51 protein-coding genes and 1 other RNA gene (1 of these 52 running past the window's edge) are annotated in these 57,671 nt (G+C 64.0%); 34 read left to right on the top strand and 18 right to left on the bottom strand.

The features are described 5' to 3' along the window. From aroA to gyrA, 7 genes are all read right to left on the bottom strand, one after another. Window positions 1-964 carry the 5' portion of a 3-phosphoshikimate 1-carboxyvinyltransferase gene (gene aroA, locus HDG34_RS16635; RefSeq protein ID WP_184061345.1) on the bottom strand. It extends 341 nt beyond the left edge of the window, so 964 of the gene's 1,305 nt are visible here — the first part of the coding sequence; its start codon is at window positions 962-964; its stop codon lies beyond the left edge, outside the window. An 18-nt stretch (window positions 965-982) separates the two neighbouring features. Then, window positions 983-1,924, bottom strand: a complete 942-nt coding sequence (locus HDG34_RS16630) for a prephenate dehydrogenase (protein ID WP_184061485.1) — start codon at window positions 1,922-1,924, stop codon at window positions 983-985. Between the two features lie 61 nt (window positions 1,925-1,985). Beyond that, entirely contained in the window at window positions 1,986-3,107 is a 1,122-nt protein-coding gene (hisC, locus tag HDG34_RS16625; protein ID WP_184061344.1) for a histidinol-phosphate transaminase, read from the bottom strand. A gap of 81 nt (window positions 3,108-3,188) precedes the next feature. Continuing rightward, entirely contained in the window at window positions 3,189-4,268 is a 1,080-nt protein-coding gene (gene pheA, locus HDG34_RS16620) for a prephenate dehydratase (protein WP_018421374.1), read from the bottom strand. 63 nt (window positions 4,269-4,331) lie between these two features. Beyond that, complete coding sequence (serC, locus tag HDG34_RS16615) at window positions 4,332-5,414, bottom strand: 3-phosphoserine/phosphohydroxythreonine transaminase (protein ID WP_184027687.1); 1,083 nt, start codon at window positions 5,412-5,414, stop codon at window positions 4,332-4,334. A 206-nt stretch (window positions 5,415-5,620) separates the two neighbouring features. Further along, a complete protein-coding gene (locus HDG34_RS16610; RefSeq protein WP_184027684.1) occupies window positions 5,621-6,226 on the bottom strand; it encodes a DUF2059 domain-containing protein in 606 nt (201 codons plus the stop codon). Between the two features lie 124 nt (window positions 6,227-6,350). Beyond that, the gene (gyrA, locus tag HDG34_RS16605; protein ID WP_184061343.1) at window positions 6,351-8,981 is read right to left on the bottom strand and encodes a DNA gyrase subunit A; all 2,631 of its coding nucleotides are present in this window, start codon (window positions 8,979-8,981) and stop codon (window positions 6,351-6,353) included. A gap of 475 nt (window positions 8,982-9,456) precedes the next feature. Here gyrA and ompA point away from each other — a divergent pair, with 475 nt between their 5' ends. From ompA to HDG34_RS16510, 19 genes are all read left to right on the top strand, one after another. After that, on the top strand, window positions 9,457-10,104 hold the full coding sequence (gene ompA / locus HDG34_RS16600; RefSeq protein ID WP_090801331.1) for an outer membrane protein OmpA: 648 nt from the start codon (window positions 9,457-9,459) through the stop codon (window positions 10,102-10,104). Between the two features lie 235 nt (window positions 10,105-10,339). Continuing rightward, a complete protein-coding gene (gene ubiG / locus HDG34_RS16595; RefSeq protein ID WP_184061342.1) occupies window positions 10,340-11,038 on the top strand; it encodes a bifunctional 2-polyprenyl-6-hydroxyphenol methylase/3-demethylubiquinol 3-O-methyltransferase UbiG in 699 nt (232 codons plus the stop codon). Between the two features lie 41 nt (window positions 11,039-11,079). Further along, window positions 11,080-11,793: a phosphoglycolate phosphatase gene (gene gph, locus HDG34_RS16590; protein ID WP_184061341.1), complete on the top strand. Its 714-nt coding sequence runs from the start codon at window positions 11,080-11,082 to the stop codon at window positions 11,791-11,793. A 144-nt stretch (window positions 11,794-11,937) separates the two neighbouring features. Continuing rightward, window positions 11,938-12,307, top strand: a transfer-messenger RNA (tmRNA) gene (gene ssrA, locus HDG34_RS16585). A gap of 229 nt (window positions 12,308-12,536) precedes the next feature. Then, entirely contained in the window at window positions 12,537-13,283 is a 747-nt protein-coding gene (locus HDG34_RS16580) for a hypothetical protein (protein WP_184061340.1), read from the top strand. Between the two features lie 211 nt (window positions 13,284-13,494). After that, a complete protein-coding gene (locus tag HDG34_RS16575) occupies window positions 13,495-13,734 on the top strand; it encodes an AlpA family transcriptional regulator (RefSeq protein ID WP_184061339.1) in 240 nt (79 codons plus the stop codon). Beyond that, window positions 13,721-14,110, top strand: coding sequence for a hypothetical protein (locus HDG34_RS16570; protein WP_184061338.1), 390 nt, complete (start codon window positions 13,721-13,723; stop codon window positions 14,108-14,110). Before HDG34_RS16575 ends, HDG34_RS16570 begins: the two co-directional genes overlap by 14 nt. Next, complete coding sequence (locus HDG34_RS16565; RefSeq protein ID WP_311735645.1) at window positions 14,020-15,549, top strand: AAA family ATPase; 1,530 nt, start codon at window positions 14,020-14,022, stop codon at window positions 15,547-15,549. Before HDG34_RS16570 ends, HDG34_RS16565 begins: the two co-directional genes overlap by 91 nt. Next, the gene (locus HDG34_RS16560; protein WP_184061337.1) at window positions 15,546-16,073 is read left to right on the top strand and encodes a hypothetical protein; all 528 of its coding nucleotides are present in this window, start codon (window positions 15,546-15,548) and stop codon (window positions 16,071-16,073) included. Before HDG34_RS16565 ends, HDG34_RS16560 begins: the two co-directional genes overlap by 4 nt. Before the next feature lie 73 nt (window positions 16,074-16,146). Continuing rightward, window positions 16,147-16,755, top strand: coding sequence for a hypothetical protein (locus HDG34_RS16555; protein ID WP_260321200.1), 609 nt, complete (start codon window positions 16,147-16,149; stop codon window positions 16,753-16,755). Between the two features lie 141 nt (window positions 16,756-16,896). Next, a complete protein-coding gene (locus HDG34_RS16550) occupies window positions 16,897-17,604 on the top strand; it encodes a YkgJ family cysteine cluster protein (protein WP_184061336.1) in 708 nt (235 codons plus the stop codon). A gap of 523 nt (window positions 17,605-18,127) precedes the next feature. After that, on the top strand, window positions 18,128-18,493 hold the full coding sequence (locus tag HDG34_RS16545) for an SWIM zinc finger family protein (protein WP_184061335.1): 366 nt from the start codon (window positions 18,128-18,130) through the stop codon (window positions 18,491-18,493). Beyond that, window positions 18,493-19,137 carry a hypothetical protein gene (locus tag HDG34_RS16540; protein WP_184061334.1) on the top strand — a complete coding sequence of 215 codons (645 nt, stop codon included), beginning with the start codon at window positions 18,493-18,495 and terminating at the stop codon, window positions 19,135-19,137. Before HDG34_RS16545 ends, HDG34_RS16540 begins: the two co-directional genes overlap by 1 nt. 148 nt (window positions 19,138-19,285) lie before the next feature. After that, complete coding sequence (locus HDG34_RS16535; RefSeq protein ID WP_184061333.1) at window positions 19,286-19,861, top strand: HD domain-containing protein; 576 nt, start codon at window positions 19,286-19,288, stop codon at window positions 19,859-19,861. A gap of 272 nt (window positions 19,862-20,133) precedes the next feature. Beyond that, a complete protein-coding gene (locus HDG34_RS16530; RefSeq protein ID WP_184061332.1) occupies window positions 20,134-20,355 on the top strand; it encodes a hypothetical protein in 222 nt (73 codons plus the stop codon). 101 nt (window positions 20,356-20,456) lie between these two features. Beyond that, window positions 20,457-21,035 carry a hypothetical protein gene (locus tag HDG34_RS16525; RefSeq protein WP_184061331.1) on the top strand — a complete coding sequence of 193 codons (579 nt, stop codon included), beginning with the start codon at window positions 20,457-20,459 and terminating at the stop codon, window positions 21,033-21,035. A gap of 401 nt (window positions 21,036-21,436) precedes the next feature. Further along, window positions 21,437-21,667 (top strand): hypothetical protein, encoded by a 231-nt coding sequence (locus tag HDG34_RS16520; protein ID WP_184056242.1) that lies wholly within the window; start codon window positions 21,437-21,439, stop codon window positions 21,665-21,667. A 177-nt stretch (window positions 21,668-21,844) separates the two neighbouring features. Then, window positions 21,845-23,161 carry a DUF2974 domain-containing protein gene (locus HDG34_RS16515; RefSeq protein ID WP_184061330.1) on the top strand — a complete coding sequence of 439 codons (1,317 nt, stop codon included), beginning with the start codon at window positions 21,845-21,847 and terminating at the stop codon, window positions 23,159-23,161. Between the two features lie 14 nt (window positions 23,162-23,175). Then, the gene (locus tag HDG34_RS16510) at window positions 23,176-23,994 is read left to right on the top strand and encodes an ankyrin repeat domain-containing protein (RefSeq protein ID WP_184061329.1); all 819 of its coding nucleotides are present in this window, start codon (window positions 23,176-23,178) and stop codon (window positions 23,992-23,994) included. Window positions 23,995-24,138: 144 nt separating this feature from the next. Here HDG34_RS16510 and HDG34_RS16505 read toward each other — a convergent pair whose 3' ends face one another. Beyond that, a complete protein-coding gene (locus tag HDG34_RS16505; RefSeq protein ID WP_184061328.1) occupies window positions 24,139-25,335 on the bottom strand; it encodes a phage integrase central domain-containing protein in 1,197 nt (398 codons plus the stop codon). A 391-nt stretch (window positions 25,336-25,726) separates the two neighbouring features. Here HDG34_RS16505 and HDG34_RS16500 point away from each other — a divergent pair, with 391 nt between their 5' ends. Continuing rightward, the gene (locus tag HDG34_RS16500) at window positions 25,727-26,002 is read left to right on the top strand and encodes a hypothetical protein (protein WP_184061327.1); all 276 of its coding nucleotides are present in this window, start codon (window positions 25,727-25,729) and stop codon (window positions 26,000-26,002) included. A gap of 115 nt (window positions 26,003-26,117) precedes the next feature. Here HDG34_RS16500 and HDG34_RS16495 read toward each other — a convergent pair whose 3' ends face one another. Both HDG34_RS16495 and HDG34_RS16490 read right to left on the bottom strand, forming a co-directional pair. Beyond that, entirely contained in the window at window positions 26,118-26,384 is a 267-nt protein-coding gene (locus tag HDG34_RS16495) for a hypothetical protein (protein ID WP_018421395.1), read from the bottom strand. 130 nt (window positions 26,385-26,514) lie between these two features. Next, window positions 26,515-27,594, bottom strand: coding sequence for a substrate-binding domain-containing protein (locus HDG34_RS16490; RefSeq protein ID WP_184061326.1), 1,080 nt, complete (start codon window positions 27,592-27,594; stop codon window positions 26,515-26,517). 134 nt (window positions 27,595-27,728) lie between these two features. On the opposite strand from HDG34_RS16490, the gene HDG34_RS16485 reads away from it, so the two are divergent. Genes HDG34_RS16485 through HDG34_RS16470 form a run of 4 tightly spaced genes read left to right on the top strand, consistent with a single transcriptional unit; the run spans window position 27,729 to window position 33,054 of the window. After that, window positions 27,729-28,214, top strand: a complete 486-nt coding sequence (locus tag HDG34_RS16485) for an NAD(P)H-dependent oxidoreductase subunit E (protein ID WP_184011028.1) — start codon at window positions 27,729-27,731, stop codon at window positions 28,212-28,214. Next, the gene (locus HDG34_RS16480; RefSeq protein ID WP_184061325.1) at window positions 28,211-29,785 is read left to right on the top strand and encodes an NADH-quinone oxidoreductase subunit NuoF; all 1,575 of its coding nucleotides are present in this window, start codon (window positions 28,211-28,213) and stop codon (window positions 29,783-29,785) included. The genes HDG34_RS16485 and HDG34_RS16480 overlap by 4 nt, the downstream gene beginning before the upstream one ends. Window positions 29,786-29,800: 15 nt before the next feature. After that, window positions 29,801-32,785 carry a formate dehydrogenase subunit alpha gene (gene fdhF, locus HDG34_RS16475; RefSeq protein ID WP_184061324.1) on the top strand — a complete coding sequence of 995 codons (2,985 nt, stop codon included), beginning with the start codon at window positions 29,801-29,803 and terminating at the stop codon, window positions 32,783-32,785. Window positions 32,786-32,793: 8 nt separating this feature from the next. Further along, a complete protein-coding gene (locus HDG34_RS16470; protein ID WP_184027626.1) occupies window positions 32,794-33,054 on the top strand; it encodes a formate dehydrogenase subunit delta in 261 nt (86 codons plus the stop codon). Window positions 33,055-33,140: 86 nt separating this feature from the next. On the opposite strand, the gene HDG34_RS16465 is transcribed toward HDG34_RS16470, so the two are convergent. Continuing rightward, the gene (locus HDG34_RS16465) at window positions 33,141-34,865 is read right to left on the bottom strand and encodes an FAD-dependent monooxygenase (RefSeq protein ID WP_184061323.1); all 1,725 of its coding nucleotides are present in this window, start codon (window positions 34,863-34,865) and stop codon (window positions 33,141-33,143) included. Between the two features lie 211 nt (window positions 34,866-35,076). Between HDG34_RS16465 and HDG34_RS16460 the strand changes: the two genes are divergently transcribed. Next, on the top strand, window positions 35,077-36,924 hold the full coding sequence (locus HDG34_RS16460; protein WP_184061322.1) for a tetratricopeptide repeat protein: 1,848 nt from the start codon (window positions 35,077-35,079) through the stop codon (window positions 36,922-36,924). 74 nt (window positions 36,925-36,998) lie between these two features. Here the strand turns inward: HDG34_RS16460 and HDG34_RS16455 are convergent, their stop codons facing one another. After that, a complete protein-coding gene (locus HDG34_RS16455; protein ID WP_184061321.1) occupies window positions 36,999-38,300 on the bottom strand; it encodes an MFS transporter in 1,302 nt (433 codons plus the stop codon). Window positions 38,301-38,622: 322 nt separating this feature from the next. Between HDG34_RS16455 and HDG34_RS16450 the strand changes: the two genes are divergently transcribed. Together HDG34_RS16450 and HDG34_RS16445 are read left to right on the top strand one after the other, a co-directional pair. Continuing rightward, window positions 38,623-39,147 carry a GNAT family N-acetyltransferase gene (locus tag HDG34_RS16450; protein WP_018421404.1) on the top strand — a complete coding sequence of 175 codons (525 nt, stop codon included), beginning with the start codon at window positions 38,623-38,625 and terminating at the stop codon, window positions 39,145-39,147. Between the two features lie 198 nt (window positions 39,148-39,345). Further along, window positions 39,346-40,371 carry a hypothetical protein gene (locus tag HDG34_RS16445; protein ID WP_184061320.1) on the top strand — a complete coding sequence of 342 codons (1,026 nt, stop codon included), beginning with the start codon at window positions 39,346-39,348 and terminating at the stop codon, window positions 40,369-40,371. A 9-nt stretch (window positions 40,372-40,380) separates the two neighbouring features. On the opposite strand, the gene HDG34_RS16440 is transcribed toward HDG34_RS16445, so the two are convergent. The 3 genes from HDG34_RS16440 to HDG34_RS16430 all read right to left on the bottom strand — a co-directional run bounded on the left by HDG34_RS16440 (window position 40,381) and on the right by HDG34_RS16430 (window position 44,777). Further along, on the bottom strand, window positions 40,381-41,094 hold the full coding sequence (locus HDG34_RS16440) for a DUF2968 domain-containing protein (RefSeq protein ID WP_184061319.1): 714 nt from the start codon (window positions 41,092-41,094) through the stop codon (window positions 40,381-40,383). 345 nt (window positions 41,095-41,439) lie between these two features. After that, window positions 41,440-42,891, bottom strand: a complete 1,452-nt coding sequence (locus HDG34_RS16435) for a gamma-glutamyl-gamma-aminobutyrate hydrolase family protein (RefSeq protein WP_184061318.1) — start codon at window positions 42,889-42,891, stop codon at window positions 41,440-41,442. 128 nt (window positions 42,892-43,019) lie between these two features. Then, on the bottom strand, window positions 43,020-44,777 hold the full coding sequence (locus HDG34_RS16430) for a cation:proton antiporter (RefSeq protein WP_184061317.1): 1,758 nt from the start codon (window positions 44,775-44,777) through the stop codon (window positions 43,020-43,022). 214 nt (window positions 44,778-44,991) lie between these two features. On the opposite strand from HDG34_RS16430, the gene HDG34_RS16425 reads away from it, so the two are divergent. The 7 genes from HDG34_RS16425 (at window position 44,992) to guaD (ending at window position 55,049) form a co-directional block, all read left to right on the top strand. Beyond that, window positions 44,992-46,371: an amidase gene (locus HDG34_RS16425; protein ID WP_184061316.1), complete on the top strand. Its 1,380-nt coding sequence runs from the start codon at window positions 44,992-44,994 to the stop codon at window positions 46,369-46,371. A gap of 128 nt (window positions 46,372-46,499) precedes the next feature. Next, window positions 46,500-47,009: a disulfide bond formation protein B gene (locus HDG34_RS16420; protein WP_184061315.1), complete on the top strand. Its 510-nt coding sequence runs from the start codon at window positions 46,500-46,502 to the stop codon at window positions 47,007-47,009. A 385-nt stretch (window positions 47,010-47,394) separates the two neighbouring features. Next, window positions 47,395-48,933 carry a xanthine dehydrogenase small subunit gene (xdhA, locus tag HDG34_RS16415; protein WP_184061314.1) on the top strand — a complete coding sequence of 513 codons (1,539 nt, stop codon included), beginning with the start codon at window positions 47,395-47,397 and terminating at the stop codon, window positions 48,931-48,933. Further along, entirely contained in the window at window positions 48,933-51,422 is a 2,490-nt protein-coding gene (gene xdhB, locus HDG34_RS16410) for a xanthine dehydrogenase molybdopterin binding subunit (protein WP_184061313.1), read from the top strand. The genes xdhA and xdhB overlap by 1 nt, the downstream gene beginning before the upstream one ends. After that, entirely contained in the window at window positions 51,403-52,419 is a 1,017-nt protein-coding gene (gene xdhC, locus HDG34_RS16405) for a xanthine dehydrogenase accessory protein XdhC (protein ID WP_184061312.1), read from the top strand. Before xdhB ends, xdhC begins: the two co-directional genes overlap by 20 nt. A gap of 47 nt (window positions 52,420-52,466) precedes the next feature. After that, the gene (locus HDG34_RS16400) at window positions 52,467-53,516 is read left to right on the top strand and encodes an adenosine deaminase (RefSeq protein ID WP_184061311.1); all 1,050 of its coding nucleotides are present in this window, start codon (window positions 52,467-52,469) and stop codon (window positions 53,514-53,516) included. Between the two features lie 165 nt (window positions 53,517-53,681). Continuing rightward, window positions 53,682-55,049, top strand: coding sequence for a guanine deaminase (gene guaD, locus HDG34_RS16395; protein WP_184061310.1), 1,368 nt, complete (start codon window positions 53,682-53,684; stop codon window positions 55,047-55,049). 78 nt (window positions 55,050-55,127) lie between these two features. On the opposite strand, the gene HDG34_RS16390 is transcribed toward guaD, so the two are convergent. From HDG34_RS16390 to HDG34_RS16380, 3 genes are all read right to left on the bottom strand, one after another. Continuing rightward, window positions 55,128-55,502, bottom strand: coding sequence for a hypothetical protein (locus tag HDG34_RS16390; RefSeq protein WP_184061309.1), 375 nt, complete (start codon window positions 55,500-55,502; stop codon window positions 55,128-55,130). 508 nt (window positions 55,503-56,010) lie between these two features. Next, a complete protein-coding gene (locus tag HDG34_RS16385; protein WP_184061308.1) occupies window positions 56,011-56,721 on the bottom strand; it encodes a hypothetical protein in 711 nt (236 codons plus the stop codon). 89 nt (window positions 56,722-56,810) lie between these two features. Next, the gene (locus HDG34_RS16380; RefSeq protein ID WP_184061307.1) at window positions 56,811-57,449 is read right to left on the bottom strand and encodes a hypothetical protein; all 639 of its coding nucleotides are present in this window, start codon (window positions 57,447-57,449) and stop codon (window positions 56,811-56,813) included. Window positions 57,450-57,671: the final 222 nt, after the last annotated feature.

Genomic DNA, 57,671 nt, shown 5'->3' with positions numbered 1-57,671 from the left:
CCGCGTCGGGGATCAGGTTGAAGTCCATGTCGATCGGATCGAGCTTGCCATGGTCGTTGCCGACGCCGCGCACTTCGATCCAGTCCTCGCCCATCTGCAGGTTCGCGCCCATCCTGATCAGCGCATCGGCAAAGCCGACGTCGCCCTGGATGCTCGCGCGGCCCACACCTTCCACTCTCAGCGGGCCGCCGCCGAGCGCTCCCGCGGCGAGGAAATACGACGCCGACGACGCATCCCCTTCCACCATGATCGCGCCTGGCGACTGATAACGCTGCCCGGCCGGCACCACGAACTGGTGCCAGCCGTGACGCTCGACGTCGATGCCGAAGCGCGCCATCAGCTTGATCGTGATCTCGATGTACGGCTTCGAGATCAGCTCGCCGTCGACCTGCACGGTGGTGACGCCGCTCGCGGTGCGCAAGAGCGGCAGCGTCATCAGCAGCGAGGTCAGAAACTGGCTCGACACGTCGCCGCGCACGCGGATCGGCGCGTCGGCCGTGATCTGGGCGGGACGGATGCGTAGCGGCGGATAGCCTTCGTTCTGTTCGTAGTCGATCTTCGCGCCGATCTGGCGCAGGCCGTCGACGAGATCGCCGATCGGCCGCTCGTGCATGCGCGGCACGCCGTGGATCCGGTAGTCGCCGCCGTTCACGGAGAGGGCCGCGGTCAGCGGACGCACCGCCGTACCCGCGTTGCCGAGGAACAGGTCGGCCGTTCGCGCGGTGAACGCGCCGCGCGTGCCGGTCACGACGCAGGTGTCACCGTCGCGCTTCAGACGTACGCCAAGCTTTTCGAGCGCAGCGAGCATCACGCGGGTGTCATCGGAATCGAGCAGGTTCGTGATCGTCGTCTCGCCTTCGGCGAGCGCGGCGAGCAGCAGCACGCGGTTCGAGATGCTCTTCGAGCCGGGCAGACGAATCGTGCCGGACGCACGGGAAAAAGGTCCGAGATCGAGGAATTCCATGATGTGTCCAGTTTCCGGTTATTTGGACGCGTCGCTGGCGGCCACGCCAGCCGCGCGCTGCTCCTGCCACTGACTGCGCGCGACGCGCGAGCGCGCGAACACCGCTTCGAGCGCGGCGCCGTCGCCGGCCTCGATCGCCGTGCGCAGGCGCGCGAGCACCGCGGTATACGCGTCGAGTTCGTCGAGCAGCGCCGCGCGATTAGCGACGCAGACGTCGCGCCACATCTCCGGACTCGACGCGGCGATGCGCGTGAAGTCGCGGAATCCGCCCGCCGCGAACGAAAACTTCAAAGCGGCGTCGGGCGAACTGAGGATCTGTTCGACGAGCGCGAACGACAGCACGTGCGGTAGATGACTGACCGACGCGAACACGCGGTCGTGCTGCTGCGGCGTCATGTCTCGCACCAAGGCGCCGGTGGCGCGCCACATCGCCGCGACGCGCTCGACCGCTTCCGGCGCGTTCTCCGGCAGCGGGCACAGCACGACGTTGCGGTTCACGTACAGATCGGGCAACGCGGCGTCGACGCCGCTCGACTCGCGGCCGGCGATCGGATGGCCCGGCACGAACTGGCCGATCCGTGCACCGAGCGCCGCGCGCGCGGCGGCGACCACGTCGGACTTGGTGCTGCCCGCATCGGTGACGATCGTGTTGGCGTCGAGATGCAGCGCGATGCGTTCGAGCAGCGGCTGTGTCTGCGCGACCGGCGCCGCGAGCAGCACGAAGTCCGCGCCCGCTAGCGCGTCGCGCAGCGCGGCGTCGTCGATGAGCGCCGCGGTGCCGTCGATCACCCCGAGCGCCAAGGCGCGCTCGCTCGACGCGGACGTCCGTCCCACCCCAACCACCGTGCGTGCCCCGCCGGCCTCGCCGCGTTCACGCAACGCGCGCGCGAGCGATCCGCCGATCAGGCCGACACCGAAAATCACCAGCTTGTTAAAAGAAAACGCGGCCACGTCGCTCACACAATACGGACAATAAGCGCGCCGCTCCTGCCGGCCGACGCGCGGGATCAAGGAGCAATGCTTACGCAGCGGCAGGCTCGGCAAGCGTCTTTTCGAGCGCCGCGAGGAACGCTCCGTTTTCCTCCGGCAGGCCGATCGTGATGCGTAGCCATTGCGGCAAACCGTAGTTGCCGACCGGTCGCACGATCACAGCCTGTTTCAGCAGCGCGAGATTCACCCGGGCGCCGGCTTCGTCGTCACCGCCGACGCGCACGAGCACGAAGTTACCTTCGGATGGCACGTATTCGAGACCGAGCTTGTCGAACGCCTCGGTCAGAAGCTTATAGCCCTGCGCGTTCAGCGCCGCGCTCTTTTCCAGAAATGCGCTGTCGTTCAGTGCCACAATCGCCGCGGCCTGCGCGAGCGTATTGACGTTAAACGGCTGACGCAGTCGATTCAGCAGATCGGTCAAGCCGGGCTGCGCGATCGCGAAGCCGATACGCAGGCCCGCCAGGCCGAACGCCTTCGAGAAAGTACGCGACACCAGCAGGTTCGGATAGCGGCGCACCCAGTCGATCGAGTTATAGCGCTTGTCCGCCGACAGATACTCGGTGTACGCCTCGTCGAGCACGACGACCACATGGCGCGGCACTTTGCCGAGAAACGCCTCGAGCGTCGGACCGTCGACGAACGTACCGGTCGGATTGTTCGGATTGGCGACGAACACGAGACGCGTGTCGTCGTCGATCGCGGCAAGCATCGCGTCGAGGTCGTGACCATAGTGCACGGCCGGCACGACGATCGCGCGCGCGCCGACGCCTTGCGTTGCGAGCGCATAGACCGCGAACGAATACTCCGAGAACACTACCGCCTGGCCCTTCTCGACGAACGCGTGCGCGGCGAGTTCGAGGATGTCATTGCTGCCGTTGCCGAGCGTGATCCACTCGGCCGGCACGCCGTAGCGCGCGGCGAGCGCCGCCTTCAGTTCGAAACCGTTCGAGTCCGGATAGCGGCCGAGGTCGGCGATCGCCTGCGCCATCGCGCGCTGCGCGGATTCCGGCATGCCGAGCGGATTCTCGTTCGATGCCAGCTTCACGATGCTCGCCTCGTCGAGACCAAACTCGCGGGCCACTTCCGAAATCGGCTTGCCGGCGATGTACGGCGCGATCGCACGCACATAGGAAGGGCCGAAAGACGCTGTCATGAAAATCTCCGAACGACGATGGATAGTGAAATATGCGTTCGGGCAGTGCACTTGGCGCCACCCGGACTGCGCTGCCAGCCCTTACCGGGCGCGCGGATACGAGCCGAGTATTTTCAGGAACGCGGCCTTCTCGCCGAGCCCGGCGAGCGCGGCGGCCACGGCCGGGTCGTCGCGATGGCCTTCGACATCGATATAGAAGTAGTACTCCCACGTGCCGACGCGCGCCGGGCGCGATTCGAAACGCGTCATCGACACGCCGTGGCGCGCCAGCGGCTCGAGCAGCTTGACCATCGCACCCGGTTCGTTCACGACCGACACAATCAGCGAGGTCTGGTCGTAGCCGCTCGGACCGGTCGGCTGCTTGCCGATCATCACGAAGCGTGTGCGGTTGTGCGGATCGTCCTGGATCAGCGCGTTGGTGACCTGCAGGCCGTAGTGGATCGCGGCGCGGTCGCCGGCGATGGCCGCGACGGTCGGATCTTCGGCTGCCATCCGTGCAGCTTCCGCGTTGCTCGACACCGCCTGGCGCTCGAGATGCGGCGCGTTGGTCGACAGCCAGCGCTGGCACTGCGCGAGCGCCTGGGCGTGCGCGCACACGCGCGTGACGCCGGCGAGCCCGTTTTGCGTGAGCAGGTTGTGATGAATCGGCAATGCGAGTTCGCCGCCGATGGTCAGCTGCGTTTGCAGCAGCAGATCCAGCGTGCGCGACACCGCGCCTTCGGTCGAATTCTCGACCGGCACGACGCCGTAGTCGGCGGCGCCCGCCTCGACCGACCGGAACACTTCATCGATCGACGGGCACGGCAGCCCTTCGATCGACTGACCGAAGTACTCATGCATCGCCTGTTCGCTATAGGTGCCGACGGGCCCGAGGTACGCGGCCTTGATGGTCTTTTCGAGCGCGCGGCTTGCGGCCATGATCTCGCGCCAGATCGCGCTGATGTGTTCGTCCGCAAGCGGCCCCGCGCTCATCTCCTGCAGGCGCGCGATCACCTGCATCTCGCGCTCGGGTCGGAACACCGGTGCGTTGAAATGCTTCTTGACCTCCCCGACTTCGAGCGCGACCGACGCGCGCTGGTTCAGGAGCGCGATCAACTGCGCGTCGAGCGCGTCGATGCGATCGCGCAGAGGTTTGAGTCGTGTATTGAGTTCGTCGTCCATGCGTAAAACGGCTTTGCCGGGTAAATGCTGGAAAAGATGCGCACGCCTGCCGGTCAGTGTGACTCAGGCACTGCGCTGTTCGAATTCCTTCATGTATTCGACAAGCGCTTTGACGCCTTCGAGCGGGACGGCGTTATAAATCGACGCCCGCATGCCGCCGACGGACTTGTGGCCCTTTAGCTGTACCAATCCCCGCGCTTTCGCGCCGGACAGGAAATCTTCGTTGCGCGACTCGTCGACGAGAAAGAACGGTACGTTCATCCGGGAGCGCGAGCCACGCTCGACCTTGTTCAGATAGAAGCTGCTCGAGTCGATCGTGTCGTACAGCAGCTTCGATTTTTCGAGGTTGCGTGCCTCCATCGCCAGGAGGCCGCCCTGCTTCTTCAACCACTTGAACACGAGCCCGGCGATATAGATCGCGTAGGTGGGCGGAGTGTTGTACATCGAATTGTTCTCGGCGACGGTCTTCCATTCGAACGCCGACGGGCAGATCGGCATCGCGCGATCGAGCATGTCCTCACGCACGATCACGACCGTCACGCCGGCCATGCCGATGTTCTTCTGCGCACCGCCGAATAGCACGCCGTATTTGGCGATGTCCATCGGGCGCGACAGGATATGCGACGACGCGTCCGCGACGAGCGGAGTATCGCCGAGGTCGGGAATCTCGAAGGTTTCGACGCCGTGAATGGTCTCGTTGGTGCACAAGTGCACGTAAGCCGGATCGTCCGACAGTTGCCATTCCGAGCGCGCCGGCGCGCGGGTGAAGCCCTCGGCTGTCTTGCCGGTCGCGGCGAGATGCACGCTGCCGTATTTCTGCGCTTCCTTGAACGATTTCTCCGACCACGAGCCGGTGATGACGAAATCCGCGCGCGGTTTCGAGCCGAGCAGGTTCATCGGCACGATCGCGTTTTCGCCGAGTCCGCCGCCCTGCAGAAACAGGATGCGGTGGCTTGCCGGCACCTGCAGCAACTCGCGCAGATCGGTCAGCGCTTCCTCGTGGATCAACATGAATTCCTTGCCGCGATGGCTCATTTCCATCACGCTCATACCACTGCCTTGCCAATTCAGCATCTCGTCGGCTGCCTGGCGCAGCACTTCTTCGGGCATGGCCGCCGGGCCGGCGGAGAAATTAAAGACGCGCATGTGAGGTCCTGGAAGCGGGCGCGAAATAACGAAGTCGCGCGGGAATCGGCGAAAAGAACTGCGAAATGGCTCGCCGAAAAAGAAAATGGCCGTCTGCGCCAGTGCGCAAACGACCATTATCGCATTGTCGCCGCCAACCCGCCACGCCGGGTGGCCCAGCGGGCGCGACGACAGGCTGGCTGATCAGCGCAGCCTGCGAGCGGAATTTACTTGGCAGCCGGCTTGACCGATGCCACTTCCTTGTCGGCCTGGTCACGCGTTGCCTTGATCGATTCCGGCATGTACTTCTGCATCAGACCGTTCACGACGTCGCGGCCAACCTGGTCTTGCACCTGGATGAACTTGCGACCGGTCGGGCTCTTGTAGAACGTGGTCAGATCCTTGATTTCCGACGTGCTGTAGTACTTCGCGTACGCGTCGTACTGAGATTGCATCGCGTCCTGACGGAAAGAGTCGGTCGCGAACACCTGGCCCGCGCTGTCCACCAGCTTCGGCACCGCGTTCTTTTGCAGCGTCGGCACGGCGGCTTGCTTCTGCTTGTCCGTCATCGTCTTGTTCTCGGTCAGCGCGTCCGACAGGATTGCCGGAACGAGCTGCTTGGCCTGCATCTGCGCGCTGTTGCCGATTGCGCCAACCAGCTTCTGCGCATCGATGGCGTCGAGCAGCTCCTTGATGGCAGCTTGCTTGGCCGGATCAACCGGTGCTGCTGCGGCAGCCGGAGCCGCAGGCGCCTGGTTCTGCAGCGCTTGAGCCATGGCGAAGGTCGGCACGATGGCAGCCAGCAACATCAGTTGTTTGAATCGTTTTTGCATCACTACTCCCTAAGAGAAATTAACTTGAACTGCACGCCACACGGGAAAGCGTACCGGCCCGATACGCGGTGACCCGCAGCGTAGCTTCAACGTATTAACTGAGACTGAAAGCCGCTGGCACGGATCAAGCCGCGCCGCCGCCCTCACCGCCGTTATCACCTTCAGCGGAGCCGTCGGAATCGCTTTCCGACTCGCCCTCGGCCTCCGCTACCTGTTGCAGACCGGACAGCTTGGTCCCTTCGTCAAGGCTGATGAGTGTAACACCTTGCGTTGCGCGTCCCATTTCGCGAATTTCCGACACGCGCGTGCGAATCAGCACGCCCGTCGTGGTAATCAGCATGATCTGCGCTTCCGGGTCCACCAGCGTCGCGGCAACGACCTTGCCGTTACGCTCCGACGTCTGGATTGCGATCATGCCCTTCGTGCCGCGGCCGTGACGCGTGTACTCGGTGATTGGGGTGCGCTTGCCGTAGCCGTTCTCGGTTGCGGTGAGCACCGACTGCTGCTCGTCGTCGGCCACCAGCAACGCGATCACGTTCTGGCCGTCCTCGAGTTGCATGCCGCGCACGCCGCGCGCCTCGCGGCCCATCGGACGTACGTCGTTTTCGTCGAAACGCACTGCCTTGCCCGAATCCGAGAACAGCATCACGTCGTGCTGGCCGTCGGTGATCGCGGCGCCGATCAGGTAATCGCCCTCATCGAGACCGACCGCAATAATACCCTTGCGCAACGGCCGGCTAAATGCTTCCAGCGGCGTCTTTTTTACCGTTCCCAACGCGGTCGCCATGAACACGAACTTGTCGGCCGAGAACTCCTTGACCGGCAGCACGACCGTGATCTTTTCGCCTTCTTGCAGCGGGAACATATTGACGATCGGCCGGCCGCGCGAATTGCGCGAACCCTGCGGCACTTCGTAGACCTTGACCCAGTACACACGGCCGCGGTTCGAGAAGCACAGGATGTGGTCGTGCGTATTGGCAATGAACAGCGTGTCGATCCAGTCGTCTTCCTTCATGGAAGTGGCCTGCTTGCCACGACCACCGCGCTTCTGGGCTCGATATTCGGACAACGGTTGCGATTTCACGTAGCCCGCGTGCGACATCGTCACGACCATTTCCTGCGGCGTGATCAGGTCTTCGGTGTTCAGCTCGGTCGCGTTCAACTCGATCTTCGAGCGACGCGCATCGCCGAATTCGGCCTTGATGGACGCGAGTTCGTCGACGATGATCGCCGAAATGCGTTCCGGGCGAGCCAGAATGTCCAGCAGGTCAGCGATCTGCGCCATCACGTCGCGGTATTCGCCGATGATCTTGTCTTGCTCGAGGCCGGTCAGTCGCTGCAGGCGCATCTGCAGGATTTCCTGCGCCTGCGTATCGGACAGACGGTAAAGGCCGTCGGCCTGCATGCCGAACGACGGGTTCAGTCCCTCCGGACGATAAGCTTCGCGACCGCCCGCCGACGCGTTTTCCGACTCGGCGCGTGACAGCATTTCGCGCACGAGCGACGAATCCCACGCGCGCGACATCAGCTCCTGCTTGGCGATCGGCGGTGTCGGCGCGGCCTTGATGAGCGCGATGAATTCGTCGATGTTCGCGAGCGCAACCGCGAGACCTTCGAGCACGTGACCACGTTCGCGAGCCTTGCGCAGTTCGTAGACGGTGCGCCGCGTCAGCACTTCCCGGCGATGCGACAGGAAGCACGTCAGCATTTCCTTCAGATTCAGGAGCTTCGGCTGGCCGTCGACGAGCGCGACCATGTTCATACCGAACGTGTCCTGAAGCTGGGTCGCCTTGTACAGATTGTTCAGCACGACCTCGGGCACTTCGCCGCGCTTCAGCTCGATCACGACGCGCATGCCGCTCTTGTCGGATTCGTCGCGGATGTCGGAAATGCCTTCGAGCTTCTTCTCGTTGACGAGCTCGGCGATGCGCTCGAGCAGCGAGCGCTTGTTCACCTGATAGGGCAGCTCGTCGACAATGATCGCCATGCGCTGGCCACGGTCGATTTCCTCGAAGTGCGTCAGCGCGCGCATCACGACGCGGCCGCGGCCGGTGCGATAGCCGTCGCGCACGCCGGCCACGCCGTAGATGATGCCGGCGGTCGGGAAGTCGGGCGCGGGGACGATCTCGATCAGCTCGTCGATCGTCGCTTCCGGGTTCTTCAGCAGATGCTGACACGCGTCGACGACTTCATTGAGGTTGTGCGGCGGGATATTGGTCGCCATGCCGACCGCGATGCCGGACGAGCCATTGATCAGCAGATTAGGGATGCGCGCGGGCAGGATGGCCGGCTCGTTCTCGCTGCCGTCGTAGTTCGGCGCGAAGTCGACCGTTTCCTTGTCGATGTCGGCCAGCAGTTCGTGGCCGATCTTCGCCATGCGGATTTCGGTGTAACGCATCGCCGCGGCATTGTCGCCGTCGACGGAACCGAAGTTCCCCTGGCCGTCGACGAGCATGTAGCGCAGCGAGAAGTCCTGCGCCATCCGTACGATCGTGTCGTAGACAGCGGTGTCGCCGTGCGGATGGTATTTACCGATGACGTCGCCGACGATACGCGCCGACTTCTTGTAGGCGCGGTTCCAGTCGTTGTTCAGCTCGTGCATCGCGAACAGCACGCGCCGGTGCACCGGCTTCAGGCCATCGCGGACATCGGGAAGCGCTCGCCCTACGATCACGCTCATCGCGTAATCGAGATACGAACGGCGCATTTCCTCCTCAAGGGAGATTGGCAGAGTCTCTTTGGCGAATTGATCCATTATCCGTATCTTTTACGTGCGAAGGCGGGGTTTCGCCGCTTCTTCGCGTAAGCATTGCAGGCGCAACGCATCACGCGATTCTAACATGCCACGAATCCACGCCCGACGAAGGTACGTATACATATTAGAGGGGCACCCGCCAACACCTCGCCGATCGCACAATTTCAGTCTCGTCAGGCTCGATTCCTGCGTGGGACCAATCCGCCGCTCAGCCAGAGCCGGCGGACCGCTCAGACGAAAACATTTGTTGCGCATGCACCACAATTGGAGGGGGATTTGATCGGGGGCGGATTTTTTTTTCGTCGGAAGGGAACGATATGGCAAAATGCCAACGCACAAAGAGTCAGACACTGCTCGAAGTCTACACAAACGGTTTTTGTTCCGCACCAATGTTATACTTCGAGCAATGTATGACTGGTCTTCGTCAACAGGCTCGCAGTAAACCTGCGGTAATCTCAATTTCGAGAGGAGAAATATGAATAAACTTTCAAAGCTCGCGTTCATTGCAGCTACCGCAGTTATGGCTGCATCCGCCATGGCGCAGTCGGTGCCGGCGTCGCGACAAGCTACCAACGACAACTGGGTGAATGGTACTGGCGAATACGTGTGGATGAACGGCACGAACGAGCTTTGCTGGCGCGATGCATTCTGGACGCCCGCAACGGCTAACGCCAAGTGCGACGGCGCTCTGGTTGCTCAGGCTCCGACCCCGCCGGCACCGGTCCCTCCGCCTCCGGCTATCTCCAGCGAAAAGATTACGTATCAAGCTGATGCGCTGTTCGACTTCGACAAGGCAATCCTGAAGCCGGCCGGCAAGGAACGTCTGAGCGAACTGGCATCGAAGATCCAGGGCATCAACCTCGAAGTCGTCGTCGCTACGGGCCACACCGACCGTATCGGTTCCGTCGCCTACAACGACCGTCTGTCGCTGCGTCGTGCTCAAGCTGTGAAGGCCTTCCTGGTCAGCAAGGGCGTCGAAGCCAACCGTATCTACACGGAAGGCAAGGGTCCGCGCAACCCGGTTACCACCGGTTGCAACCAGAAGAACCGCAAGCAACTCATCGCCTGCCTCGCACCGGACCGCCGCGTGGAAGTCGAAGTTGTCGGTACGCCGAAGCAGTAAGCTGGAAAATTACCGCAGTATCGAAAGCCCCGCTTCGGCGGGGCTTTTTTTATGCGCGGGTACCGCGGCCTGGCGTGATGCGCGACGCAGGAGGGTCCCGCTCAGCTACCAGCGGCTCGCAGCTTGCATCAGCGCCCGCTACCCGACGCGCTTTTGCCGCTCTTTCTCTCGCCCTATATACTCAGGGTTTATCCTCGAGCGTCCGCTCACCGCTTTCATCGAGGCAGCCTTCACCATGACCAACGCCGACCCTCACGAACTACAGAAATTCAGCGACCTCGCGCATCGTTGGTGGGACCCGAACGCCGAATTCAAGCCGCTGCACGAACTGAATCCGATTCGTCTAGGCTGGATCGACACCCACGCCCATCTCGCCGGCAAAAAGGTGCTCGATATCGGCTGCGGCGGCGGCATCCTGTCGGAATCGATGGCAGGTTTGGGCGCTCATGTGAAGGGCATCGATCTGTCGACGCAGGCACTCGGTGTCGCCGATCTTCACAGTCTTGAAAGCGGTGTAACCGTCGATTACGAAGAAATCGCGGCTGAGGCGCTGGCCGCACGCGAACCGGGCACCTATGACGTGATCACCTGCATGGAAATGCTCGAGCACGTGCCCAGGCCGGCCGCGATCGTCGAGGCCTGCAAGAATCTCGTGAAGCCGGGCGGCTGGGTGTTTTTCTCCACGCTGAACCGCAATGTCAAGTCGTATCTGTTCGCGGTGATCGGCGCCGAATATATCGCGCGAATGCTGCCGATGGGCACGCACGACTACGCGCGCTTCATCCGCCCGTCGGAGCTCGCCGGCTTCGTGCGCGCCGCCGAGCTGCGCACGGCGGACATCAAGGGCATCGTGTACAACCCGCTCAGCAAGCTTTTCGCGCTGTCGTCCGACACGAGCGTCAACTATATGCTCGCCTGTCGCCGCGACGCCTGAATTGCCCGAACCGCCCCGATCCGCCGTATCCGAAACGAACAATGAGCGACCCGACTCCCCTGCCGCAACGCGAACACAACGACGACACGCTCGGCTTTTGCCTCGCCGTGCTTTTCGACCTCGACGGCACGCTTGCCGACACGGCGCCCGACCTCGCGGCCGCCGTCAACAAGATGCGCCACGACCGGGGGCTCGAGATGGTGCCGCTCGAGAAGCTGCGCCCGCTGGCTTCAGCCGGAGCGCGCGGACTGATCTGCGGGGCGTTCGGCATCGGGCCCGATCATCACGAATTCGCATCGATGCGCGAGGAGTTTCTCGCGAACTACGAAGCAGATCTGTGCATCGAGACGACGCTCTTTCCGGGTATCGCGGAAGTGCTCGACGAACTCGACGCGCGCGGCGTGCGCTGGGGCATCGTCACGAACAAGGTCGCGCGGCTCACCGAGCCGCTCGTCGCGCAACTCGGGCTCGAGGAGCGCGCCGGCTGCGTGGTGAGCGGCGACACGACCCCGCATTCGAAGCCGCACCCCGCGCCGTTGCTGCACGCGGCGCGTGAGCTGGACATCGCGCCGGAGCGCGTCGTCTATATCGGCGACGATCTGCGCGACGTGCAGGCCGGTTTTGCCGCCGGCATGAAGACCGTCGCCGCGGCGTACGGCTATTGCGGCAACGACATTCCGCCGACACGGTGGCACGCGCAACACGTCGTAGAATCGACGGCCGAGTTGCAAACCCTGCTGCGCGACATCGGCTGACAAAGTCAGACAGATCGGCTGAAGGTCCCGTCCCGCACTCTTGTTAACCATGCTGCACCATTCAGCGGCCACCAAAGACGCACGACGCGGCCCTCGATCTATTGTAAAATCTCCTTTGGCTCACATATGTGAGCAACGAACCGCGGGGGCGACCTGGTTTCGACAGGGGTTGCGAAGCGGCTAGGGCATGTCGAGGACCCGTCACCTCGTTAATCAATGGGAAAAACGTAACTGCAAACGACGATACGTTCGCACTGGCAGCCTAAGGGCCGCCGTCCTCTGCCTAGTTCACTGACGGGCTAGTGTCGCAAGACCGGTAGCAATACCGACAGAGGTCATATACGTCAGTTAAGCCTTGGCGGCGTCACGACGTCCGGGTCGAAAATTTAGTGAATCGCCGTAGCGCAGCGTGTTCGTCCGCGTCGCTGCGGTTAAATCAAAAGACAGAACTAAACATGTAGAACTGGTCGTAGAGGACTTCTGGACGCGGGTTCGATTCCCGCCGCCTCCACCATTTATCGAAACGAAACCCCGTAAGTTCAATGACTTACGGGGTTTTTGTTTTTTCGGCCCATCATTTGGCCCATCGCCGGGCACAAACTCCCGCACTTCCCCTATTCTGCGAGGCTTCGCGTTTCTGTCCGATTGCCGTCGCAGTCCGCTAGAATCCGGCGATGCCTAGTGCGCCCAGGTTTCGCCTGATGCAACGTTGCGAGCGCTACGGCGAATCTTCGGGAGGCAATGTGAACGACCCGTTTTCGTACAAGGAGATTCATCCGCTTTGGAGTCTGGTCGATCCGCTCAGCGTCGAGGATGCTGCGGCGCTGATCGCCGGGTTTGACCCGAACTCCATTGATGGGACCCGGCAGTTCTTCAGGAACCGCGAAACCAACCTGACCGACAGTGACGGCATCACATGGGTACATACGGCGCAAACCGCACTTGCGAATGCTGTCATCGCGAAGCAACTGAACGCGACGATACGCCGTTCAGCCTGGGAACGGGGATGGGACGAAGAGCCAGAGGACGGTGAACGTTTTGCAAAGGATGTCACCATGCGGGCCGACGATGCGGCAGAAGCGTGGGAAGTCGAGCCATATTCGGCGAAGGCCCGCGGGATCATCTACCGCGTTGCTCCGGACTGGTCGTTGACGACCGTCACTGTCGAAGACGTTCGCAAGTGGCTCGCGTCGCGCGGCGTGCGAGCGGGCTTCTTCTTCCCCGAGGCGACGGATGCGCCAGACTACCTGAATCCCAAAGACGCCCGGTACGCGCCACGGCTTGCTGCTGCCGTGACTGCCTGGCTGGCTGTCACGCAGAGCAGCGGCAAGAGCGTGAAGGACGCCATCAAGAAGTGGCTGCGCGAGCATGCTGCGGAGTTTGGCCTCACCAACGAGGATGGCAACCCGAATGAGACCGGCATCGAGGAAGTCGCCAAAGTTGCAAACTGGCAACCGGCAGGCGGCGCGCCGAAGACTCCCGGCCAGTAACCTACCCACCGCCTGAAGCCCTGCTACTGCTAGGTTTTGGGCATATCGCACGCTCAAACCTACCCGCCCCTTCGACAAGAACCCACCCACCCCCGAGGCCTTTTTCGGGTAGGTTTTCTGAACCCACCCGGCTATTCACAGCCGGTTCGTGCCAATCTAATACCGCCATGCCGCGCCAAGCCGACGCGCACTTTCTTATCGAAGGTGAATCATGGCCGATCAACTCACTCCCATCCTGATCCCGCGCCGCCGCGTGTCCGAGATTACCGGACTTGAACGCAGCGCCCTGTATGAGCGCATCGCGCGTGGCGCTTTTCCGCAACCGGTTCGCATCGGCTCCGCCGCTGTGCGTTGGGTCGAAGCCGAAGTTGCTGAATGGGTGCAGCAGCAGATCGACGCGAGCCGCACTCAGCAACCGGCCAACAAAGGTGGCCGCCGTGGCCGCGCCTGAACCGGAGAGCAGCGCGCCGCCTCGCGACGCCGAAGCGCTGGCCGCCGCCCGCGCCGAATTTTGGGCGCGCTGGCGCGGCGAACTGCCTTCTTATGCCGAAGCGCGTCGTATTGCTGCGCGCGCGGTCCGCGATGAAGCGGTCCCGACTGCGGAGCCGCGCAAGCCGCAACCATCGGTCCGAGTCGTCAGCCGGTCCGGTCGGACCGCTGCATCACTGCGCGCGTGGTTTGCCGTACGCATCGCGAAAGAGCTTGCCCGCTGCGAGCACGGCATGACGGCGAACGAATGGCGCGAGCACCGCGAATGGATCGAGGAAAACGCGCGCGGGAGCCTGATGGAAGCACTCACGCGTCACGCGGCGAAGGGGGCGCTATGAGAAACCCACCAGACGGCCGGGCCGACGACGAACTGACGCCGTTCGTCGAACTGATCGAATTCAGCAACACTCGCCGCGAACAGATCCAGCGCGGACGCCAGCGCGCCGCCGAAGGTGCAAAGGCGGCAGTAGCCAGGGCCGTACAGCCGGAATGCGCAAAGGTGAATCACAACCGCCATGCTTTCGCGAACAGCCGACCGGCAGACGAAGCCGCCGTTCTGCTTCAGTGTGCGGCGAATGTGAAGCCGCAGCCGGTTACATGGCTGTGGCCGGACTGGCTCCCCGCTGGGAAGCTGATGATACTTGCGGGCGCAGCGGGAACCGGCAAGACTACGCTTGCGCTCAGTCTCGCCGCTGTTGTGACGCGCGGCGGCGCGTGGCCGGATGGAACCACATGCGCACACCCAGGCCAAGTGTTGATGTGGAGCAGTGAGGACGACCCCGCCGATACGCTGGTGCCGCGCCTGATGGCGGGCGGAGCGGACCTGAACAGGGTGCATCTGGTCTGCAACGTGGCGAAGGCGGACGGCGAACTCGTGCCGTTCGATCCGGCCCGCGACATGCCACTGTTGAGCGAGCGCATGGCGAGCATGGGCGGCGTGCGGCTGCTGATTGTCGATCCGGTTCTGAGCGCTGTCGGTGGCGATGCGCACCGCGCCAATGACGTGCGCCGCGACCTGCAACCGCTGGTTGATCTGGCCGCGCGTCACGGCTGCGCGGTAATCGGCATTTCGCACTTCTCCAAGGGCTCGAAAGGCAACGCGCCGGTCGAGCGCGTAATCGGCTCCCAGGCGTTCGGCGCACTTGCCCGCATGGTGCTGGTCACGGTCAAGGAGGAAGGCGCGGAGCGCCGGATTCTGGCGCGCGCGAAATCCAACATCGCGCCTGATGATGGCGGCTTCGCCTACGCGCTGGCGCGTATTGAGGTCGCTGCGGGTATCCCCACGAACGCCGTGATCTGGGGCGAACGGATCGAGGGCAGCGCGCGCGATATCTTGGGCGAGGTCGAGCAGGAAGACGACGAACGTAAAACGCTGCGCGACGAAGCGCGAGAGTTTCTGGCCGGACTGCTGGCAGATGGCCCGATGGATGCGCGCCGTATCAGAAGGGACGCTGACGGCGCGGGCTATAGCTGGTCAACGATGTTCCGCGCCGCCCGGGAGCTCGGCGTCGAAAAAGAGAAGAGCGGTATGAAGGACGGCTGGCGGTGGACCTTGCCGAAGATTTCAGGCCACGAAGATTTCACGAAGAATCTCGAACACGCCAGCCTGAAATCTTCGGAGGGGCGTGAAATCTTCGGTAGCGACGCGGGTTTGCGGTCTGCCCCTTTGGGCGGTTTTGCCGAAGATTTCAGCGGCGGGGAGTTGGAGTTTTCGGCGAAACCTTCGACGCAAGCCCGACCCGGCGACGACGATAGCAGCGTGAAGGATTCGGTATGAACGCGGCTGATATCGTGGAGCGCGCCGCTGCGATGTGTGTGCGTCTGTGGATCGAGGGCGAGCGGATCAGCATGGAAGGACCGTCGCGCGCGGTTGCGACGATCAAGCCTGAGATCGCGGCGCACAAGCCGGAGATTCTGGCCTACCTGCATGGCGGCGCGCGTGCGGAAATCACGTTGGCGCCAGCCGTTAGCGCGCCCCCAAGCGCTGACGTGGCCGACGATTGCGCCGGGGCGCTGATCGCCCCGAACGGCGGCGCGTATCTGCCTTGGGGGCCGTACCTTGCGGCGTACAACGTGCGGCGGCTGCGCGGCGAACTGTTCGCAATGGTTGACGAAGTGGCGCGGGCCGAACGCTGGACGCACGAGCGCTACGCCGACACGATGCGCCGCGCGGCCAACGGGCCGCTCGCGGACCTGTTGCCGAACATCGAATACTTCCACGCGAAGATGATCGAATGCCGCGCCGATATCGAGGCGCGGGCGCTGCTGGAGGCGCGTTCGTGGCGTTATGAGGGGCGTTGAGATGGCAACCAGGCGAACCGAAAAAGCGGCGAAGCAGGCGGCAAACCCGCCGACCACGAAGGGCAACCCGGACATGCTGGAAATCACGGACCCGCGCTATGTAGACCCGGTAAAGCGCGGCGCAATGCTCGCATCGAGTCCGCTTGTACGCGGCGCGGTGACGGGCCGCAAATACAGCGAAGGGATCTTTGGCGCGGACACCGACCTGACCGCATACGTGGCCGAGCTTCGTATGCAAGTGGATTCGGTAAAGCAAGGCGACATGCAAGGTCTCGAATCGATGCTTGTGGCACAGGCGAACACGCTCGACATGATCTTTAACCACCTTGCCCGCAAGGCGACTTACAGCGAATACCTGAACCAGATGCAGGCGCATCTATCGCTGGCGCTCAAGGCGCAGGCGCAATGCCGCGCGACGCTCGAAGCGCTGGCGGAGATAAAGAACCCGCGCCCGGTGGCCTTCGTGAAACAGGCGAACATCGCGCACGGACCGCAGCAGGTGAACAACGGCAGGGCGCCGCCCGAGCCTCGCGAGCACGCGCGGGAGAATTCTGAAACTCCCTCAAACGAACTAGTAACGAACGACAATGCGCCGCCCCTGGCTGATGGGACCTCGGCTGAGATTCGCGCGGGCATTGAGATGGCGGGGCCGCGGGTACGCAGCAACAGCGCTGGTAGCTAACTCCAGCGCGCAGGAAATCGCCTCGGCCCAATTAGCACGTTTGCGACTTATCTGATTGACGAACAGGAATACTCTCGTTCACGATGACTTGCGGCCCGCGACCTCTCGTGGACCGGTCACCAAATCTGAACGGAGAACAATATGAACGAAAGAGAAGTTCTGGCACGTGCGAGCGAACTGGTCGAAAGTGAGGTCACCCTTTGTACATCGGCAATAGAGGCGACGACGAGCGGTACTGTTCGAGCGAAACTGATGCCCATCTACCGTCGCATGGACAAGGCACTGAGCGCATCAACTAGCAAGGTGGATTGCGGCCCCGGTTGCGACTACTGTTGTTACTACCATGTCTTAGTAACCGGCGCAGAAGTGTTCGCGCTTGCCGAGCATATCAATGCCCAGCCAGCTGACCGCCGGAAGACACTCTCTGACCGCGTGGTAGAGACCGCCAAGCGCGTTGCCCCATTGAGTTCGGTCGAGTACATCCAGACCAACATACCGTGTGCTTTCCTTGAGGACGGTCGCTGCACAGTGTACGAAGCACGGCCTTCGGCTTGCCGGGGTTTCCACTCTTGCGACGTGAAAGGCTGTAGGGCCGCGTTTGACGATCCGACTCTTAACGACCCGAACGCTTGGGACCCCGAGCGTCAAGCGGCCAGCATCGGATATAAAAACGCGCTTTTGGCCTCGCAATATAAAGCGGGTTGTGATGCAACCAGCTATGAGATGCACACGGCCCTTGCAGAAGCACTGACCAATCGTTCGGCATTCAAACGCTGGAAGGCGGGGAAGATAGCCTTTCCCACAGTCAACGACCGCGTCTCTATCGAAGAAGCCGCAGCAGGTAACTGATCTTCATCGCATGCGGCTCAACGGGACGCCCCGGCGAAGCCACAGGAAAAAACAGAGGTTCCACGCTCATGGGACCACACTGGACAGCGGAGCAACGGACCAGACGGGCAGCAGCGGTCCGGCGCTGGAAACCGTGGGAAAGCGCAACGGGTCCGGTCACTGACGCAGGTAGGGCGGTATCCGCCGGCAATGCGGCTGTCCACGGCATGGCATCCACGCGCTGGCGGGTCGAACTGCGAGAACTGCATGCGCTGTTGCGCGCGACTGTAAGAGACGGCAGGGACACTGAATCGTTCGGCCCGTGAAAGACCCGAGTTGCCTCCTAGACGGGAGTTTGGCCCGTTGTTTTCCCCCTTGTAGTTCAAGCTGATCTTATTTTCAGATTTATCTGATTCCACGTTTCCCAGAATTAGAGAAACCTGCCGGTCGGGCGCGTTTCGTTCTGCCCTCAGCGCGTTACGCTGCAGCGTCGCTTTTTCAACGCGTCGCCTCCTGAACAACCACGAAACGGGATTGAACGACGATGGCGGATGGAAAGCCAGAGACGATTGTCTTCGCGGTGCAGGGCTCTTCGCCGGAGCCTTACCGCGTCACATTCGAACGAAAACACTCCGAAGTACGGGCATTCTGCACCTGCACCGCCGGACAGAATGGGCTGTATTGCAAGCACCGTATGCACCTGTTACAGGGCGTCGTGGATCAGATGGTGGCCGGCGACCTAGAGAAATTGAGCGTTCTTGCGGACTGGCTCCAGGATTCTCCATTGGGCTTCGCCGTTCAACAGCTTGACGCCGCTGAACTAGCGTTGGATCAGGCGAAGCGTCGCGTCTCCAACGCCAGGAAAGCCCTTTCTTCGGCGATGTACGGAAAATACAAAGGAAACGAATAATGGCACGAGGGGGTTCTAACGGGAAGCAGTCTTTCAGACGAATTCCGCTGCAAAGCATATCTTTTTCCGATGTGCGAGGTGAGGTCAAGGGGTTCGCAAATTCGTGGTTTTTTTGGGTTCATGAAGCGTTCAAGGACGCATTGGACATTCGGTTCGTTGAGCGCATCGACCGGGAAAAGACGGCAGTGCTGCGCGAAAGAATGTCTCAGGAATCGTCAGGGTTGCCAATAGCAGAACTTCGACGCAGGAAGGAGGAGAGCGCCGAACTGAAACAGACGCATCAAACCGTGATGAAGGCGGCGCGAAAGCAGATTTTGGAAACTGAGGCTATATCACCCTCGTGTACCTTTCGGGCAACCGACTCGTTCGAGAGCCGCTGCGGTAAGTGGTACATCCAGGTTACGCGGGAGAACAATGAAAAAATCGTCGGCACCGGAGACGACACCAAGATTAGTCATGAAGAACTCGGCGTGGAGATCTATCGCCGCTCCACTGATCCGGCCACACAGTGGGAGAAACACTCGTCGGCCAAACTGCAACAATCAGAACTTGCCCAGCTCCTCAAGACTGGTAAAGCCGGGACCTTCAACCTTACGGCCGATAAGGCTGATGCAGTGCTCCCCTCACAGCTCCTCTTGTTTTAACGCAAATGCCGTGTTCGGTTAGGACGATGCCCGCCAGTTCATGAAACCGTGTTCGCCATATTGAACCTGTGAAGGCGACGAACCGCGAGAGCCGTATGCTGTCTATCAGGTTTTGGAGTTCGCAACTGAGTTTACTAGGATACGTAGCATGGGTTTATATCCAGGATCTCGATTTGAAGCCGAGGGCTTCATGTTGATTGAGCGCGCTCGAATGTTTGCGATTGGCGCACACACCGCGATCGGTCAGCGACGAAAATATACTGCCGAGCCCTACAGCGTCCATCTTGAGGAAGTCTCCAGCCTCGTGTCGACTGTGGAAGGGGTAACTCCCGACATGGTCGCGGCGGCATGGTTGCACGACACGGTTGAAGATACCGATGTGCCCTTGTCGCTGATCGAAACCGAATTCGGTGTCAGCATTGCGCGACTGGTTCGTGAATTGACGGCAGTATCCGGGCCTAACGACGGGGATCGTGCGACACGCAAGGCGCTGGACCGGGCGCATACGGCGGCGGCGTCCGCTGAGGCCCACACCATCAAGGCGGCGGACCTGATATCGAACCTGCGCACCGTGGAGGCGCGCGATCCGGCGTTCGCGAAAATCTACATGGCGGAGAAGGCGCTGTTGCTCGAAGTGCTTGTCAGAGCCGATGCAGGTCTGTGCTGTACCGTACGCTCGATCCTGCAGAACTACCATGAGCGGCACGCAGCGCACCGGATTTAAAGAGCTTGCGCGCAAGACGGCTTACTGGGAGTACCTGAAACAGATGCGCATCTTTCGCCGCCCTTGAAGGCGCAGGCGCAATGCCGCGCGACTTTCGAGGCGCTGGCGGAACTGAAGAACCCGCGCCCGGTCGCGTTCGTGAAGCAGGCCAATATTTCGAACGGGGCCGCAGCAAGGGAATAACGGGGCCGGGGCGAACATGACAGCGCGACTCCAGCGCCTCGCGCGCGGAGACAACACGGATACGTCGAACGAACTATTAACGGACGATCATGGGACGACACTGGACCGCGGAACAGCGCGCGAAGCAGGCCAATGCAATTCGGCGCTGGAAACCTTGGGACAGCGCAACGGGCCCGGTCACTGACGCGGGCAAGGCCACTGCCGCGCTCAATGCGCTGAAACACGGCATGCGCTCGGCGCAGTGGCGCGACGAACGGCGGCGCGTGAAAGAACTGCTGCGCGAGTGCCGCGCGCGGCTGGAAAAGCGATAGACCGGCGGCGCGGGTCCTTCCTGGCCGCACCTGCAACGCGGGCATTGCACACCGCGATTTTCGCGTAGCGACGGAATTGCGAAAGTTGTCCGAGGTGGAAAATGTCCGAACGTCTTAGCGCAAGCGAGTTTGCACGCCGCGAAGGCTGCGACGAAAAGCAGGTACGCCGCGCACTTGAGCGTGGCGCGCTTGTGCGTGGCGACGACGGACTGATCGACGCCGCGTTGATCGGCTCGGCGTGGCGCAAACCAAACCGCCGCACGCTGATGAAGACCGCGCCACGGCCTGAACGGATAGGCGACACGAACGCCCCACTGCGCAACGGCGGGACGCACATGGAGCCGGGAAATGCGGCAGGACAGGATATCGACGCTTTCCCGCGCATGCTTCCGCTGGCGGAGGCGCTACGCCTGAAGGAGCACTATGCGGCCCTGCTGCGCAAGCTCGAATACGAACAGCGGGAAGGGAGCCTGATCGAGCTTGCGCTGGCGGAGGATGTCGTGTTCAACCTGTTCCGCGCACAGCGCGACGCGTGGCTGGCATGGCCGTCGAAGGTCGCGCCGTTCATTGCCGCCGAACTCGGCGTGGAGGTTGACCGTGTTGCCACGTTGCTGGGCGAGCACGTCTGGCAGCAGCTATCCGAACTCGGTGAGCCACAGCCGGACTTCAGCGGTGGGTGAAGCAAAACGCGGTCGAACCATGCGTTATACTGCAAATGTCACGTTCACAGCGTGACCCTGGATTGGCGTCCGGGAAATGACAAAGGCGGGCAACCGCCGACCGGCGGTTTTTTTACGCCCGCATCAAGCGCCCCAATGGTCGGGCCTTGGTGGGGGAGCGCTCGCGCTCGCCGGTTTCCTTTGTCACCGGTACGCCAACCTTGCCTTGTGCCCGGCCACCCCGATTGGCGTCGGAGGGGTCGGGTTATCGAATCTGACAAAGGAGGTCGCAGCATGCGCCCTGTTCCCGCCCGTCCCAAGCAAACCCAATCCTCCATTCCATCCCACGACAGTATCGGCACGCTACACGCCGCCGCGCCCGCCTCCAACCAGGCCTACAACAATGCGACCGGGGGTAGGTCATGCCTGACTCTCTGAACGCCTCTGCACAACCGGATATGGCGATGCCTGACACCGCCGTTATCCGTGTCGATCAACTGCACGCACTGGCAGGGCTGTTGAGCCTGGAAGAGGTAGCGGAGCAGTTCTCCGCTCTTTCAACGGTTGCGCAGGTGTCGATTTTTGGTCTCTTCGAGGATGCGCTCGCGGACGTACGCGCCGTATTGGCGCGAACAGCGGCTTCTGGCGAATGAACTGCTACGCGGCCTCTTTAACCGGGGCCGCCGGACTCGAATCTTCCGCCCTATTCTGTTTCATCGAAAGCCGTGGAGATTTTGGGCTGTAGCCCATGTACGGACTGCCTGTCGCACGGTAATCATCTGACTGCTGTCAATCCTGGCAGCGACTTCAGATAGACCATCGACACACCTATGTCCCTGTCCGTATTTGAAATGCACTCCCTGGAGCTGTTCTGCCAGCGGCCACCGGGTACCTGGTACGTCATCTGCGACGAATGGCACTATAAAGCGTGCCTCGGCAAGGCCGCAGACCTTCAGAGAGCCAGGGCGGAGACCCGCGAATTTCTTGCTATCGCCACACTGAATCGCGGAAAGTGGGAGGAGGACCGGAAGCTGGTCAAGAATCTCATCGACAGTCACTGGCTGTTTTTTCATGATGTACGGGACCGGAATCCTGACTCCGATGGCTGGCGGGTCATCGTTGCTCTGCTCGAAGAGGTGCGCCGGGGCAAACTGCTTGCCGTTAAAGGTCCGCGTAATGGCCTGTTTCCGTCACCGTACAGCAGCACGCCGTTAATGAATCCCGTAGCGAGGACAGGTAGTCACCCGGACGGCGAACCCATTTTGTCCGTCCAGTATGATCCGGCCACCTGGCAAACCCGGCTGGACGCTGCGCGCGCAGCCCGGGCGACACCGCCGCGCATCGAGATACCACAGGCACTGACCAAGGCGCAGCGGTGGCAGACGCGCAAGGCGCTGATTGCGGCGGGCAATGCGGCCATGTCAGGGCGCGTGCGGGCAGTGGCTGAACGGCTCGCACGCAACAATGTCGCGGTGGAGAAGGCCAGACTCTCCGATCATGTCTACGAGCCGTCCAGGCCGGTGCCCGAAGGGTGGGCGAACCGCAGCGGGGATACGGAATTTCTGGATCGGTATGGGCTTGATGCCATGGACTTTACAATCAAGGGCTCGAACTTCAGGGCGCAGCTATACGAACCGGATGCGGCGGTCTTCGGTAGCGACATGAATCCGACGCTCGCGTTCAAGGGAACCGAAATGACAAGTCTGGCCGACTGGTCGAACAATGTTAACCAGAGCGTGAATATCGAATCGGAATACTACGAACGAGCAGTAAGGAGTGGCACCAAGCTACGTGAGATTGCAGAACCTATCGACATAACAGGTCACTCGTTAGGGGGTGGCCTCTGTTCCGCCGCATCCGTCGCCAGCAGTAAGGACTGCTGGAGCTTCAATGCAGCGGGCCTGCACCCGAAGACCGTCGAGCGCTATGGCGGACAGGTCACGCCATCGAACATCAATGCGTACCATGTGAAGGGCGACATTCTGACCGTGGCACAGACGTGGACGCCCCTGCCCGGTGCAGCCGGTACTCCCTATCCCCTTTCCGGCAGTGGCTCGCCCGTGTCGCGGCACTTCATCAGGCAGGCAATAGACGGCATCGAGCAGCAGAAGGCGGAGGACGTCTCCGTACTTGAAACACTGTCATAACGGGACTGAAAGCGATGAAAGCACTCAGTCGAATCCTTATCGTGCCGGTGCTGTTACTGGCGCTATCCCCTGTGGTTCATGCAATGAAAAAATTTCCCGCCACTGATTTTTTTAGCGGCCCGCAACTCGAACTGGCCCGGGCCATCGAGCGAGGCGACATGGAGCAGGTCAGGCGATTGGCACCGAAGACGGATCTGAAGACGCCCGGACGCAAGAACATGACGATGCTGTTTTTTGCGTTTCAGGAGGCGTTGCAGCGCGATCCACATCGGCTTGCGGTTATGTCGGAGGTGGTGAAGGCCGGAGCCGATCCCTTGCAGGAAGTGCCGAATTTTGGTGATCCGCTCGGGGTCATGCTCAACAGCTCCCACCCGGAATTCCTGCGCGCGATGCTGGACGGTGGGGTTGATCCCAACACCATGATCGAGGGCCGTAGACCCATCATTTTCTTTGTTACAAGCGATCGTAAATTGGGCTCGCTCAAGCTGCTGGTGGAGCGAGGCGCGGATGTGAACCGGCGCGATTCATTGCGCAATACATCTCTCTACGAAGCGCTAACTGGCTATGACACCGGAGCAGTCAATTACCTTCTCGATCACGGAGCCAACCCCAACACGTACAACATCAATGGAATCTCGTTTCCAAGACAATTGGAATCGCAAATAAAACATGCGGGCCCCACCTCTGAATTAGGTGTCAAACTGGTCGAAATCCGCGACCGCATCATCAAGATGGACGTGAAATGGCCGCCTGAGACGCCGGAGCAGATAAAGGCACGATGGGGAGCCAGTTCTCCGCGCCGGCTCGACGACAGCAGGATTCCGCTGCCTTGAAGCAGGAACCGAAAGGGCTACATCCGTGTAGCCCTTTTTGCTGTCGCCATCAAAAATATGTGCAATGGGTAACCCCAGGCTTTCGCTGTGAACCGGCAAAATGCCAACGTTTGTTCACGCTGGAATGTGCGCTTTGTGCCGCAGTCAGGCAAGTGTGCCGATATGTTTCGCCCACGTCTCCATCATCGGGCGGCGCTGTTCCATCAGGTCGGTGCGGTGATAGGCGGCTTCAACCTTGTTTGCGACGGTATGTGCAAGCGCCCGCTCGGCCAAGTCGCGAGCATAGCCGTTTTCGCTGGCCCAATCTCTAAACGAACTTCTATAGCCGTGCGCGGTTGCCACGCGTCCCGGCGTGTCGCTCTTTGCTTTGACTCGGCGCAGCAGCGCCGTCAAGGTCATATCGGATAGCACCTTGCCGCGAGGCGACGGAAACACCAACGTCTCGTGCTGCTTCTGTTCCTTCAACGTCTTGACGACAGCAAGCGCCGCCGCCGAGAGCGGAACGCGATGCGGCTCTTTCGCTTTCATGCGCTCGCCGGGAACTGTCCACACGGCGGCGTCGAGGTCGAATTCGCCCCAGGTCGCGCCGCGCACTTCACCGCTACGCGCCGCCGTTAGAATCAGGAACAGCAAGGCGGCGCGCGTGTTGTCACCCCGTTCGATATGGCTCAATTGCGCCTTCACGAATGCGGGTATTTGACGCCAGGGCATCGCCGGTTGATGCTCCTTTTTTGCGCTCTGCTTCGGCAAGATGTGATCGACAACGGAGACCGGGTTCGCCGTGATATGACCGTGGGCCCAGGCCCATTGCATGACGGCGTGCATCCGCTGGCGGGTCCGGCTGGCGGTTTCGGCCTTCTCCAGCCAGATAGGCCGTAGCACTTCGGCACAATCGGCAGGCGTGATTGCATCGAGCGGCTTCGCGCCGAGCTTTGGAAACACGTAAGCCTCAAGTGATCGAATCCAATCAGCTGCGTGCTTCTCGTTTCGCCAGCCTGGTTTCAGTTCCTCGTGAACCTTGCGCGCCGCCTTTTCGAACGTGAGCGCGGTGGCGGCCATGCTGGCGGCTTGCTGGTCGCGGTCGCGTTCGTCAATAGGGTCTTTGCCTGCGTCGATCTGGCGGCGCATGGCGAGCGCCTTCTCGCGCGCATCGGCTATGGTGACTTCGGGATAGACGCCGAGGCCCGCATCGCGGCGCTTGCCCGTTACCGGGCTGGTAAAGCGTAGGGTCCATTTACTGCCCGTCTTGCCGGGGGTGAGCATTAACCCCGTTACTTTGCCGTCGAATACCGGCTTATCACCGGCGCGTAGTGCAGTTGCCTGTCTGTCTGTGAGTGCCATTTCAGCCCATCGTCCAGCCCATCGCCAAGTGGCGGATAGCGCCGGAATATTGTAGCCTGATACGGCAATATTTTTTGGCAAAATGCCTGTGCACATTGATGTTTAACGGATACCGTCGGTTTGGCGCGGATTGATTAATGGCAGACGCCGCCTCCACCAAATACCTGGAACGTTCGCGATGAACGGCCCCAAAAAACCCCGGTAGCGTAACGCTGCCGGGGTTTTTTATTTTCGGCACCGTCCGCGACGCTTTGCGGGCCGGCCACACGTCTCCCCTTCACTCAGCGGGGACGCACAACACGCCCCGGTAAATCCGCGGCCGCTGCCTATACTCGTAGCTCGAAGCGAGTCGTCACTCGTCAACCACGTCGCCAAAACAGGAGCCTGCGTCATGCGCAAGACCATCGCTCTGCTGGCCCCGCTCGCACTCGCCGTGCTACACGCCGGCGCCTTCGCCGATCCGCCCAAACTGTCCGACGGCCGCTTCGTCACCGCTGACGGCATGACGCTCTACACGTTCGACAAGGACGCCACGCCCGGCGTCAGCGCCTGCTCCGGCGGCTGCATGAGCAACTGGCCGGCAGCCACGGCGGCGCCGACCGACAAGCCGTCGGGCGATGCAAAGGGGGACGGCTTCAAGGAAATCTGGCACATCGCCAGGCCATAAGAATCCACTCCGGCCGGCAACTGGGCCGCCATCGCCCCCGCCACAAAGCACAACGCCGACCCAAGGGCCGGCGTTGCGTCAAACCTCGAAGCTCGAGCGAAGCCCGAGCCAATTCTTATTCGTCTTTCGGGCACTGCAGATTGCAGCCATTCGGATCGCCCATATCGCCGCGCTTGCGCGCCTGCGAACGTCGGCCGTGCTGATACTTGTCCGACGGGGCGGACGCGGCGAACGGCATCTGCGGATGCTCGTTAATGCGGAATTCGTCGGTCAGGATGCCACCCGGCACGCCAGGCGAATTTTGCGCGTAAGCGACGGAGACGGTGGCACAGAGCACACCAGCCGCGGCAGCGGCGGCACATGCATGGAGAAGAGCTTTCATGTCGGTTCAGCGCGGCTTGGCGCGCGGTAAAGGCGGATACGAAGCCAAGAGAGTAGCCGAAACCGGCGCGCTGCGCAGCCGCGCACGCCGAGCGCCACCGCTTTTCTGGTTACAGGCTCTTACTCCGCCGTTACGCGAGCGCGCCGCCGAGCCCCTCGTCCAGATCGACGAGCCTGCCGCAGTCGCACGGATCGTAGCCGGCGAGCTGCTCGACGCGTTGATGAAACGCGCTGCCGCGCAACAGGTTGATCACCGTCGCGAGCGGCGCGCGACAGAGGTGCGCGCGATCGCACGCGAAGTAATAGTCCTCGTCGACGATCGGAATGAAGTCGAGCCCGAAATGATGCGCGGCCGGTTCGACGCCGAAGCCTATGTCCGCCATGCCGCTCGCGACGAACGCCGCGATTGCCGAGTGCGTCAGCTCGGTCGACGCATAGCCGTTGACGCGGTCCGGGTCCACACCGACCTGTCGCAGCGCGAGATCGAGCAGCATCCGCGTACCCGAGCCCGGCTGGCGGTTGACGAAACGGATGTCGTCGCGCGCCAGATCGCCGAGCCCGCCGATCCGCTTCGGATTGCCCTTGCCGATGAACAGACCCTGCTTGCGTCGGGTCAGATGCACGAGCACATGGCGTTGCGGATCGAGCCAGCGCCGGTAGGTATCGGCGCACACCGCGCGGAACTCGCCGAGCGGCAGATGAAAGCCCGCCAGATCGCACTCGCCGCGCGCGAGCGCACTGACCGCCTCGGCGCTGTCGCGGTACTTGATCTCGACCGGCAGATCGTTGGCGACCAGCGCCGTAACAAGCGCGGCCACCGCGTAACCGTGCGACGCGTGGATGCGCACGTCATCGGCGGGGGGCGCAAGCCAGCGGTTCAGATCGCTCGCCACTTCGCTCGCGAGCGCCTGCAAATTGCCGTCGAGCCGCTCGCCGCAGAGCCGCTGCCCGCGCAGCACCGCGTGACCGAGCTCGGACAACACCGAGCCGCGCCCACGCTCTTTCGCGATCAGAGGACCACCAAACCGCTCCTCGATGCTGCGCAGCAAGCCCCATGCGTGCCGATAGGACAAACCCTTAAGCGCCGCGGCCTGCGCAATGCTGCCAGATTCATCGACGAGCGCGAGCAGCGGCACCACGTCAGACAGGCTGGCCTCGCGGCCGTCCGCGCCCTTCACCACCAGCTCGACCTGACATTCGATCCTGACCATATATGCTTTACCGTTTCCTATTGCGCGCGCCGGTCGGCCCGCCTATCTTTCGGCTATACCATATCGAATAAGCGAAGCATACGTGCATGCATTATGAATAACAAGTGCATATATCGCTTCGGAGGAGCCCCCCTTTGGACGATTCTCTCGCCACGGCGCCGGATCAGCTCGTGCAACGTCACGCGCAGCCGGGCCGCACACTCATCACGATCCTGCACGCGATCCAGGACGAACTCGGCTTTGTGCCACCCGCGGCGGTCGGACCGCTCGCCCGCGCGCTGAACCTGTCGCGAGCGGAAGTGCACGGCGTCATCACTTACTACCATCACTTTCGCACCTCGCCGGCCGCGCCCGTCACGGTGCAGCTGTGCCGCGCCGAAGCGTGCCGCAGCATGGGCACCGAGGCGCTGGCCCAGCACATCGAGGCGCACACCGGTTGCCGCTTCGACGCCGGTCACCATGACGGCGCAACGGTGGAACTCGAATCGGTGTACTGCCTCGGCCAATGCGCGCTGTCGCCGGCGATGATGCTCAACGGCACGCTGCACGCGCGCGTGTCGCCGCAAAAATTCGACGCGCTGTTCGCCGCTGCCCGCAAATGCGTGGAGGTGCCGGCATGACGCGCATCTATGTTCCGCGAGATTCGTCGGCGCTCGCGCTCGGCGCCGATGCGCTGGCCGAAGCCATCGCCAGCGAAGCCGCGCGCCGCGGCATTGCGATCGAACTGATCCGCAACGGTTCGCGCGGGTTGCTGTGGCTCGAACCGCTCGTCGAAGTTGCGACGCCCGAAGGCCGCATCGGCTATGCGAATGTCGACGTGGAAGACGTCGCCGCGTTGTTCGCCGCGGGCTTCGTCGACGGCGGCGAGCATGCGCGGCGCGTCGGCGTGGTCGACGAGATTCCGTATCTGAAGAAGCAGCAGCGCCTGACCTTCGCGCGGATCGGCATCACCGACCCGCTGTCCATCGACGATTACGTCGCGCACGGCGGCCTCGAAGGCCTACGCAACGCCCTGCAAACCGACGGCGATGCCGCCTGCGAAGCGCTGATCGAATCCGGTCTGCGCGGCCGCGGCGGCGCGGCCTTCCCGGCCGGCATCAAGTGGCGCACGGTGCGCGGCGCGAAAGCCGCGCAGAAGTACGTCGTCTGCAATGCCGACGAAGGCGATTCCGGCACCTTCTCCGATCGTCTCGTGATGGAAAGCGATCCGTACGTGCTCATCGAAGGCATGATCATCGCCGGCGTCGTGACCGGCGCGACCGTCGGCTACATCTATGTGCGCAGCGAATACCCGCACTCGATCGCGACGCTCGAAGCTGCCATCGCCCGTGCGCGCACAGCCGGCTGGCTCGGCGACAGCGTGCTCTCGAGCGGGCAGCGTTTCGAGCTGTTCGTCGCGAAAGGCGCGGGCTCGTATGTGTGCGGCGAGGAAACCGCGATGCTGGAATCGCTCGAAGGCAAGCGCGGCATCGTCCGCGCAAAGCCGCCGGTGCCCGCACTCGTGGGTCTCTATGGCCAGCCCACCGTGATCAACAACGCGATCACGCTCGCCACCGTGCCGATCATCTTCGCGCGCGGCGCCGCGTTCTATAAAGACTTCGGCATGGGCCGCTCGCGTGGCACGCTGCCGTTCCAACTGGCCGGCAACATCAAGCGAGGCGGCCTCGTCGAACTCGCGTTCGGCGTGACCTTGCGCCAACTGCTCGACGACTTCGGCGGCGGCACCGCGAGCGGCCGGCCGGCGCGCGCGGTGCAGGTCGGCGGTCCGCTCGGCACCTATCTGCCGCCAAGCCAGTGGGACATTCCGATGGACTACGAGGCGTATGCGGCAGTCGGCGCGGTGATCGGCCACGGCGGTCTCGTCGTGCATGACGACACCTCGAATCTTGCCGAGCTCGCGCAATACGCGATGCACTTCTGCGCGCTCGAATCGTGCGGCAAATGCACACCGTGCCGGATCGGCTCGACGCGCGGCGTCGAGGTGATCGCGCGGATTCGCAGCGGCGACACGTCGACGCGTCAGGTGCAATTGCTGCGCGATCTGTGCGACACGATGGTAGCCGGCTCGCTGTGCGCGATGGGCGGCATGACGCCGTATCCGGTGCTGTCCGCGCTCGATCATTTCCCTGAAGACTTCGGTCTCGCCGCCGATCCCACTGCCGACCACGCCACCAAAGCGGCCGCGGCCTGACTCCAGGAGTTCACCATGTCCGACCAGTTCAACTCCCCTGCCGGCGCCCCGAAGGAAGTCCCCCTGGGGGGCGGCTGCGGCTCAGGCAACTGCGCGTGCAAGTCGCAAGCCCAGGCACGCGCCGCCAACGCGTTCGCCGACGACACCGACTACGGCACCCCCGCCCGCCACTCGGACGTCGACGTGACGCTCGAAATCGACGGCCAGGCGGTGACCGTACCGGCGGGCACGTCGGTGATGCGCGCGGCGGCTGAAGCTGGCGTCAACGTGCCGAAGCTGTGCGCGACCGATTCGCTCGAACCGTTCGGCTCATGCCGCCTGTGTCTCGTCGAAATCGAAGGACGGCGCGGCTATCCGGCCTCGTGCACGACGCCGGTCGAAGCCGGCATGAAGGTGCGCACGCAGACCGACCGTCTGCAGTCGCTGCGTCGCAACGTGATGGAGCTGTACATCTCCGACCATCCGCTCGATTGCCTGACCTGCCCCGCCAACGGCGACTGCGAACTGCAGGACATGGCGGGCGTGACCGGCCTGCGCGAAGTGCGCTACGGCTTCGACGGCGCGAATCATCTGAAGGACCAGAAGGACGAATCGAATCCATACTTCACGTACGACCCGGCGAAGTGCATCGTCTGCAATCGCTGCGTGCGCGCGTGCGAGGAAACCCAGGGTACGTTCGCGCTGACGATCACCGGACGCGGCTTCGAATCTCGCGTCGCGGCGAGCGAGAACCAGCCGTTCATGGAATCGGAGTGCGTGTCGTGCGGCGCCTGCGTGGCCGCGTGCCCGACCGCGACCTTGCAGGAAAAGTCCGTCGTGATGCTCGGCCAGCCCGAGCACTCGGTCGTCACCACCTGTGCCTATTGCGGCGTCGGCTGCTCGTTCAAGGCAGAGATGAAGGGCAACCAGGTCGTGCGGATGGTGCCGCACAAGAACGGCCAGGCCAACGAAGGCCATGCATGCGTGAAGGGCCGCTTCGCGTGGGGCTACGCGACGCACAAGGACCGCATCAAAAAGCCGATGATCCGCGCGACGATCACCGACCCATGGCGCGAAGTCAGCTGGGACGAAGCGATCTCGTATGCGGCGTCCGAATTCCGCCGCATCCAGGCGAAGCATGGCCGCGATTCGATCGGCGGTATCACGTCGTCGCGCTGTACGAACGAGGAAACCTACCTCGTGCAGAAGCTCGTGCGCGCCGCGTTCGGTAACAACAACGTCGACACCTGCGCGCGCGTCTGCCACTCGCCGACCGGCTATGGTCTGAAGACGACGCTCGGCGAATCGGCTGGCACGCAGACGTTCGCCTCCGTCGACAAAGCCGACGTGATCATGGTAATCGGCGCGAATCCGACCGATGGCCACCCGGTGTTCGCCTCGCGTCTGAAGCGGCGCGTGCGCGAGGGTGCGAAGCTGATCGTCGTCGATCCGCGTCGGATCGACATCGTCGATACGCCGCACGTGAAAGCGTCGCACCATCTGCAATTGCGGCCCGGCACCAACGTCGCGATCGTCAACGCGCTCGCGCACGTGATCGTCACCGAAGGCCTGCTCGACGAAGCGTTCGTCGCCGAGCGCTGTGAAACCCGCGCGTTCGAACAGTGGCGCGATTTCGTCGCGCTGCCGGAGAACTCGCCGGAAGCGACCGAAGCGGCGACCGGCGTGCCCGCGCAACAGGTACGCGAAGCCGCGCGCATCTACGCGAGCGCCGGCAACGCCGCGATCTACTACGGCCTGGGCGTCACCGAACACGCGCAAGGCTCGACGATGGTGATCGGCATCGCGAACCTGGCGATGGCGACCGGCAACATCGGCCGCGAAGGTGTCGGCGTGAATCCGCTGCGCGGCCAGAACAACGTGCAGGGTTCGTGCGACATGGGCTCGTTCCCGCACGAGCTGCCCGGCTATCGTCACATCGGCGATCCGCTCGTGCGCACGCAGTTCGAAAACGCCTGGGCCGTCACACTGCAACCGGAACCTGGCCTGCGCATTCCGAACATGTTCGACGCCGCGCTGCACGGCAGTTTCAAGGGTCTGTACTGCCAGGGCGAGGACATCGTGCAGTCGGACCCGAACACGCATCATGTGGCGGCGGCGCTGTCGTCGATGGAATGCATCGTCGTGCAGGACATCTTCCTGAACGAGACCGCCAAATACGCGCACGTGCTGCTGCCCGGCTCGTCGTTCCTCGAAAAGGACGGCACGTTCACCAATGCCGAGCGCCGCATCTCGCGCGTGCGCAAGGTGATGCCGCCGCTCGGCGGCTACGCGGACTGGGAAGTCACGCTGCTGCTGTCGCGCGCGCTCGGCTACGAGATGGACTACACGCATCCGTCCGAGATCATGGACGAAATCGCGCGGCTCACACCGACCTTCCACGGCGTGTCGTACCAGAAGATCGACGAAATGGGCAGCATCCAGTGGCCATGCAACGAGGACGCGCCCGACGGCACGCCGACGATGCACGTCAACACCTTCGTGCGCGGCAAGGGCAGGTTCGTGATCACGAAGTTCATCGCATCGCCGGAGAAGGTCACGCGCAAATATCCGTTGCTGCTGACGACCGGGCGCATTCTGTCGCAGTACAACGTCGGCGCGCAGACGCGCCGCACCGAGAACTCGCGCTGGCATGACGAAGACCGGCTCGAACTGCATCCGCACGATGCCGAGGAACGCGGCATCAAAACCGGCGACTGGGTCGGCATCGAATCGCGCGCGGGGCAGACCGTGTTGCGCGCGAAGGTGACGGAGCGGATGCAGCCGGGCGTCGTCTATACCACGTTCCACTTCCCCGAATCGGGCGCGAACGTGATCACGACCGACAGCTCCGACTGGGCGACCAACTGCCCCGAATACAAGGTGACCGCGGTGCAGGTCATGCCGGTCGAGCAGCCGTCGCAATGGCAGAAGGACTATTCGCGCTTCAATAGCGAACAGCTCGAACTGCTGAAGCAGCGCGAGCTGGCCAATGCGGCCGCGGCCGTCACCGCGGGCAAGTGAGGCGAGCCATGGACAATCGGAATCTGATCGACATGGCGAACCGGATCGGCGACTTCTTCGAGTCGATGCCCGACCACGAGGAAGCGCTGACCGGCGTCGCCGAACATATCCGCCGCTTCTGGGAGCCGCGCATGCGGCGCGCGCTGCTCGCGACGCTCGACGAAGCGCCGGACACGTATGACATCGCGCTATCGGACTTCACGCGCGAGGCGATCGTCAGGTATCGCGAGAAGTTGACGCCGGCGCCGGCCCAGGCGCCGGCGGCTTAGGCTCGGGCGGTTTCCCCAATCAACCAGGCGCGGTGGCGCGATCCGCTGCCGCGTGCGTGCCCATGCCACGCAACGGGCGGCGCCAATCACAACGTCGCCTGTTCCGATATCTCTCCCCCAACCGTAAACCACGCTTCGCAGTGCCGTACGAGACCGTGCAGGTCCGAGCCGGTGCGTCCGCGCGCGCTGATGTAGCCGTCGGGCCGCACCAGATAAAACGACGGCCGCGTGCGCCCATACGATTCGGACAACGCCGGGCCGCCGTCGCCGCTCGTATCGGTGATGCGCCAGATCCGCACCGCGTTCGGCAGCAGCCGCTCGACCTCGGCGGCGAGCTTTTCTACTTCGGGGTCCGGCGGCGGTGCATGTTTCGCGGCGGGATCGAGCGGCGTGCCATCGACGGGCAGCGGCGGCAACAGCAGAAACAGCGAGAAGAACGCCGGATCGTGCAGATCGAAAATGCAGCCGACGCCCGGCGCGCGTCCCAGCGGACCGTCGACGACGTGCACGAGCGCATCGGGTGCGCGCTCGCCCGCGCGCGGGCCGCCGTCGAGCACGCGTTCGAGCGTCAGCGGACTGCGCCGGTACTGGATCGACAGCTCGCTGATCGTCGCGCGTGCGGCATCGCGCAGCGGACCGAGCGTGGCCAGCACCGGCATCACGCGCTCGCGCAGCAGCTTCATCGGTCCGTGATCGGCCTCGGCCATCTGCGTGATGAAACCGGTCTGCCGCAGCACCTCGCGCTCGATCGGATGTCGCTCGGCGTGATACGTGTCGAGCAGGCGATCCGGCGCCGCGCCGCCGATCACGCGCGCGAGCTTCCAGCCGAGATTGAGCGCTTCCTGGATGCCGGTGTTCATGCCTTGTGCGGCCGCGGGGCTGTGTACGTGCGCGGCATCGCCGGCGAGGAAGATGCGGCCCACGCGCAGCCGGTCGACCATCCGGCTGTTCACGTGGAAGTACGCCGACCACGCCAGATCCGACACGTCGACGCGCTCGCGCACGCGTCGCGCGATCAGCGCCTTGCATTGTTCGAGCGACGGCGCCGGCGCCCGCTCCAGCGGCGGCTCGCCGAGCACCGCGGGGGCCGGCGGCGCGGCGCTGTCCGACGGCTCGACCGCATGATCGGCGATCAGACGATGGCGGCCGTGGCCCATCGGAAACAGCCCGACGAGACCCTCGCCCGACGCGAAGATATGGAACTCGTCGTCGGGCCAGTCGGTTTCGGCATGCAGGTCGGCGAGCAGAAAGGTCTGGTCGAAGGTCTTGCCCTCGAAGTTCAGGTCGAGGCGATGGCGAATCGAACTGTGCGCGCCATCGGCCGCGATCAGATATGACGGGCGCATGGCTTCCGTGCGGCCGTCCGCGCGGCGCAAGGTCGCCTGAACGCTCGCGGAGCCTTGCATGAACGCCACGAGCTCGACGCCGCGCTCGACCTTCACGCCGAGCGTCGCTAGATGCTCGGTCAGGAGCCGCTCGGTCACCGACTGGTCGAGAAACAGCAGATAGGGATAGCGCGTGTGCAACGGGTCGAAATCGAGCTGCGCGAGCCGCATGCCGTTCGAAAACAGATTCGCCACGCGCGCGCGATGGCCGAGCTCGAGAAACGGTTCGACCAGCCGATGCTGCTCGAGCAGTTCGAGCGTGCGTGCCTGAATGCCGATCGCGCGCGAGTAAGGGTTCGGCTGCGGCGCCTTGTCGATCAGGCGCACGGGGACGTGGGCGCGCGCGAGACTCATCGCTGCGGCAAGTCCGGTGGGACCGGCCCCGACGATCAGCACCGGCGACGCGTCGTAGGCGGCAGCGTCCATGCGGAACTCCGGAGGCAACAATGCGTTCTAGTGTACGCCGCCGCTCTTGCGCATACGGGTGCGCTGCATCAATCGCGCGTCGGCAAGACGGGTCGCGCGGGGGGTCCATCCGTCGTTGCCCATGAACTCACGCTCCGCGCAAATCCAGGCCGCTTGCGCAAGTATGGGAAAATGCGCGCTCAGTCTGATTGATCCAAATGCCCTCCCCGTCATGCAACCTGTATTTGACCGCGCGTTCGCGGCGCATCGTGACGGCCGCCTCGACGACGCCGAACGCGGCTACCGCGCCACGCTCGACCACGACCCCAGCCACGTCGACGCGCTGCATCTGCTCGGCGTGCTGCGCCACCAGCAGGGCCAGCACGCCGAAGCCGCGGCGCTGGTGCGGCGCGCGGTCGATCTGCGCCCCGAAGACGCGGCGCTGCAGCTGAACCTCGGCAATGCGCTGAAGGCGCTCGGCCAGATCGACGCCGCGATCGAGCAGTTCCGCAACGCGCTGACGCTCGCGCCGACCTTCCCGATGGCGCACTACAACCTCGGCAACGCGTACGCGTCGCAAGGCCGTCACGAAGACGCCGCCGATGCGTTCGAACGTTCGCTGCGCCTGCAGCCGAACGACGCGTCGTCGCACAACAATCTCGGCAACGCGCTGCACGCGCTCGGCCGTCACGCGGACGCGATCGCGTCGTTCCGGCGCGCGCTCGAGCTGCGCCCCGGTCACGCGGGCGCGCTGAACAACATGGGCATGTCGCTGAACGCGCTCGATCGACCGAACGAGGCGGTGCCCTGCTTCGAGGCCGCGCTCGCCGCCGAGCCGCGCTTCGTCGCTGCGCACTTCAATCTCGCGAATACGTTCGATGCGACCGGCCGCCATGCGCGGGCAGTCGCGTCATTTGAAGCGGCGCTGCGTCTGCAGCCGAACCTGCCGCCCGCGATCTATGGCATGGGCAACGCGCTCGCGGCGCTCGGCCGTGCCGAACAGGCGCTGCCGTATCTGGAGCGCGCGGTCGGGCTCGATCCGCAATTCGCGCTCGCGTGGCTTGCGCTCGGCACCGCGCACCAGGCGCTCGGCGCGCACGCGGCCGCGGTGCGCGCGCTCGATCAGGCGTTGCGGCTGCGCCCGGATCTCGCGTCCGCGCATATGAACCGCGCGCTCGCGTGGCTCGCGATGCGCGACTTCGAGCGCGGGCTGCCCGAATACGAATGGCGCTTGCAAACCGTCGCGCAACCGGTGATCCAGACGTTGCCGCGCTGGCACGGCGAGTCGATCGAAAAATACACGCTGCTGATCCATGCCGAACAGGGTTTCGGCGACACGCTGCAGTTCGTGCGCTTCGTACCGCTCGCAGCGCAACGCGCCGCGCGCGTCGTGCTCGAAGTGCAGCCGCAGTTGGTGCCGCTCTTCGCGCCCGTCGCGAAGACGTGGCGCGTCTCGCTGATCGCGCAGGGCCAGCCGCGCCCCGCCGCCGATCTGCAGATTCCGCTCTTGAGCCTGCCGCTAGCGCTCGGCACGCGCTACGACACGATTGACGCGCGCACGCCCTATCTGAGCGTGCCGCCGGCCTATGGCCGCAAATGGCGCGGCTCGCTCGGCGGTCAGGCGAAGCGCAAGATCGGGCTCGCATGGTCGGGGCGCATCCAGCGCAACGAAACCCGCACGATGCCGCTCGCCGCGCTGGAGCCGCTGTTCGCACTGAATGGCATCGACTGGATCGTGTTGCAGCCCGATCTGTCCGAGGACGACCGCGCGGCGCTCGACGCGCATCCGCGCGCGGCCGCGATCCATCGCTTCGACCACCGCATCGGCGACTTCGCGGATACCGCGGCGATCGTCGAGCGGCTCGACGCGGTGGTGTCGATCGACACGTCGATCGCGCACCTCGCGGGCGCGCTGCGCAAGCCGCTGTGGCTGATGCTGCCGTGCGCCGCCGACTGGCGCTGGTTCGACGGCGACACGCGCAGCCCGTGGTATCCCGGCGCGACGCTCGTGCGTCAGCCGCGGCCGGGCGCGTGGGATGAAGTCGTCGAGGTGGTCGCTAACGAATTGCGGCACGGGTAGCCACAGACCACGCGCCGCAAACAAAAAACCCCGCTTTCGCGGGGTCTTTTGTTTTCAGAACACGAAGTGAACCGTCAGGCCGCCCGATACTGATTGCGTGACTCCGGCGTGCGATACAGGAACAGCGTCGCGAGCAGACCGCAGATTGCCGCCACGCCGAGGACCAGGCCCGGCGCCGCCTTGTTGCTGGTCACGTGGATCAGCAGCGTGGCGATGGCCGGCGTGAAGCCGCCGATCGTCGTCGCGAGACTGTACGCGAGCGAGAAGCCAGCGGTTCGCACTTCGACCGGCATCACTTCGGTCAGCGCGACGACCATCGCGCCGTTGTAGCAGCCGTACAGGAACGACAACCACAGCTGCACGGCGAGCAGACGCGCGAACGACGGTTCGGCGACGAGCCATTGCAGCGCCGGATACGCGGTGAGGATCGTCAGGATCGTGAACGCGAGCAGCACCGGACGGCGGCCGACGCGGTCCGACAACGCGCCGGACAACGGCAGCCAGATCAGATTCGAGATACCGACGCAGACGGTGACGACGAGCGCGTCGATCGCCGACAGCTTCAGCACTTCCCTGCCGAAGGTCGGCGTGTAAGCGGTGATCATGTAGAACGACACGGTCGTCATGACGACCATGCCCATGCCGCCCAGCACGATCGGGTAGTTCGCGAGCATCGACTTCAGGATCTCGCCCACGCTCGGACGATGCTTGCGCGCCGTGAACTCCTCGGTTTCCTGCAGCGAGCGGCGGATGATGAACAGGAACGGCACGATCAGACAGCCGATCAGGAACGGCACGCGCCAGCCCCACGCGAACATCTGGTCGGCGGGCAGAATCTTGTTGAGCCCCACGCCGATCAGCGCGGCGAATACCACCGCGACCTGCTGGCTGCCCGATTGCCACGAGCAATAGAAGCCCTTGTTGCCCTTCGTCGCGATCTCCGACAGATACACCGACACGCCGCCGAGCTCAGCGCCGGCGGAGAAGCCTTGCAGCAGCCGGCCGAGCAGCACCAGCACGGGCGCCACGAGCCCGATGGTCGCGTAGCCCGGTATCGTCGCGACCGTCAGCGTGCCGAGCGCCATCAGGCTCAGTGTGAGGATCAGGCCTTTGCGACGGCCGTGATGGTCGATGTAGGCGCCGAGCACGATCGCGCCGAGCGGACGCATCAGGAAGCCCGCGCCGAACACGGACAGCGACAGCATCAGCGATGCGAAATCGCTGCCGCCAGGAAAGTAGGTCTTGGCGATCGCGGAAGCGTAGTAGCCATAGACCATGAAGTCGTACATTTCAAGAAAGTTGCCGCTGACAACGCGGAACACTGTCTTGACCTTGGATTCTTGGGTGGTGGAAGCGGCGTGGGTCGCTGTAGACATGACACTCTCGGATAAGCCCGTCGCCCTGTCGGACGGATCGACGCGGACGGTGACGAGCGGGCAGTTGGAACGATCCACTGCGTTTGGCAAGCGGATGCCGCAGGCGGACGCACAGGTATAAGCAAGTGCGCCCGGGGGCGCCGCATTTTGCTGCTCACGGCGCTCATTCGATATGAGGGTAAACGCTGAGCTCGATGCCGGGCTGATGCCACGTAATGTTACTGCTGATAGGGTCGACGCGAAACGCATACAGTTTGCTTACGCGCGACACCCGCGGGCGGTCGCAGACTGTCCGCGCGAGGCCATTCAGTCGATTACTCCGATGCGAACCACCCCTGCTCTTTCCCTGCGCCCCGCCACGCTCGAGGACGCCGCGCTGATTGCGTCGATCCACAGCGCCAGTTGGCAGGCGACCTATCGCGGTCTGTTGCCCGACGCGTTCCTCGACGGCGAAGTCACGCGCGAACGCGCCGCCTATTGGGAAGCACGTCTCGGCGCGCCGGGCGGCGAGCGCCGCATCGTGCTGATCGCCGAGTTGGCCGGCGAGCCGGCCGGCTTCGTGTGTGTCGAGCGCCAGCCCGAGTCCGCGTGGGGCGTGCTGCTCGACAACCTGCATGCGCTGCCCGGTTATCAGGGCATCGGCGTCGGCAAAACATTGATGCACGCAGCCGTAGACTGGACGCGCGCGCAAGGCGAGGCACAGCTGTATCTGTACGTGCTCGAGGGCAATACGGCGGCGATCGGCTTTTACGAGCGACACGGCTGGCAGTTGGTCGGCGCGGAGCCCGATCAGATGGGCGGCGTGGATATCACCGCGTTGCGCTACGTGTACCGGTTGAAGGCTTGAACGCCGCGGTTGAGTGTGTGTGAAGCGCATGGCGTCGCGGGGACGGCGCGCCGGCGGTGTTCCTGTTTTCGGAGTCATCTGAACGGTGGACGACGTAGTTTCGAGGCATGATTTTCTGTTGCCGATGGCTTCATCGGCCCCCTACAGATTCCGTCACTGCCGCACCGGTGTGACTGTCCGAGACACCGGAAGAAACCGATGACCAGCACGCCGCTCATCCTGATTGAAGGCGCATTCGCGCTTCCCCCTCTCCGTACGCTCGACCACCTGCCCGAACCGTTCGGCCGCGACTGGGCGTTGCTGTCCTGGCGAACCGGGCTCGATTCGCTGTATGCCGCGCTGCTGTGCACCGTGTGCGTCAGAGAACAGCAGTTGCTGTCGTATGGGCAGTGGGTGTCGATCGACGGCGTGCTGACCGGCGTGCTGACCGACATGAAGCGGCCGGCAGAGACGCCCGTCGCGAACGCCACGCAGCCTGCCGGGGAACCGTCGAATACCGCGACGGCGGCGCATCCCGCTATGCAACGGAAGGTGCCTCAGGGTCCAATGCGAATCGCGCTCAAGGCCCGCTCGCCGCGAATCGCGCAGCGGCGCACTGTGCGGCATCGGCGAACGGTCGCGGCGAGTGCCGGCGTAATCGGCTGCGTCGCGGTACTGGCGTGGTGGATCGTCGATCAGCCTCTGGCGCCGCGGCATATGGCCTCCGACATGCTGAAATCGGCGCAAGCTCTGATGCCCCGTCGCGATGCGCCGGCGCCGGTAGAAAAGCGTCGTGCGCAGCATCTGGTTGCGAGTCCCGAGGCACCGGTGATTGCGGAGGCCGTCACACCGGCTCCTGTCCTTCCGCCATTACCTGTCGACGTGGCCGCCGCCGCACCCGCGCGCATCGTGGCTTTGCCTCAGGGCACCGCCACGCGACATGCGCCCACCCCGCGTGACGCGATTCGCTCGTCGCCTCCGCGTCGTGCGCTTCGCGTGCAAACGCATCCGCTTCCGGTAAATCGCCCTGCCGCGAATGACCCATCGCATGAAGCGCGCGTTCGTACCCGGTTCGGCGAAGACGGATACGCTGATGTAACGACGTTCGCCATGATGTCTTTGCGCGACGTCGCGCCGCTGCCGCGCTCCACCGTGTCGAACAATCTGCCGGTAAATAGCACGGAGTGGATGAACCACATATCGCAGCGTCGCGTCACCGAAATCCCGGAACAATTCGCGCAATGAGCGCCGCCGTTACTTCGACGCAGGCAAACCCGCTTCCGTCTGCTGCTGCAAGCGCGTGACCGCGCTCTGAAGCTGACGCAATTGCGCCTGCGCGTTGTCGCGCTCCGCGCGCAGCGCGAGCGCCTCGTCGCGCGTCTGCCGCTGCCGGTCGTCGACCTTCGCCTGCTGCGTGCGGGCGACGTCGAGATCGGTCTGCAGCCGTTGCGCCTGCTGCTGCGATATCGCGATGCTGCCCTGCAGATACGCATTCTGCGCCTGCAACCGCGTGCGATGAATCTCGACGTCCGCGAGTTGCTGCGTCTGCTGCGCGAAACCGGCGTAGATCGCTTCCGCGCGCTCTGCCGAATCGCTCCTGATCACGCGCCAGAAATGCTTGTTCTGAAACAACGCGACGTAGTACGTCATCCGCGGCGGATGGAAGAACAGGCTCGCACCATAGCTGCCGTTGTAGGTCGTGCGCAGTTCGCCGAGGTTCGCGTCCTGGATCAACTGGATCAAATCGGCGACGTCGCCGCGCGCGGCGGCGGGCGTATTCGCGGACACCTCGGGCTCAGCGACGGACTGGGGGCCAGCCTCTCGCGGCGCCAACTCCCCTGGAGCCGGCCGCGTGCCCGCCAGCGGCGCGCTCACGCTGTCCTGCTGTGCCACCGCAACACCCGTATGCCACAACGCATAGACACCGGCGAGCAACATAGCGCGCCGGATAACCAAGGAGTACTTCATATGCCTGCTCCACGCCGATCGAGAATGACGTTGGATTATCGCGCGGATTTATCGCGACGCGAAGCTCGTGGGCACTGTATGGACACGCTCGAAATCGAGATAGACGGTTGGCGCAGCGAACCACTCCATCCAAAATCACAGTCGCAAAATAAAGACGCCACCCAGCTCGCACTCCTGATTATTTCGAGAGAAGAAAACGCACTGCCACATAACGTGACAGTGCGTCAGATGGATGGAATGGCTCCGTCGGGCTGCGGAAAACAGCGAAAGCGCGGGACCGATGCGCAACCACGCCGCGGACTCAACCTCGACCGCGCACGCCGCGCCAACGCAAACCCGCCTTGCTTAAAACCGCGTCTCCCGCGCGACCCGCAGGAACGTATCGAGCAACGGCGTGCAATCGAGCAGCTCCGGGCCGCCCGCGCGATGAAACTCCGGGTGCCACTGCACGCCCATCACGAACGGCGCGCGCCGGTAGCGCACGGCCTCGATGATGCCGTCCGACGCCGACACCGCCTCGATATTGAGATCGCGGCCCAGCGTCTTTACCGCCTGATGGTGAATCGAGTTGACGATCGCGTCGCGCCGTCCGGGGAACATGTTCACCAGCGTCGAGCCATCCGGAAAATGCACGCCGTGCCGGTGCTGATCGTAGTTTTCGTTGACGTGGACGTTCGCGGTGGGCACTTCGGTCGCGATGTCCTGATATAGCGTGCCGCCGAACGCGACATTGATCAGCTGACAGCCGCGGCACACGCCGAGCACCGGCTTGCCCGATTCGACGAACTCGTGCAGCAGTTCGAGCTCGTACATGTCGCGCACGCGGTCACCGGGCCATTCGTGGCTGGTCGCCGATTCCGCATACGTCTGCGGCGACACGTCGGCGCCGCCTTGCAGCAGCAGGCCATCGAGATGCTTCGCATAGTCGCGCAGGCGGATGTTGCTCGGGTGCAGCATGCCCTGATGACCAACGGTCGGGATCATGAACACCAGCACGTCGCGCGACATCACCCAGTGCGCGACCGACTCCTCCAGATACTGCAGCGTCTTGCCGCGCAAGCCCTTCGCGCCCGGTTCCGGATGGAAGATGCGCGCCGACACGCCGATGCGCAGCGTGCGCTGCGTGATCCGCTGCCCCGCGCGATCGAACAGCTGCCGCGCGCGCGCCGCGATGATGCGGCCGAACACGCTCCACGCGGAGTCGCTCTGCTTCAGATAACGCGGTGGCGACGGCGGCAGCGCGTTGGGTGGCGGCGGGTTCGTGGCGCTGAAATCGGGTGCCGCGCCGAAACCGGGCGGCGGCGAGCCGGGCGCACGCGCCGCGGGTGCGGCGGCTGCCTCGCTGGCGATTTCGTCTTCGGTGGCGAGGTCCGCGGCGCTGCCGCCAGCCGCGCGCGGCTCGCCGGCGGCTACCGTCGGTTTCGCGAGCGGCTCGGGTTTCACCATGGTCGCGCCGCCGGCGTACGGACCAGCGCGCTGCGCTTCGCGCTCGTGCACCTTGGCTTCCTGCCGCGCGGTCGATTCGGCGGCGGCGCTGCGCGCCTCGGCCGCGTCGCGCAGCCGCGCCGTGCGCGGATCTTCGGGCGTGACCGACGATGCGCTGAGCGGATCGTCGGTCGACGACCTCGCGGTCGCCTCCTCGGCCGTCGGGCTCGTGTCTTTGGCGGCCGACCGGATGGCATCTTCATGCGAGGGAGGAAGCGAGGCGGCCGGTTCGGCCGGCGCGCTGCTCGGCGCGGGGGAGGCCGGCTGCGGACTGCCGGTCGTGCCGGCGTTTTCGGGTTTGTTTTCGCTCATGACTGTCGGACGGGCGCCTTACACGCGAACGAATGAATATGCCCTGATTATCCGTCAGTGCTGCAGGCCCCGCAAACCCGCACACAATTGCTCACATTGTTGCGAAGCGTTACACCGACCCCGATGAGTCAAGGATCCGGCCGCTCTTCGAAGGTTTCCCGCAACGCGATCTGCATCGACGCATGAATCTTCACGCACCAGCGCCACACGAGCGCGAGCAGCAGCGCGGCGCACACAAGCACCGCGACGAGCAGGCCAGTCGGCGGCAGGATGCTGCCAGACAGCGCCGCCACCAGCACAAACACGCCGATCATCGACACGATCGGCACGAGATCGGCGATCGCGTGACGCAGCGGGCTCGTGAAGCGTCCCGCGGTGGTCGGCTGCAAGCCGACTTCGGCAAGCAGCAGCGCGAGCGACTTGGTCTTGCGATACACGGCCACGAGAAACGGCAGCGAAACGACGAGCGCGACGCTCCACTGCACGACGCGTTGCAGCGGCTCGTCGTCGAGCCAGTGCGCGAGCAGCCGGCCGCTATGCGGCGCGCTATACGACACGGCCAGGAAAATGGCCACGACGAGCGCGAGATTCACCGCGATCTGCAATACGATCCGCCGCGTCATGCTGATGAGCGTCGGCTCGCCGCGCGCCGTGACCAAACTGCGCAGCCATTGCCCGTACATGCCGAACACGTTGGACAACGTGGCGGGCATCGCCTGCCCGATGCGGCGCGTGAGCGGATCGGCGACGCGGATCAGATATGGCGTCGTCAGCGTCGTCAATGCCGACACGGCGACCGCGATCGGATACAGAAACCCGCTCGTCACCTTCAACGTCAGACCGAGCGTCGCGATGATGAACGAGAACTCGCCGATCTGCGACACGGTCATGCCGACGCGCATCGAGGTGCGCGCGTCCTGCCCCGACAGAAACGTGCCGAGCCCGCACGACACGATCTTGCCGACGATCACCGCGAGCGTGATGACGGCGATCGGCCACGCGTAGTCGAGCATCACGGCCGGGTTCAGCATCAGTCCGATCGTCACGAAGAAGATCGCGGAAAACGCGTCGCGCAGCGGCGCGATCAGATGCTCGATCCGATGCAGATGACGCGACTCGGCCATGATCGCGCCGATCAGGAACGCGCCGAGCGCGATGCTGTAATCGAGCTTGACGACCAGCAGACAGAAGCCGAAGCAGAAGCCGAGCACGGACACGAGCATCATCTCGTCGCTGCCCGTGCGCGCGACGTAGTTCAGCGCGCGCGGCACGAGCAGCACGCCGACCAGCAGCGACACCGTCATGAACAGCAGCAGCTTGCCGAGCGTGACGGCCGCGAGCCCGGCCGACAGCTGCCCGGTCTGCGCGATGCCGGTCAGCAGCACGAGCATCGCGATACCGAGAATGTCCTCGACGATCAGAATGCCGAACACGAGCTGCGCGAAGCTTTCGCGTTTGAGTCCGAGATCGGACAGCGCCTTCACGATGATCGTCGTCGACGAGATCGCGAGGATCGCGCCGAGGAACAGCGAGTCCATCGGAGTCCAGCCGAACGCGCTGCCGATCTCGTAGCCGATCCACAGCATCAGCACGATTTCGGACAGCGCGGCGACGATCGCCGTCGCGCCGACCTCGAACAGCTTGCGCAGGCTGAATTCGAGGCCCAGCGAAAACATCAGGAACACGACGCCCAGCTCGCCGAGCGTCTGGATCGTCTGTTCGTCGTGGATCAATTGGAACGGCGGCGTGTACGGTCCGATGATCACGCCGGCCGCGATATAGCCGAGCACCACCGGCTGCTTCAGGCGATGGAACAGCACGGTGACGACGCCGGCCAGCGCCATCACGACGGCCAGATCCTGGATGAAGCCGATGCCATGGTGCATGAGCGCTTTCCTTACAAACAGTAATCTCAGAAAGCGCAGTGTAGCAAACGAACCGACCATCTTTTTGGCGAAGTCGCGCGCCGCGCCGCGCCGCCAGTAGCAGGCCGCTCGGCCGCAAAACCTTGCTCTACAATGCGGACGGACCTTTCCCTTTGGCTCCGCACTGCCTCGCTCATGCGCCCGCGCTGCGCTCAACCGGATTTCTACCGACATCATGGCCACTGAATTCGCCCCCTTCCCGCCGCTTGCCCAGCTTGCCGCCGATCTCGCCGCCGGCCGCACGACGAGCCGCGCGCTCGTCGAAACCGCGCTGGACCGAATCGCCGATCCGGCTGGCCAGGGCGCCGCCGTCTTCATGCACGTCGACACCGACGCCGCGCGCGCCGCCGCCGACGCGCACGACCGCCTGCGCGCGGCCGGCACCGTGCTCTCGCCGCTCGCCGGGATTCCCGTGTCGGTCAAGGACCTGTTCGACATCGAAGGCCAGCCGACCCGCGCGGGCTCCGTCGTGCTCGCCGACGCGCCCGCCGCGAAGGCCGACGCGGTCGCGGTCGCACGTCTGAAGCGGGCCGGCGCCGTGATCGTCGGGCGGACCAACATGAGCGAGTTCGCGTTTTCCGGACTCGGCCTGAATCCGCACTACGGCCATCCGCTGTCGCCGTACCGGCGCGGCGTGAAGGGCGACGAGCGGATTTCGGGCGGCTCGTCGTCGGGCGCGGCCGCGTCGGTCGCCGACGGCATGGCCGCGGTCGCGCTCGGCACCGACACCGGCGGCTCGATCCGCATCCCGGCCGCCTTGTGCGGGCTGACCGGCTTCAAGCCGACCGCCGCTCGCATCCCGAAGCAGGGCGGCGTGCCGCTGTCGTCGACGCTCGACTCGTTCGGGCCGATCGGCGTGTCGGTCGCATGCTGCGCGCTGGTCGACCGGATGCTCGCCGGGCTCGAGCCGCGCATCCCGGCCGCGCGGCCGCTCGAAGGCGTGCGCCTCGGCGTGCTGACCAATTTCGTGACCGACGGCGTCGAGCCCGAAGTCGCGCGCGCGATCGATACCGCGCTCAAGCATCTGGAGGCGGCCGGCGCGATCGTCAGCGAGGTGCGCTTCGCGCCGCTCGACCGGCTGCCGGAGATCAACCGCTTCGGCTTTTCGTCGATCGAGGCGTATGCGTGGCATCGTCCGCTGCTCGACAAGCATCGCGAACAGTACGATCCGCGCGTGCTCGTGCGCATCATGAAGGGGCAGCCGGCCAGCGCGGTCGATTATCTGGACCTCGTCGCCGAGCGCAACGCGATGCTCGACGAAGCCGCGCGCACGCTGTGGCAGCGTTTCGACGCGCTCGTCGCGCCGACCGTGCCGGTCGTGCCGCCGCGCCTCGCCGACCTGCTCAACGACGACGACGCGTTCGGCCGCACCAATGCGCTGATCCTGCGCAATCCGAGCGCGTTCAACTTCCTCGATAGCTGCGCGCTGTCGCTGCCGTGCCATCTGCGCGGCGACGCGCCGGTCGGCCTGATGCTGGCGGGCGCACCGCACGCCGACGACGCGTTGCTCGCGATCGGCCGCGCGGCCGAGGCAGTGCTGAAAGCGATCCGGTAAAGCGCGCCGGGGTTGGCCGCCCGGCGCGGTCGCCGCCGCGCCAATGTTCAGGCAATAAGTGGCGCGGCCGGGGTTCGCGCTAGAATCGCGGGCACCCGCCCTTTCGTCTCCAGACCAATCGAAGATCCATGAATAACGACTCCGCGATGCTGCGCCGCGAGCGCACCCTGCTGGTTCTGCTCGGCCTGATCTGCCTCGCCCTCGTGGGCGGTGCGTTGTACCTGCAGTTTGGCCTGCGCGAAGATCCGTGCCCGCTGTGCATCATCCAGCGTTATTTCTTCCTGCTGATCGCGATCTTCGCGTTCCTCGGCGCGCGCTTCAGGCACTGGCGCGGCGTGCGCCTGCTCGAAGTGATGGCGGCGCTGTCGGCGCTCGCCGGCATCGCGACCGCGGCGCGCCATGTGTACATCCAGGCGAATCCTGGCTTCAGCTGCGGCTTCGACGCGCTGCAGCCAGTGGTCGACAGCCTGCCCCCCGCGCACTGGCTGCCGAGCGTGTTCAAGGTTGCGGGCCTGTGCGAAACCGCCTATCCACCGCTTCTCGGGCTGACGCTGCCGATGTGGTCGGGCGTCGCGTTTATCGTCGCGTTCGTCGCGCTGGTGCTGAGCCTGGTGCGCAATCGCCATCGGGTCTCCTGACGGCGGGCAACTTGGCCGAGCGAGCTTCGAACGCCGTCTGAAGCGCCGAACTCGCCGCCAGGGCGCTTACCGATTCGCATCGCCAATGACGCCGGACTTCGTGTTGTCCATGCCGGGCACCGAAGTCCGGCGTTTTTTCTGCGCGACGTTCCGCGATCGCGCGCCGTTCCTGTCGGTTCCCGCTCCGCGCACGCAACTTCTCGCCTCGGCGCGAATCGTACCCGGATCATGACCGCCGCCGCATGAGCTTCATGCGACACGGGAAATATTTTCGGGCCGGGGTAGTGCTATCTTCGGGTATGGATGGCGATCTACGTGCGCGAGGCCGGCTTTTTGCGACCCCATGCGTAACGCGCGCCCGGTCCGCACTGTCTTCCGATTCGCCATGACAACGCAAACCATCCGCTTCTACCATCAGGGGTCCGTCCGCGAGGTCGCGGGCGTGCCGGCGACGCGCACCGTGCTGCAGCACCTGCGCGAGGACTTGCGCTGCACCGGCACCAAGGAAGGCTGCGCGGAAGGCGACTGCGGCGCATGCACGGTCGTGATCGGCGAACTCGATGCGCGCGGCGACCTCACGTTGAAGGCTGTCAACGCCTGCATCCAGTTCCTGCCGACACTCGACGGCCGCGCCCTCTTCACCGTCGAAGACCTGCGCGCCGCGAACGGCGCGCTGCATCCGGTGCAGCAGGCGTTGGTCGACTGTCATGGTTCGCAATGCGGCTTCTGCACACCCGGCTTCGTCATGTCGATGTGGGCGCTCTACGAGAACCAGCCCGTCAGCGCCGGCCTGCCGACCCGCCATGAAATCGACGCCGCGCTGTCCGGCAATCTGTGCCGCTGCACGGGCTACCGGCCGATCATCGACGCCGCGCAGAAGATGTTCGACTACGCGCAGCATCCGCGCGTCGCGCTCGATCGCGACGCGATCGCGGCCACGCTGCGCACACTGCAACGCGAAGACACGTTCGAATACAGCGCGCCAGGCACCCGCGGCGCCGCCTTCGGCTCGCCCACCTTCCACGCCCCGCTCACGCTCGACGCGTTCGCGACGCTGCGCGCGCAGCATCCGGACGCGCGCATCGTCGCGGGCAGCACCGACGTCGGCTTGTGGGTCACCAAGCAGTTCCGCGATCTCGGCGACTTGCTGTACACCGGCAACGTCGCGGAACTGAAGACGATCGCGCGCGACGCGCAAACGCTGACCATCGGTGCGGCGGTCACGCTCGAAGACGCGTACGCGGCGCTCACCGCCGACTACCCCGAACTCGCCGAACTATGGACGCGCTTCGCATCGCTGCCGATCCGCAATGCGGGCACGCTCGGCGGCAACGTCGCGAACGGCTCGCCGATCGGCGATTCGATGCCGGCACTGCTCGCGCTCGGCGCCGACGTCGAGTTGCGCCGCGATCGCACGACCCGCACCGTGCCGCTCGACGCGTTCTACCTCGGCTATCAGAAGACCACGCTCGCGGAAGGCGAATTCGTCAGCGCGCTGCGCGTGCCTCGCCCGGCCGGCGCGCTGCGGTTTCGCACCTACAAGGTGGCGAAGCGTTACGACCAGGACATCTCGGCGGTGTGCGCGGCGTTTGCGCTGCACGTCGCGGAAGATGGCACGATCCGCGCGGCGCGGGTCGCGTTCGGCGGCATGGCGGCGACGCCGAAGCGGGCCGCGCATGCCGAAGCCGCGCTCAACGGCGCGGCGTGGAACGAACCGACGGCCCGTCGCGCAATGGACGCGCTCACCGCCGACTATCAGCCGCTCACCGACATGCGCGCGTCGAGCGCGTATCGGCTGAGGGTCGCGCGCAATCTGCTGTGGCGCTTCTACCTCGAAACGCGCGACGACGCGCCGCTCGCGCTCTGCGACGTGAACGCGTTCGCGTTCGAGGCCAACGCAATCGTCGTGAAGGAGTCGCCGTGATGAACCGGACCGATGCCTTTATCGAACGCGCTGGCGCGCGTGCCGATCAACGCGAGGACGCGTCGATCGGCGTACCGCTGCCGCACGAATCCGCCGCGCTGCACGTGAGCGGCGAAGCGACCTACACGGACGACATCGCCGAGCTGCACGGCACGCTGCACGCGGCGCTCGGCCTGTCGCGCCATGCGCATGCGCGCATCGTGTCGATGGATCTCGACGCGGTGAGAAACGCGCCCGGCGTGATCGCGGTGCTGAGCGCCGACGATATCCCCGGCGAAAACAATTGCGGCCCGGTGCTGCACGACGATCCGATCCTCGCCGACGGCGAAGTGCTCTATCTGGGCCAGCCGGTCTTCGCGGTGATCGCCGAGAGCCACGAACTCGCACGTCGCGCCGCCGCGCTCGCGAAAAGCGACGACGTGATCCGCTACGAGCCGCTCGACGCGATCCTCACCGTCGCCGATGCGAAAGCCACGAAGCAGTTCGTGCTGCCGCCACTGCATCTGCGCCGCGGCGACCCCGACGCGAAGATCGCCGCCGCGCCGCATCGACTGGCCGGCAGGTTCGAGGTCGGCGGCCAGGAGCAGTTCTATCTCGAAGGCCAGATCGCCTATGCGGTGCCGAAGGAAATGGACGGCATGCTCGTCTACAGCTCGACGCAGCATCCGAGCGAGATGCAGCAGGTCGTCGCGCACATGCTCGACTGGCCCGCGCATAACGTCGTCTGCGAATGCCGGCGCATGGGCGGCGGCTTCGGCGGCAAGGAATCGCAATCGGCGCTGTTCGCGTGCGTGGCCGCGCTTGCGGCGCAACGCCTGCGTCGCCCGGTCAAGCTGCGCGCCGATCGCGACGACGACTTTCTGATCACCGGCAAGCGCCACGATGCAGTCTACGAGTACGAAGCGGGCTTCGACGACAGCGGGCGTCTCAGCGGCGTGCGCGTCGAAATCGCATTGCGCGCCGGCTATTCCGCGGATCTGTCCGGCGCGGTCGCGACGCGCGCGGTGTGCCACGTCGACAACGCGTACTACCTGTCCGACGTCGATATCGTCGCGCTGTGCTGCAAGACCAATACGCAGTCGAACACCGCGTTTCGCGGCTTCGGCGGACCGCAAGGCGCGCTCGTGATGGAGGTGCTGCTCGACGGCATCGCGCGCGAGCTGCGGCTCGATTCGCTCGACGTGCGGCTCGCGAATTACTACGGCGTCGGCGAACGCGATACGACGCCGTACGGACAACGCGTCGAAGACAACATCATCGCGCCGCTGACCGACGCGCTGCTAGATTCGAGTGACTACCGCGCGCGTCGCGCGGCATTCGCCGAATTCAATGCGAAGAGTCCCGTGCTCAAACGCGGCCTCGCGTTTTCGCCGGTCAAGTTCGGCATCTCGTTCAACGTGCCGTTCCTGAATCAGGCCGGCGCGCTCGTGCACGTGTACAAGGACGGCTCCGTGCTCGTCAATCACGGCGGCACCGAGATGGGCCAGGGGCTCAACACGAAAGTCGCGCAGGTGGTCGCGAATCAGTTCGGCTTGCCGTTCGCGCGCGTCCGGGTGACCGCGACCGATACCTCGAAGATCGCCAACACGTCGGCCACCGCGGCCTCGACCGGCAGCGACCTGAACGGCATGGCCGCCGAAGCCGCCGCGCGGACGATCCGCGCGCGGCTCGCGGAACTCGCGGCGCGCCAGCTCGGTGGCGACGCCAACGACGTGCAGTTCGCGCGCGGCAGCGTGTCGGTGAACGGCGGCGCGCTGCCGTTCGAACAGCTCGTCAACGCCGCGTATCTCGCGCGCGTGCAGTTGTGGTCGGACGGCTTCTACGCGACGCCGAAAGTGCATTGGGATGCGAAGTCGCTGACCGGTCATCCGTTCTATTACTTCGCGTATGGTGCGGCGGTGTCGGAGGTCGTCGTCGATACGCTGACCGGCGAGTGGAAGCTCCTGCGCGCGGACTTGCTGCACGACGCGGGCCAGTCGATCAATCCGGCGATCGATCTCGGCCAGATCGAAGGCGGCTTCATTCAGGGCATGGGCTGGCTCACCACTGAAGAGCTATGGTGGAGCCGCGACGGCCGCCTGATGACGCACGCGCCGTCGACGTACAAGATTCCCGCGGTCAGCGACACGCCCGCCGCGTTCCACGTTCGGCTCTACGACAACAGCAACGCCGAGCCGACCGTGTTCCGCTCGAAGGCGGTCGGCGAGCCGCCGTTGCTGCTGCCGTTTTCGGTGTTTCTCGCGATTCGCGACGCGATCGCGGCCGCAGTGCCGGGCGCGCGACATGCTCCGCCGTTGCGCGCGCCGGCGACGCCCGAGGCGATACTCGATGCGCTGGACGCTTTGAATGCGATGAACGCGTCGCAGACCGCAGATCCGACCGAAGCCGCCGCGCACCCCGATGGCACCGACACAAACACGCAACCCGCCGCGGAAACGCCCCACGCGGCCCCCCACGGAGAATCGCCGGATGCAAGCCTGGCTCACTGACCTGCAACATCTGCTCGCGCATGGCGACGCCGCCGTGCTGGTGACGGTCGCGCGCGTCGAAGGTTCGGCGCCGCGCGAAGCCGGCACGAAGATGATCGTCACGCGCGAGGCGGCCAGGCATACGATTGGCGGCGGCCACCTCGAATGGAAGGCGATCGAGACCGCGCGCCAGGTGCTGCGCGACGGCATGCGCGCGCCCCACATGCGGCGGCTCGAACGCTTCGCGCTGGGGCCGAGCCTCGGCCAGTGCTGCGGCGGCGCCGTGATCCTCGCGTTCGAGCGGCTCGACGTCGGCGATCTCGGCTGGCTCACGTCGCTCGCCAAGCGCCTCGCGGCGGGGCAATCGACGGTGCGCAGCGTATCATTCGGCCCCGCGCCGGATGCGGTGATGCTGTCTGAGCCCGAGCCCGGCATCGACGGCGCCGACTGTCTGCTGTGGGACGGCGCCGGTTTCGACGACAGCAGCGCGCTCCTGACCGAAACCATCGCGCCGGGCGAATTCGCCGTCGTGCTATTCGGCGCCGGTCACGTCGGCGCGGCGCTCGTGCGCGTGCTGGCGACACTGCCTTGCACGGTGCGCTGGGTCGACGAGCGCGACGCGCAGTTTCCGTCGCTCGATGCGCTGCACGCGCCGAACGTGAGGATCGACGCGAACGACGCACCCGACGAGGCGATCGATCAGGCCGCGCCGAACACGTACTTCGTCGTGATGACGCACAACCATGCGCGCGATCTCGAACTGGCCGAACGCATCCTGCGGCGCGGCGACTTCGCGTTCTTCGGCATGATCGGCTCGCATACCAAGCGCAAGCAGTTCGAGCATCGGCTCGCGGCTCGCGGCATCGATCCGGCGCGGATCACGCGGATGAAATGTCCGCTCGGCGTCGACGGCATCGTCGACAAGTCGCCCGAGGTCATCGCGATCTCGGCGGCCGCGCAGGTGTTGCAGGCCGTCGAGGCGAACGCGGGTGCGCGCCACCCGACGCAGGCGGTTTGATACGCGGCCGGCGCCACTCGTTACCCAACACACAATTCCAAACCACGATGAACCCGACAACCGCTACCCCTGCTTCCCCCGTTACGCTCGCCGACAAAACCGCGCGCGCACCGAAGGCCGAGCTGCATATCCACATCGAAGGCTCGCTCGAACCCGAGCTGATTTTCGCGCTCGCGCAACGCAACGGCGTGAAGCTCGCCTACGACTCGGTGGAAGCCTTGCGCGCCGCCTATGCGTTCACCGACCTGCAATCGTTCCTCGACATCTACTACGCGGGCGCGAGCGTGCTGCTGCACGAGCAGGACTTCTACGACATGACGATGGCCTACGTCGAGCGCTGTCTCGCCGACAACGTCGTGCATAGCGAAATCTTTTTCGACCCGCAGACCCATACCGAGCGCGGCGTGCGGATCGCGACCGTCGTGGCCGGCATCGAACGCGCGCTCGCCGACGCGGAGAAGCGCGGCATGTCGAGCAAGCTGATCCTGTGTTTCCTACGCCATCTGTCCGAGGACGATGCGCTCGCCACCTTCGACGAAGCGCTGCCGCTGTTCGAGCAGTACGAGCATCGGCTGATCGGCGTGGGGCTCGATTCGTCGGAACGCGGCCATCCGCCGTCGAAGTTCGAGCGCGTGTTCGCGAAGGCGCGCGCGCTCGGTCTGAAGCTCGTCGCGCATGCGGGCGAGGAAGGCCCGCCGTCCTACATCTACGAGGCGCTCGACGTGCTGAAGATCGACCGCGTCGATCACGGGGTGCGCAGCATCGAGGACCCGGCGCTCGTCACGCGCCTCGCCGATACGCGCGTCGCGCTGACCGTGTGCCCGCTGTCGAACCTGAAGCTGTGCGTGTTCGACGACCTGACCAGGCACACGCTGAAAGACCTGCTCGATCGCGGCGTCGCGGTGACTGTCAATTCCGACGATCCGGCCTATTTCGGCGGCTACGTGAACGCGAACTATCTGGCGACGATCGACGCGCTGAAGCTCGACGACGCCGAGGTCTACACGATCATCCGCAACGGCTTCGAGGCGTCGTTCGTGACGCCCGAGGAACGCGCCATGCTGATCGGTAAGCTCGACGCGTATTGGCGGCACTGAGTGGCGGCACTGAGCCGCGCGCCGACGGATTTCAACTGACGGGCCTCGACCGACGTCGGCGGCCGGCGGCTTCGCTTCGTTCGGGCAAACGGCAACGACCCGAACCGGGAAGCCGCTGCCGCTGCCTGCGCCGCCCAGCTTTCAACATTCGGAGACAGCTTTTCCATGACTGAATCGGCTCATACCGCGCAAGCGGCGGCGCAAGCGGCATTCCGCGCCCCTCTGCTGACCTTCAACGGCGATCCGGCGCACGCGCCGAACGCCGTGGTGTTTCACGAGGACGGTCTCCTGATCGTGGAAGACGGCCGCGTCGTCGCGGCGGACGCGTATGCGGCGCTCGCGTCGCGGCTCGCGCCCGGCACGCAGGTCGTGGAGCGGCGCGACAAGCTGATCCTGCCGGGCTTCATCGATACCCACATCCACTATCCGCAGACCGACATGATCGCGTCGCCGGCGCCGGGTCTGCTGCCGTGGCTCGACACGTACACGTTCCCAACCGAGCGCCGCTTCGCCGACATCGCGCACGCCCGCGACACGGCGAGCTTTTTTCTCGACGAACTGCTCGCCTGCGGCACGACGACCGCGCTCGTGTACTGCACGGTCCACAAGGAATCCGCCGACGCCCTCTTCGCCGAGAGCGAAGCGCGCAATCTGCGCATGGTCGCGGGCAAGGTGCTGATGGACCGCCACTGCCCCGCGTTCCTGCGCGACACCGCGCAATCGGGCTACGACGACAGCGCCGAGCTGATCGGCCGCTGGCACGATCGCGGCCGCCAGATGTACGCGCTGACGCCGCGCTTCGCGCCGACCTCGACCGAGGCGCAGCTCGAAGCATGCGGCGCGCTCGCGCGGCTGCATCCGGACGTGTTCGTTCAGAGCCACGTGGCCGAGAACACCGACGAGGTGAAATGGGTCGCCGAGCTGTTCCCCGGCCACCGCAGCTATCTCGACATCTACGATCACTATGGGCTCTTGCGCCGTCGCGCGGTGTACGGCCATTGCATCTACCTCGACGACGAGGACCGCAAGCGCATGGCGCAAACCGGCGCGCTCGCCTCGCACTGCCCGACCTCGAACCTGTTCCTCGGCAGCGGCCTGTTCGACTTCGACAAGGCCGACTCGGCCGGCATGCCGATCGCGCTCGCGACCGACGTCGGCGGCGGCACGTCGTTCTCGATGCTGCAGACGATGAACGAAGCGCACAAGGTTGCGCGCCTCGGCGGCCATCATCTGACGGCGACGCGCATGTTCTATCTCGCGACCGCCGGCGCGGCCGAAGCGCTCGATCTCGGCGACAAGATCGGCACGCTGAGGGACGGCTCGGAAGCGGACTTCGTCGTGCTCGATCCGCAGGCGACGCCGCTGCTCGCGCGCCGCACCGCGCGGCGCGAATCGCTCGAGGAGCTGCTGTTCGCGTTCGCGCTGCTCGGTGACGATCGCGCCGTATATGAAACGTATGCGGCCGGCAAGTGCGTGCATCGCCGCGACGACGCGCGCCAGCGCGTGCCGGGACGCGCGAAGATCGCGGCTTGACACCAGCTTCGGTTGAGACGCCCCAGTTGCAGACGAAACGCTAGTGGGCGTCTTGGTCCGCGAGTGCTCACAAATTGGCTATTCAGTGTCAATTTCGAGCGTCTCAAATTCGACGGCAATCTCAGCGCCAACTGTTGAGAAAACGTATGCGATATGGTCGGCACGGCGCTTTCCAAAATGCGCGGATTTCTTGAGTACCTCGATTGCCGCGGCGTATGCCTCATCACCGGGTTTCAACACCTCAATCGAATTGACGATGTTCAACAATCCACCATCAATGATGCTCGCGCGCGTCACTCCAAGAAAGGTAACGGTCGCGCGCCGGCTCTCATCGTACAACCCGAGTGTTAGTACGTTTGGTGTATTGGCGCCACCTTCCTTGCTGGTCGCAATCGCATCCAGGTACCAGTCATGAAAACCGCCGAACTGTTCCAGTGCATCTGTGATGGTCATGGTGGCTTGTCCTATGGAAGTATGCTTTACCCACAAAGTGCAAGCGTATCCTTTACAACAGAGCCGGCGTCCAGTCGGCTTTGTTGCATCTGGACGCTACTTTTGAAGGTCCCTGTTCGACCCACAAGAGACAGCCATCTTTCTCCAAAGCAGCCGTTCAACGTTGCGAAGCATGCTTGCAGCCGAGGAGATTGATCTTGCCTCCCATGCCACCCGACGAAGGGTTTATTGAGTGGTAGCCCATAGTCCTCTCTAATTGCAAACGTCCTCTTTGATCGCCCCCTTGGCCGCAACATCACAGGTGATCGCACCGCCGTCGTGGTCCCTTAACACGATTGCCCAGATCCCGTATGCGAACGAACCAGTCAAGGGGCCGACAAGTCACGTGGTCGAGGTATTCCAGTATCTCACCCTGCATGTCGCACGCCTCGCCGCAGGGATGTGAACGCGCCTTCGCGGGTGCAGGTGCCCATGCGCAGGGTGGTCTAACCTGACACATATCATCGGGTCACAGATGATCCACCGTGTTCCACGTCACCCCGTCAAGCGGATAGTCAGTAGTCACTCCGTTTGCGTACAGAGCAATGCGGTCTTTCGACTGCGCGATCCTGAATCCTTTGCCAATTTCCTTTCCATCCTTTTTCAGTACGACGCATGGTAGATCGGCCTTTGTGCAGCCTCGCTCGAACGTGTCGGCGGTTTGCTGCGCGGCCAGCCTGCCAGAGTGCTCTCCAAGACCACCTGGCAGCGCGAACACGGCGCTGAGCATTGGAATACCTGCTAGAAAAAGTACCATGCAGCCTGCAACCAGCAACGCCCTGGCTAGGAACCTTGCAAGATGGGGATGCCTGAATTCCTTGCTTCTCGATTCGTCCCATTTCTGGACTTGTGGCTTGAAGCGCTCCGCTATCGACCAAACGGCCATCCAGAAAGCAAAGTACAGGAACATGCCTGCGAGCGGCCACTTGTGCTGTGTAGACCAGTTCAGCAGTGTCATCCCCTCGTGGAGGAACGCCAACGCGCCGTAGATGAGGTATTCCTCCCGTGCAAGCGGATAGGTCGTGATACTCACATGGAAAAAGTCACGCCAGCTTGAGCTGTATGCATATCCAAGGAAATAGTCAATTGCGATCAGTGACGCACCAGCGATGGCCACTCCCGTCTTCCATATCCATTCTGGAATAAGCTGGGTGAAGGATGTGATTTCTTCTTTCTGCATCTGACGGACTTTCCCTCCTTTTTTGTGAGGTGTGCAAACGAGGACATGAATACTCCGCTTGTAGGAGGCCAGTCGATGGCCCGCCGCCGTCACGAGCCCCGAACTGCCTGCTTCACTATCGGCGTATAGCGTTCACCGTTTACCCATTGTTCATATGTGAGCATGTGATCCCACGCCTCGGCACGAGACATCTGCTGGCGATTCGGGATCACGTAGCGCGCTTCGTAATCTTCATAGACTTTTAATAGCTCGATATTTTCTTTACCGTACGCCTTTCGCACCTTCTTTGGCACATCATCGAATTCGCCGACGAATGAACTGCTGACCGGCAAAAATAAGATGCGATTTTCACCCTCATTGGAAAAGGACACGTCACGACAGGCATTGCCATCACGCCAGATGGCATGACTCTCTGCCTCCATATAATTTGGGCCATTTGTCCAGACACGAAAACCAAAAGCGCTTTTTCCGCACCCAGTTTGACGGATGTACTCTTCCACGTTCGAATCACAGCAACCGAGGCGGCTCCACACTTCAGGTTCGCATGCGATGTAGAACGGAGCCTGATCGCTCAACGACTGACAGAACGCGAGGACAGAATTGCTGAGTTCAGGTGGGGTAGTCAGGTCACGGAACAAGCCATTGGCTGCATACAGTTTCTGCTGTGCCATGTAAGGATTGGCCGCAGTATTTCTGCGCTCTTTTTTCAGGCGGCTATTCTTTCCCATTGCTTACCTTGCGAATCCCCAAAATTTTTAGATTGACTAATTGCTGCCGTAGCGGGTGAGCCAGCCATTTTAGAAGGTGGGCAGTCTCAAGAGTCAAGTGCAACGTTTAGCTAATCCGGCCTTCTCTAACTCTTTAGCCATTGCTTCCTCGGGGGAGTCCCAGCCGAGCGTCTGGCGAGGCCGCCCGTTGAGCAATTTGGCGATGTCATTGAGTTGGGTCTG

The sequence above is a fragment of the Paraburkholderia sp. HC6.4b genome (genome assembly GCF_014200875.1).
Classification (GTDB): Bacteria; Pseudomonadota; Gammaproteobacteria; order Burkholderiales; family Burkholderiaceae; genus Paraburkholderia; species Paraburkholderia tuberum.
Note: the sequence above shows the minus strand (reverse complement) of the source record. Positions and strands in the feature narration are given on the sequence as shown.

Excerpts from the sequence above, each read along its gene's own strand:
- HDG34_RS16465 (WP_184061323.1), bottom strand. The coding sequence starts at position 34,865 with ATGGACGCTGCCGCCTACGACGCGTCGCCGGTGCTGATCGTCGGGGCC.
- HDG34_RS16500 (WP_184061327.1), top strand. The coding sequence starts at position 25,727 with ATGCGCAAGACCATCGCTCTGCTGGCCCCGCTCGCACTCGCCGTGCTA.
- ubiG (WP_184061342.1), top strand. The coding sequence starts at position 10,340 with ATGACCAACGCCGACCCTCACGAACTACAGAAATTCAGCGACCTCGCG.
- HDG34_RS16445 (WP_184061320.1), top strand. The coding sequence starts at position 39,346 with ATGACCAGCACGCCGCTCATCCTGATTGAAGGCGCATTCGCGCTTCCC.
- guaD (WP_184061310.1), top strand. The coding sequence starts at position 53,682 with ATGACTGAATCGGCTCATACCGCGCAAGCGGCGGCGCAAGCGGCATTC.
- HDG34_RS16525 (WP_184061331.1), top strand. The coding sequence starts at position 20,457 with ATGTCCGAACGTCTTAGCGCAAGCGAGTTTGCACGCCGCGAAGGCTGC.
- HDG34_RS16535 (WP_184061333.1), top strand. The coding sequence starts at position 19,286 with ATGGGTTTATATCCAGGATCTCGATTTGAAGCCGAGGGCTTCATGTTG.
- HDG34_RS16545 (WP_184061335.1), top strand. The coding sequence starts at position 18,128 with ATGGCGGATGGAAAGCCAGAGACGATTGTCTTCGCGGTGCAGGGCTCT.
- HDG34_RS16455 (WP_184061321.1), bottom strand. The coding sequence starts at position 38,300 with ATGTCTACAGCGACCCACGCCGCTTCCACCACCCAAGAATCCAAGGTC.
- HDG34_RS16385 (WP_184061308.1), bottom strand. The coding sequence starts at position 56,721 with ATGCAGAAAGAAGAAATCACATCCTTCACCCAGCTTATTCCAGAATGG.
- HDG34_RS16575 (WP_184061339.1), top strand. The coding sequence starts at position 13,495 with ATGGCCGATCAACTCACTCCCATCCTGATCCCGCGCCGCCGCGTGTCC.
- xdhA (WP_184061314.1), top strand. The coding sequence starts at position 47,395 with ATGACAACGCAAACCATCCGCTTCTACCATCAGGGGTCCGTCCGCGAG.
- HDG34_RS16380 (WP_184061307.1), bottom strand. The coding sequence starts at position 57,449 with ATGGGAAAGAATAGCCGCCTGAAAAAAGAGCGCAGAAATACTGCGGCC.
- HDG34_RS16505 (WP_184061328.1), bottom strand. The coding sequence starts at position 25,335 with ATGGCACTCACAGACAGACAGGCAACTGCACTACGCGCCGGTGATAAG.
- fdhF (WP_184061324.1), top strand. The coding sequence starts at position 29,801 with ATGTCCGACCAGTTCAACTCCCCTGCCGGCGCCCCGAAGGAAGTCCCC.
- HDG34_RS16480 (WP_184061325.1), top strand. The coding sequence starts at position 28,211 with ATGACGCGCATCTATGTTCCGCGAGATTCGTCGGCGCTCGCGCTCGGC.
- HDG34_RS16425 (WP_184061316.1), top strand. The coding sequence starts at position 44,992 with ATGGCCACTGAATTCGCCCCCTTCCCGCCGCTTGCCCAGCTTGCCGCC.
- gyrA (WP_184061343.1), bottom strand. The coding sequence starts at position 8,981 with ATGGATCAATTCGCCAAAGAGACTCTGCCAATCTCCCTTGAGGAGGAA.
- HDG34_RS16460 (WP_184061322.1), top strand. The coding sequence starts at position 35,077 with ATGCAACCTGTATTTGACCGCGCGTTCGCGGCGCATCGTGACGGCCGC.
- HDG34_RS16435 (WP_184061318.1), bottom strand. The coding sequence starts at position 42,891 with ATGAGCGAAAACAAACCCGAAAACGCCGGCACGACCGGCAGTCCGCAG.
- HDG34_RS16520 (WP_184056242.1), top strand. The coding sequence starts at position 21,437 with ATGCCTGACTCTCTGAACGCCTCTGCACAACCGGATATGGCGATGCCT.
- HDG34_RS16610 (WP_184027684.1), bottom strand. The coding sequence starts at position 6,226 with ATGCAAAAACGATTCAAACAACTGATGTTGCTGGCTGCCATCGTGCCG.
- HDG34_RS16565 (WP_311735645.1), top strand. The coding sequence starts at position 14,020 with ATGGCGCGAGCACCGCGAATGGATCGAGGAAAACGCGCGCGGGAGCCT.
- xdhC (WP_184061312.1), top strand. The coding sequence starts at position 51,403 with ATGCAAGCCTGGCTCACTGACCTGCAACATCTGCTCGCGCATGGCGAC.
- HDG34_RS16530 (WP_184061332.1), top strand. The coding sequence starts at position 20,134 with ATGGGACGACACTGGACCGCGGAACAGCGCGCGAAGCAGGCCAATGCA.
- ompA (WP_090801331.1), top strand. The coding sequence starts at position 9,457 with ATGAATAAACTTTCAAAGCTCGCGTTCATTGCAGCTACCGCAGTTATG.
- HDG34_RS16440 (WP_184061319.1), bottom strand. The coding sequence starts at position 41,094 with ATGAAGTACTCCTTGGTTATCCGGCGCGCTATGTTGCTCGCCGGTGTC.
- HDG34_RS16450 (WP_018421404.1), top strand. The coding sequence starts at position 38,623 with ATGCGAACCACCCCTGCTCTTTCCCTGCGCCCCGCCACGCTCGAGGAC.
- HDG34_RS16490 (WP_184061326.1), bottom strand. The coding sequence starts at position 27,594 with ATGGTCAGGATCGAATGTCAGGTCGAGCTGGTGGTGAAGGGCGCGGAC.
- xdhB (WP_184061313.1), top strand. The coding sequence starts at position 48,933 with ATGAACCGGACCGATGCCTTTATCGAACGCGCTGGCGCGCGTGCCGAT.
- HDG34_RS16550 (WP_184061336.1), top strand. The coding sequence starts at position 16,897 with ATGAACGAAAGAGAAGTTCTGGCACGTGCGAGCGAACTGGTCGAAAGT.
- HDG34_RS16540 (WP_184061334.1), top strand. The coding sequence starts at position 18,493 with ATGGCACGAGGGGGTTCTAACGGGAAGCAGTCTTTCAGACGAATTCCG.
- pheA (WP_018421374.1), bottom strand. The coding sequence starts at position 4,268 with ATGGACGACGAACTCAATACACGACTCAAACCTCTGCGCGATCGCATC.
- hisC (WP_184061344.1), bottom strand. The coding sequence starts at position 3,107 with ATGACAGCGTCTTTCGGCCCTTCCTATGTGCGTGCGATCGCGCCGTAC.
- HDG34_RS16560 (WP_184061337.1), top strand. The coding sequence starts at position 15,546 with ATGAACGCGGCTGATATCGTGGAGCGCGCCGCTGCGATGTGTGTGCGT.
- HDG34_RS16390 (WP_184061309.1), bottom strand. The coding sequence starts at position 55,502 with ATGACCATCACAGATGCACTGGAACAGTTCGGCGGTTTTCATGACTGG.
- HDG34_RS16400 (WP_184061311.1), top strand. The coding sequence starts at position 52,467 with ATGAACCCGACAACCGCTACCCCTGCTTCCCCCGTTACGCTCGCCGAC.
- HDG34_RS16430 (WP_184061317.1), bottom strand. The coding sequence starts at position 44,777 with ATGCACCATGGCATCGGCTTCATCCAGGATCTGGCCGTCGTGATGGCG.
- HDG34_RS16470 (WP_184027626.1), top strand. The coding sequence starts at position 32,794 with ATGGACAATCGGAATCTGATCGACATGGCGAACCGGATCGGCGACTTC.
- HDG34_RS16555 (WP_260321200.1), top strand. The coding sequence starts at position 16,147 with ATGCTGGAAATCACGGACCCGCGCTATGTAGACCCGGTAAAGCGCGGC.
- HDG34_RS16515 (WP_184061330.1), top strand. The coding sequence starts at position 21,845 with ATGTCCCTGTCCGTATTTGAAATGCACTCCCTGGAGCTGTTCTGCCAG.
- HDG34_RS16495 (WP_018421395.1), bottom strand. The coding sequence starts at position 26,384 with ATGAAAGCTCTTCTCCATGCATGTGCCGCCGCTGCCGCGGCTGGTGTG.
- HDG34_RS16420 (WP_184061315.1), top strand. The coding sequence starts at position 46,500 with ATGAATAACGACTCCGCGATGCTGCGCCGCGAGCGCACCCTGCTGGTT.
- HDG34_RS16510 (WP_184061329.1), top strand. The coding sequence starts at position 23,176 with ATGAAAGCACTCAGTCGAATCCTTATCGTGCCGGTGCTGTTACTGGCG.
- serC (WP_184027687.1), bottom strand. The coding sequence starts at position 5,414 with ATGCGCGTCTTTAATTTCTCCGCCGGCCCGGCGGCCATGCCCGAAGAA.
- gph (WP_184061341.1), top strand. The coding sequence starts at position 11,080 with ATGAGCGACCCGACTCCCCTGCCGCAACGCGAACACAACGACGACACG.